General features: G+C 33.1%; 51 protein-coding genes and 1 pseudogene (2 of these 52 cut by a window edge). 31 read left to right on the forward strand and 21 right to left on the reverse strand.

What is annotated here, in order from left to right:
• On the forward strand, positions 1-831 hold the 3' portion of the coding sequence (locus KHA98_RS13645) for an L-threonine 3-dehydrogenase (protein ID WP_213258489.1). Its footprint begins 108 nt before the window's first position; only the last 831 of its 939 coding nucleotides appear in the window; the start codon falls outside the window, past its left edge; the stop codon is at positions 829-831.
• A gap of 435 nt (positions 832-1,266) precedes the next feature.
• Here the strand turns inward: KHA98_RS13645 and KHA98_RS13650 are convergent, their stop codons facing one another.
• Together KHA98_RS13650 and KHA98_RS13655 are read right to left on the reverse strand one after the other, a co-directional pair.
• On the reverse strand, positions 1,267-3,147 hold the full coding sequence (locus tag KHA98_RS13650) for a M1 family metallopeptidase (RefSeq protein WP_213258490.1): 1,881 nt from the start codon (positions 3,145-3,147) through the stop codon (positions 1,267-1,269).
• Positions 3,148-3,210: 63 nt separating this feature from the next.
• Positions 3,211-4,842 carry a S8 family peptidase gene (locus tag KHA98_RS13655; protein WP_213258491.1) on the reverse strand — a complete coding sequence of 544 codons (1,632 nt, stop codon included), beginning with the start codon at positions 4,840-4,842 and terminating at the stop codon, positions 3,211-3,213.
• 301 nt (positions 4,843-5,143) lie between these two features.
• Here KHA98_RS13655 and KHA98_RS13660 point away from each other — a divergent pair, with 301 nt between their 5' ends.
• Together KHA98_RS13660 and KHA98_RS13665 are read left to right on the forward strand one after the other, a co-directional pair.
• Complete coding sequence (locus tag KHA98_RS13660; RefSeq protein ID WP_213258492.1) at positions 5,144-8,824, forward strand: T9SS type A sorting domain-containing protein; 3,681 nt, start codon at positions 5,144-5,146, stop codon at positions 8,822-8,824.
• 2 nt (positions 8,825-8,826) lie between these two features.
• Positions 8,827-9,516, forward strand: a complete 690-nt coding sequence (locus KHA98_RS13665) for a fibronectin type III domain-containing protein (RefSeq protein WP_213258493.1) — start codon at positions 8,827-8,829, stop codon at positions 9,514-9,516.
• A gap of 83 nt (positions 9,517-9,599) precedes the next feature.
• Here KHA98_RS13665 and KHA98_RS13670 read toward each other — a convergent pair whose 3' ends face one another.
• Both KHA98_RS13670 and KHA98_RS13675 read right to left on the reverse strand, forming a co-directional pair.
• Complete coding sequence (locus KHA98_RS13670; protein WP_213258494.1) at positions 9,600-10,457, reverse strand: MBL fold metallo-hydrolase; 858 nt, start codon at positions 10,455-10,457, stop codon at positions 9,600-9,602.
• A gap of 81 nt (positions 10,458-10,538) precedes the next feature.
• The gene (locus tag KHA98_RS13675; protein WP_213258495.1) at positions 10,539-11,462 is read right to left on the reverse strand and encodes a hypothetical protein; all 924 of its coding nucleotides are present in this window, start codon (positions 11,460-11,462) and stop codon (positions 10,539-10,541) included.
• A 366-nt stretch (positions 11,463-11,828) separates the two neighbouring features.
• Here KHA98_RS13675 and KHA98_RS13680 point away from each other — a divergent pair, with 366 nt between their 5' ends.
• The 6 genes and pseudogenes from KHA98_RS13680 to sufD all read left to right on the forward strand — a co-directional run bounded on the left by KHA98_RS13680 (position 11,829) and on the right by sufD (position 16,800).
• Entirely contained in the window at positions 11,829-12,158 is a 330-nt protein-coding gene (locus KHA98_RS13680; RefSeq protein WP_125718763.1) for a HesB/IscA family protein, read from the forward strand.
• An 88-nt stretch (positions 12,159-12,246) separates the two neighbouring features.
• Positions 12,247-13,695: a Fe-S cluster assembly protein SufB gene (sufB, locus tag KHA98_RS13685; RefSeq protein WP_213258496.1), complete on the forward strand. Its 1,449-nt coding sequence runs from the start codon at positions 12,247-12,249 to the stop codon at positions 13,693-13,695.
• Positions 13,696-13,702: 7 nt separating this feature from the next.
• Complete coding sequence (locus tag KHA98_RS13690) at positions 13,703-14,191, forward strand: flavodoxin family protein (protein WP_213258497.1); 489 nt, start codon at positions 13,703-13,705, stop codon at positions 14,189-14,191.
• Between the two features lie 11 nt (positions 14,192-14,202).
• Complete coding sequence (gene sufC / locus KHA98_RS13695; protein ID WP_213258498.1) at positions 14,203-14,949, forward strand: Fe-S cluster assembly ATPase SufC; 747 nt, start codon at positions 14,203-14,205, stop codon at positions 14,947-14,949.
• Positions 14,950-14,996: 47 nt separating this feature from the next.
• A pseudogene (locus KHA98_RS13700) lies at positions 14,997-15,365 on the forward strand (four helix bundle protein).
• A 118-nt stretch (positions 15,366-15,483) separates the two neighbouring features.
• On the forward strand, positions 15,484-16,800 hold the full coding sequence (gene sufD / locus KHA98_RS13705) for a Fe-S cluster assembly protein SufD (protein ID WP_213258769.1): 1,317 nt from the start codon (positions 15,484-15,486) through the stop codon (positions 16,798-16,800).
• A gap of 180 nt (positions 16,801-16,980) precedes the next feature.
• On the opposite strand, the gene KHA98_RS13710 is transcribed toward sufD, so the two are convergent.
• Positions 16,981-18,330, reverse strand: a complete 1,350-nt coding sequence (locus KHA98_RS13710) for a serine hydrolase domain-containing protein (RefSeq protein WP_213258499.1) — start codon at positions 18,328-18,330, stop codon at positions 16,981-16,983.
• Between the two features lie 220 nt (positions 18,331-18,550).
• On the opposite strand from KHA98_RS13710, the gene KHA98_RS13715 reads away from it, so the two are divergent.
• From KHA98_RS13715 to KHA98_RS13740, 6 genes are all read left to right on the forward strand, one after another.
• On the forward strand, positions 18,551-19,765 hold the full coding sequence (locus tag KHA98_RS13715) for an aminotransferase class V-fold PLP-dependent enzyme (RefSeq protein WP_213258500.1): 1,215 nt from the start codon (positions 18,551-18,553) through the stop codon (positions 19,763-19,765).
• A gap of 82 nt (positions 19,766-19,847) precedes the next feature.
• Positions 19,848-20,201 carry a hypothetical protein gene (locus tag KHA98_RS13720; RefSeq protein WP_246522341.1) on the forward strand — a complete coding sequence of 118 codons (354 nt, stop codon included), beginning with the start codon at positions 19,848-19,850 and terminating at the stop codon, positions 20,199-20,201.
• A gap of 2 nt (positions 20,202-20,203) precedes the next feature.
• A complete protein-coding gene (locus tag KHA98_RS13725) occupies positions 20,204-20,629 on the forward strand; it encodes a SufE family protein (RefSeq protein ID WP_213258502.1) in 426 nt (141 codons plus the stop codon).
• A gap of 140 nt (positions 20,630-20,769) precedes the next feature.
• Positions 20,770-21,093, forward strand: a complete 324-nt coding sequence (locus KHA98_RS13730) for an SUF system Fe-S cluster assembly protein (RefSeq protein WP_017494560.1) — start codon at positions 20,770-20,772, stop codon at positions 21,091-21,093.
• An 80-nt stretch (positions 21,094-21,173) separates the two neighbouring features.
• Entirely contained in the window at positions 21,174-21,683 is a 510-nt protein-coding gene (locus tag KHA98_RS13735) for a DUF2480 family protein (RefSeq protein WP_213258503.1), read from the forward strand.
• Between the two features lie 78 nt (positions 21,684-21,761).
• A complete protein-coding gene (locus KHA98_RS13740; protein ID WP_213258504.1) occupies positions 21,762-22,712 on the forward strand; it encodes a DUF3078 domain-containing protein in 951 nt (316 codons plus the stop codon).
• Between the two features lie 70 nt (positions 22,713-22,782).
• On the opposite strand, the gene KHA98_RS13745 is transcribed toward KHA98_RS13740, so the two are convergent.
• Both KHA98_RS13745 and hflX read right to left on the reverse strand, forming a co-directional pair.
• Positions 22,783-23,820, reverse strand: a complete 1,038-nt coding sequence (locus KHA98_RS13745; protein ID WP_213258505.1) for a hypothetical protein — start codon at positions 23,818-23,820, stop codon at positions 22,783-22,785.
• Positions 23,821-23,917: 97 nt separating this feature from the next.
• Positions 23,918-25,147, reverse strand: coding sequence for a GTPase HflX (hflX, locus tag KHA98_RS13750; RefSeq protein ID WP_213258506.1), 1,230 nt, complete (start codon positions 25,145-25,147; stop codon positions 23,918-23,920).
• 403 nt (positions 25,148-25,550) lie between these two features.
• Here hflX and KHA98_RS13755 point away from each other — a divergent pair, with 403 nt between their 5' ends.
• A complete protein-coding gene (locus KHA98_RS13755; RefSeq protein ID WP_213258507.1) occupies positions 25,551-26,498 on the forward strand; it encodes an SGNH/GDSL hydrolase family protein in 948 nt (315 codons plus the stop codon).
• Between the two features lie 80 nt (positions 26,499-26,578).
• On the opposite strand, the gene KHA98_RS13760 is transcribed toward KHA98_RS13755, so the two are convergent.
• From KHA98_RS13760 to KHA98_RS13780, 5 genes are all read right to left on the reverse strand, one after another.
• Positions 26,579-27,442, reverse strand: a complete 864-nt coding sequence (locus KHA98_RS13760) for a hypothetical protein (protein ID WP_213258508.1) — start codon at positions 27,440-27,442, stop codon at positions 26,579-26,581.
• A gap of 139 nt (positions 27,443-27,581) precedes the next feature.
• A complete protein-coding gene (locus tag KHA98_RS13765; RefSeq protein ID WP_213258509.1) occupies positions 27,582-28,931 on the reverse strand; it encodes a DUF5689 domain-containing protein in 1,350 nt (449 codons plus the stop codon).
• Positions 28,932-28,949: 18 nt separating this feature from the next.
• On the reverse strand, positions 28,950-31,772 hold the full coding sequence (locus KHA98_RS13770) for a carboxypeptidase-like regulatory domain-containing protein (protein ID WP_213258510.1): 2,823 nt from the start codon (positions 31,770-31,772) through the stop codon (positions 28,950-28,952).
• 219 nt (positions 31,773-31,991) lie between these two features.
• The gene (locus KHA98_RS13775; RefSeq protein WP_213258511.1) at positions 31,992-32,267 is read right to left on the reverse strand and encodes a SymE family type I addiction module toxin; all 276 of its coding nucleotides are present in this window, start codon (positions 32,265-32,267) and stop codon (positions 31,992-31,994) included.
• A 185-nt stretch (positions 32,268-32,452) separates the two neighbouring features.
• Positions 32,453-33,670 carry an MFS transporter gene (locus tag KHA98_RS13780; protein WP_213258512.1) on the reverse strand — a complete coding sequence of 406 codons (1,218 nt, stop codon included), beginning with the start codon at positions 33,668-33,670 and terminating at the stop codon, positions 32,453-32,455.
• Between the two features lie 242 nt (positions 33,671-33,912).
• Between KHA98_RS13780 and pth the strand changes: the two genes are divergently transcribed.
• Together pth and KHA98_RS13790 are read left to right on the forward strand one after the other, a co-directional pair.
• Complete coding sequence (gene pth, locus KHA98_RS13785; RefSeq protein WP_213258513.1) at positions 33,913-34,587, forward strand: aminoacyl-tRNA hydrolase; 675 nt, start codon at positions 33,913-33,915, stop codon at positions 34,585-34,587.
• Positions 34,588-34,725: 138 nt separating this feature from the next.
• Complete coding sequence (locus tag KHA98_RS13790) at positions 34,726-35,337, forward strand: superoxide dismutase (protein WP_213258514.1); 612 nt, start codon at positions 34,726-34,728, stop codon at positions 35,335-35,337.
• A 667-nt stretch (positions 35,338-36,004) separates the two neighbouring features.
• On the opposite strand, the gene KHA98_RS13795 is transcribed toward KHA98_RS13790, so the two are convergent.
• The 7 genes from KHA98_RS13795 to KHA98_RS13825 all read right to left on the reverse strand — a co-directional run bounded on the left by KHA98_RS13795 (position 36,005) and on the right by KHA98_RS13825 (position 41,704).
• Positions 36,005-37,903 (reverse strand): amidophosphoribosyltransferase, encoded by a 1,899-nt coding sequence (locus KHA98_RS13795; protein ID WP_213258515.1) that lies wholly within the window; start codon positions 37,901-37,903, stop codon positions 36,005-36,007.
• An 81-nt stretch (positions 37,904-37,984) separates the two neighbouring features.
• Positions 37,985-38,908 (reverse strand): PfkB family carbohydrate kinase, encoded by a 924-nt coding sequence (locus KHA98_RS13800; RefSeq protein ID WP_194656315.1) that lies wholly within the window; start codon positions 38,906-38,908, stop codon positions 37,985-37,987.
• A gap of 207 nt (positions 38,909-39,115) precedes the next feature.
• Positions 39,116-39,457, reverse strand: coding sequence for a type II toxin-antitoxin system RelE/ParE family toxin (locus KHA98_RS13805; RefSeq protein WP_213258516.1), 342 nt, complete (start codon positions 39,455-39,457; stop codon positions 39,116-39,118).
• Positions 39,415-39,669 (reverse strand): hypothetical protein, encoded by a 255-nt coding sequence (locus tag KHA98_RS13810; RefSeq protein ID WP_213258517.1) that lies wholly within the window; start codon positions 39,667-39,669, stop codon positions 39,415-39,417. Before KHA98_RS13810 ends, KHA98_RS13805 begins: the two co-directional genes overlap by 43 nt.
• A 130-nt stretch (positions 39,670-39,799) precedes the next feature.
• A complete protein-coding gene (locus KHA98_RS13815) occupies positions 39,800-40,717 on the reverse strand; it encodes an alpha/beta hydrolase family protein (protein WP_213258518.1) in 918 nt (305 codons plus the stop codon).
• A gap of 20 nt (positions 40,718-40,737) precedes the next feature.
• Positions 40,738-41,133, reverse strand: coding sequence for a hypothetical protein (locus KHA98_RS13820; RefSeq protein WP_213258519.1), 396 nt, complete (start codon positions 41,131-41,133; stop codon positions 40,738-40,740).
• Positions 41,117-41,704, reverse strand: coding sequence for an RNA polymerase sigma factor (locus tag KHA98_RS13825; protein ID WP_213258520.1), 588 nt, complete (start codon positions 41,702-41,704; stop codon positions 41,117-41,119). Before KHA98_RS13825 ends, KHA98_RS13820 begins: the two co-directional genes overlap by 17 nt.
• 320 nt (positions 41,705-42,024) lie before the next feature.
• Between KHA98_RS13825 and KHA98_RS13830 the strand changes: the two genes are divergently transcribed.
• Positions 42,025-42,375 carry a DUF6249 domain-containing protein gene (locus KHA98_RS13830; RefSeq protein ID WP_213258521.1) on the forward strand — a complete coding sequence of 117 codons (351 nt, stop codon included), beginning with the start codon at positions 42,025-42,027 and terminating at the stop codon, positions 42,373-42,375.
• Between the two features lie 48 nt (positions 42,376-42,423).
• Here the strand turns inward: KHA98_RS13830 and rnhA are convergent, their stop codons facing one another.
• Positions 42,424-42,900 carry a ribonuclease HI gene (gene rnhA, locus KHA98_RS13835; protein ID WP_213258522.1) on the reverse strand — a complete coding sequence of 159 codons (477 nt, stop codon included), beginning with the start codon at positions 42,898-42,900 and terminating at the stop codon, positions 42,424-42,426.
• Between the two features lie 86 nt (positions 42,901-42,986).
• Positions 42,987-43,550, reverse strand: coding sequence for a phosphoribosylglycinamide formyltransferase (gene purN, locus KHA98_RS13840; RefSeq protein ID WP_213258523.1), 564 nt, complete (start codon positions 43,548-43,550; stop codon positions 42,987-42,989).
• A 175-nt stretch (positions 43,551-43,725) separates the two neighbouring features.
• Between purN and KHA98_RS13845 the strand changes: the two genes are divergently transcribed.
• The 12 genes from KHA98_RS13845 to KHA98_RS13900 form a co-directional block, all read left to right on the forward strand.
• Positions 43,726-43,962, forward strand: coding sequence for an acyl carrier protein (locus KHA98_RS13845; RefSeq protein WP_007137004.1), 237 nt, complete (start codon positions 43,726-43,728; stop codon positions 43,960-43,962).
• A gap of 240 nt (positions 43,963-44,202) precedes the next feature.
• Positions 44,203-45,456 (forward strand): beta-ketoacyl-ACP synthase II, encoded by a 1,254-nt coding sequence (gene fabF / locus KHA98_RS13850; RefSeq protein WP_213258524.1) that lies wholly within the window; start codon positions 44,203-44,205, stop codon positions 45,454-45,456.
• A 9-nt stretch (positions 45,457-45,465) separates the two neighbouring features.
• The gene (gene rnc, locus KHA98_RS13855; protein WP_213258525.1) at positions 45,466-46,206 is read left to right on the forward strand and encodes a ribonuclease III; all 741 of its coding nucleotides are present in this window, start codon (positions 45,466-45,468) and stop codon (positions 46,204-46,206) included.
• Positions 46,207-46,331: 125 nt separating this feature from the next.
• Positions 46,332-46,820: an IPExxxVDY family protein gene (locus tag KHA98_RS13860; protein WP_213258526.1), complete on the forward strand. Its 489-nt coding sequence runs from the start codon at positions 46,332-46,334 to the stop codon at positions 46,818-46,820.
• A gap of 5 nt (positions 46,821-46,825) precedes the next feature.
• Positions 46,826-48,259 carry a pyruvate kinase gene (gene pyk / locus KHA98_RS13865; RefSeq protein ID WP_213258527.1) on the forward strand — a complete coding sequence of 478 codons (1,434 nt, stop codon included), beginning with the start codon at positions 46,826-46,828 and terminating at the stop codon, positions 48,257-48,259.
• A gap of 627 nt (positions 48,260-48,886) precedes the next feature.
• Positions 48,887-50,566, forward strand: a complete 1,680-nt coding sequence (locus tag KHA98_RS13870) for an arylsulfatase (RefSeq protein WP_213258528.1) — start codon at positions 48,887-48,889, stop codon at positions 50,564-50,566.
• Between the two features lie 56 nt (positions 50,567-50,622).
• Positions 50,623-51,639 carry an HAD family hydrolase gene (locus tag KHA98_RS13875; protein ID WP_213258529.1) on the forward strand — a complete coding sequence of 339 codons (1,017 nt, stop codon included), beginning with the start codon at positions 50,623-50,625 and terminating at the stop codon, positions 51,637-51,639.
• A gap of 66 nt (positions 51,640-51,705) precedes the next feature.
• Positions 51,706-52,539, forward strand: a complete 834-nt coding sequence (locus tag KHA98_RS13880; protein WP_213258530.1) for a hypothetical protein — start codon at positions 51,706-51,708, stop codon at positions 52,537-52,539.
• A gap of 74 nt (positions 52,540-52,613) precedes the next feature.
• The gene (locus tag KHA98_RS13885; protein WP_213258531.1) at positions 52,614-54,008 is read left to right on the forward strand and encodes a DUF2252 domain-containing protein; all 1,395 of its coding nucleotides are present in this window, start codon (positions 52,614-52,616) and stop codon (positions 54,006-54,008) included.
• Positions 54,009-54,077: 69 nt separating this feature from the next.
• Positions 54,078-55,616: an arylsulfatase gene (locus tag KHA98_RS13890; protein WP_213258532.1), complete on the forward strand. Its 1,539-nt coding sequence runs from the start codon at positions 54,078-54,080 to the stop codon at positions 55,614-55,616.
• Positions 55,617-56,242: 626 nt separating this feature from the next.
• On the forward strand, positions 56,243-56,824 hold the full coding sequence (locus KHA98_RS13895; protein WP_213258533.1) for a DUF4136 domain-containing protein: 582 nt from the start codon (positions 56,243-56,245) through the stop codon (positions 56,822-56,824).
• 143 nt (positions 56,825-56,967) lie between these two features.
• A protein-coding gene (locus tag KHA98_RS13900; protein WP_213258534.1) for a helix-turn-helix domain-containing protein crosses the window boundary here: on the forward strand, positions 56,968-57,671 show its 5' portion. 511 nt of this gene lie beyond the right edge of the window; 704 of the gene's 1,215 nt are visible here — the first part of the coding sequence; its start codon is at positions 56,968-56,970; its stop codon lies off the right edge, out of view.

The following is a 57,671-nucleotide window of genomic DNA, read 5'->3' on the forward strand; positions in this document are numbered from 1 at the left end:
CGAAAATTAAATACTGATGTTGTTAATTCTGGTCCGTTTGAGGTGGTCAATGCTTTAGATTTTAATCAGATTGAGCATCTTGTTGAAGTTCATAAAATTACCGACATTTATTTGATGGCGGCTCTTTTATCTGCTACTGCCGAAAAAAATCCTGCATTTGCCTGGGATCTGAACATGAATTCTTTATTTCACGTTTTAAATTTAGCTAAAGCAAAAAAAATCCAGAAGATTTTCTGGCCTTCAAGTATTGCCGTTTTTGGACCAACAACTCCAAAAGAAAACACTCCGCAATATACCGTAATGGAGCCTTCTACAGTTTACGGAATTAGTAAACAAGCTGGTGAAAGATGGTGTGAATATTACCATAACATTTACGGCGTTGATGTTCGCAGTATTCGTTACCCTGGTTTAATAAGCTGGTCTACGCCTCCGGGTGGCGGAACTACAGATTATGCTGTTGATATTTTCTACAAAGCTATTGCTGATAAAAAATACGAATGCTTTTTATCTTCTGAAACCAAAATGCCAATGATGTACATGGATGATGCTATTGATGCAACAATCAACATTATGAAAGCACCAATTGAAGAGATCAAAATACATTCTTCTTATAATTTGGCTGCAATGAGTTTTACACCAACTGAAATTGCTGCCGAAATTAAAAAACATATTCCTGAATTTGAGATTACTTACAATCCTGATTTCCGTCAGAAAATTGCTGACAGCTGGCCTGCAAGTATAGACGATTCATCTGCAAGAGAAGACTGGAACTGGAAACATACTTTTGATCTGGAAACGATGACAAAAGATATGATTGAACATTTGAGTTAAATTCTTTTTTAGTACAATTTCACATCTTATCCAGTAAAATAATTCAATTGCCTCCAATTAAAACTGGAGGCTTTTTTGTTTAACATCTGAAGGGCTTCTATTAGTTTGTTATTTCGACTGAAAGGAGAAATCACACTCGTAAATCGGCAAAGATTGGACATACTATGTGGAATTTCTTGTGTGATTTCTCCTTTCAGTCGAAATGACAAAAATGGTGAGAATTTCTAAATCTAAATCTTTAAAAGAAGCCTATTGTTTGTATCTAGCCCCGATAGAGGCGGTATCCTTGCTGGCCCGACGTCGGGCAACAGCGAGATATAGCCGAAAGCGGGAACCATGTTTATAAAAATGCCTTTTGTGATACTCCTGACAATTAAAACAAAAGTCCCGATTAGAATTTCTAATCGGGACTTTTTTATGTAACTATTTTGAAGATTACTTCACTTCAAAAACATTATTTGCTTGTTTCACATCAGCCATTAATCCGCTTGGATCGATAGTGATTTTTTTGATTGCCGTTTTAGCTTTATCAATTGTAAAACTATAATTTTGTTGTGCCCATGCCCAGTCTGCCAAAACATTTCTTTTCTCATTTGGATTTGGGTTTGGTTTGATAAAGTTCATCATTCTTAAAGGAACATAAAACGTTTCAGAAGTTCCATCAGTATACTCTACTTTTAAATCAATTGGCATTGGCATTCTTCCAATTCTTTCTAAAGTAACGGTTGTTTTTCCTGAATTATCAGCAACATCCTTAATTCCGTAATCAATAGTATTGGTTGTTTCTGCCCAGTCAATTAAATACCAATCCAATTCTGCTCCCGAAACTCTTTCTGCAGTTCTCTTGATATCATTTGGAGTTGGGTGTTTGAATTTAAAATCGTTGTAATATCTTTTTAAAGTTGCATCAACATTTTCTTTTCCAATTACATATTCTAATTGAGAAAGGAAAATACTTCCTTTTACATAAGATGAAATACTGTACGGACGGTTTTCGTCGTAACGATCTCCGTGAGTTGTTTGCGGTTGTTCTTTTCCTGAATTAACCAAACCGTAATAAGCTGTATAGTTTCCTTTAAACGGGTTTACTTCTTTTTTATCTCCTTTTAATTCATTCAAAGCACTGTCTTCAATGTAAGTTGTAAAACCTTCATCCATCCAAGGGTGTTTTGATTCATTTGAAGCCAAAATATGTTGGAACCAAGAGTGTCCTAATTCATGTGTTGCTGTTCCAAGAATTCCCTGAAGCGTTCCGTTTCCTAACATTAAAGTACACATTGCATACTCCATTCCTCCGTCGCCACCTTGAATAAATGAATATTGTTTGTATGGATATTGCCCTACTCTGTGGTTATAGTAATCCATAACTTTTACCATTAAAGGCTCTAACTGTTTCCAGTTTTCTGCCACTTTTGGGTTGTTTTTGTAAAAGAAATGCAAATCGACATCATTTGGTCCTTTTACAATATCGTGTGCATATTCTTTATCTGCAGCCCATGTAAAATCATGTACATTTGGCGCGATAAAATGCCAGGTTAATGTTTTTGTCTTTTTAGGATAAACTACAGTTACACCAGCATCTTCATAACCATGTCCGATTGAATTTTTATCTTGTAAATATCCAGAACCTCCAATTGTATAATCTTTGTCGATTGTAATTTTTACATCAAAATTTCCCCAAACACCGTGAAATTCTCTTCCGATGTATGGATCTGCATGCCATCCTTCAAAATCAAATTCAGCTAATTTTGGATACCATTGTGACATAGACAATTCGATACCTTCTTTATTGTTTCTTCCTGTACGACGAATTTGTTCCGGCACCTGACCGTCAAAATCTAATGTAAAAGTCGTTTTAGAATTTGGCAAAATTGGTTTAGCCAAAGTTACTTCTAAGATTGTTCCTGAAACTCTTGTTTGAGCCACGACACCATCTTGTTTGAAGTTTGTGATTTTTAAAAAACCAATTTCGTTTGGTTTTAAAGTTTCAATACGGCTTTGTTTAATATCTTTTCCATCGGCGTCTTTTACTTTATTAACCATTCTTGCATCTGGATCTTTTATAGTATGCAAACGAGCATCCATTTCGCTTCCTGGTTGAAATGCATTTAGGAATAAATGATAATAAACCTTTCTTAAAGTATCAGGAGAATTGTTGGTATAAACCAATTCTTGTTTTCCTTTGTACTGATAGTTTTTTACATCCATAGCCACCTCCATTTTATAATCGACATGTTGTTGCCAATAAGGAGCACTTTGTGCAAAACCAGAGTTTAGACCCAAACTCAGAAAAGAAAGTAATAAAATTTTTCGCATGGTAATTTTAATAAAAATGGAAGAGCTGCCGCCCTTCCATCGGATTACTATTTTTTAACTTATTTATTTTTTTGACATTTTTTCAGCCATTAGTAAAGCATTGTAAGCGTTTACCATTTTAGCAGTCTTTGATGATTCTACAGAAGAAACTGCCACCGGTTTTTCATCCGGATTTGGATTTTCACCCAAAACAACTTTTGAAGGAAGCGCCACTCCAGAGTCCATTAAAATCTGTTTTACCTGAGCGGCTTTTAATTTTGGATAGTATGAAAATATTAACGCAGCAACTCCGGCAGCATTTGGAGACGCCATAGAGGTTCCTTGTAAATATTTGTATTTATTGTTTGGAACTGTTGCGTAAATTTCTTCGCCCGGAGCAAAAACGTCTACATTTATTTTTCCGAAATTAGAGAATCCTGCTACTACGTTTTCTCCATAAGATTTATTAATTGCTCCAATTGTGATGACATTATTAGCAAATTCTTTTACATTATCTTCCGAGTCATTCGGGTAATTAATATTTTTTTTCTCATCAATATTATATCCGTCATTTCCGGCAGCATGAACAATTAAAACGTCTTTTTTTGCAGCGTATTTAATTGCGTCGTAAACCCATTGTTTGTGTGGAGAAAAGCTTTTTCCGAAACTTCCGTTAATTACTTTTGCACCATTGTCTACTGCATAACGAATAGCAAGAGCGATGTCTTTATCGTACTCATCTCCATCTGGAACAGCTCTTACTGTTAAGATTTCAACATTGTTGGTAATACCGTCTCCACCTAAATTATTTCCACGAACCTGAGCAATAATTCCGGCAACGTGAGTTCCGTGAAGTGCTTTTTCTTTGTCCGGTCCAAAAACTACATTATTTCCATAATGATTGTCTTTAATGTCTTCAGGATTATCTCCTACGATTTTTCTTCCGTCAAATTCTTTATTCAGATTATAGTTTAGTTCATCATAAACCTGTTCTCTGTATTCTTCAAAATCAGCTTCAGGGTCAAAAGTTGGTCCTGCATTTGTAAAAATCGTTGTCATGATTTTTTTACATTGCGCAACTTTTGGATCTGTTGAAGTTACAGCACTTAAATCTTCAATTTTATACGTCTTTTTATTAAGTTCCTTTTTGATCGTATTATGAACATCAAGTAAAAAATCTACTTGTTCTTTATCTTTTATTGCTTTTTCGTATCTCTCATTATATTGAGCCAAAGCATTTTTATATTCAGCAGAACCGTCGTCTTTCTTTTTAATAACACGTGTCATTTCAAGATTTTCATGCACAGCTTCCCCCAGAAAGTTCCATCCATTTATATCGTCGATAAAACCATTTTTATCATCATCGATTCCGTTACCCGGGATTTCTTTAGGATTGGTCCAGATCATTCCTTTTAAATCTTCATGCTCGATGTCGACTCCAGAATCTACGATACCAACGATTACTTTTTTACCGGTTTTTCCTTTCAGTAATTCTGCATAAGCTCTGTCTACACTCATTCCCGGAATAGAATCTTTTATTAGATCTAAATGACTCCATCTCTTTAACTCGTTTTCACTGACCGGTGCTTTTTTTACAACAGCAAGCGGAGCTGTAATAAAATTTTTGGAAGTTGATTCCTGCGCTTGTAAGCTTGCGCTGCTTGCTAAAACTAGTAAAGCAAAAGCAGATAATTTGAGTGGTATTGTATGACTCATGTAGTCTCGATTTAATATAAAGTTAAAGATGGGCCTAAATTATGATATTTTGTTACAAAAAACTAACAGTTAACACTGTGTTATGAAATTTATTTGCTTAAAATAATTCACAGAACGTATTCTGGAACCTTTTAAACGAGAGAATTGGATAATTATATCGCAAAGATTTTTATCAACATTGGCTTTCTGACTTTAACACATTTATAGGAAGATTAATAAAACAACATACCAGTACGGTTTCACGTAAGGAATCTTCATATTTATTGCCTACTCTTGCGCGATCTAATTTTAAACTCGTTCTATGAAAACAAAACTACTCTTATTGTTATTATTAGCAACTTTTTCTATTAACGGACAAACCAACTTGGTCCCAAATGGAGATTTTGAAACATGGACTTCGTCTTCGCAACCAGATAATTGGTTTCGTTATTTTAGCGGTTTTGTTTCCCAAAGTGCAATTGCCCAAAACGGTAAATCGAGCACTAATATGATGATTGCAAGTGGCACAAGCAATTTTATTAACACTGGTTATTTTGCTGTTACTGCAAAGAAAACTTATCGTGTAACGATGTATCACAGACTTGCAAAAGGTACTTTTACTTCCATTGATTTAAGTTTATTCCACAAACCAAGTACTTTTAAGGAAGAAATATTCAAAAAATCGGATGCTACTTTTTCTACTACCGAATGGAGAAAAATTGAGTTTGAATATACCCCGACTGTTTCTGAAAATATTGAATTAGATATCTGGACAACAGGATCTCTTAATGCTGAAATATTGGTGGATAATGTATCTATGGTCGATATTAATGATATTCCTTTGCAATATACCTCGATTCCGGATATTGAATTCGAAAAAAAATTAATAGCATTGGGTATTGACACTGGTGCAACAGATGGAAAAGTACTCACGTCTGCTATTAAAACGGTTAAATCATTAACCCTTAACACAAGAGTGATTTCTGATTTAACAGGAATTCAGGATTTTACAGCTTTAGAAACCTTAACTGCAACCGGAGCTAATTATAATACCAGTACCCTGGAAACTGATGGTTTACTAAAAACATTAGATGTTTCTAAAAATATCAATTTAATATCTTTAAACTGTTCCATAAATAAATTGACCACTTTAGACGTTTCTAATAATACAAAATTGACCTCTTTAATCTGCAGCGAAAATAAGATAGCTGCAATTGATATCAATAATAATCTTAATTTAAAGACATTATCAATTGATAATACTTTAATCAATACAATTGATATTACAAAGCATTTGGCTTTAAACACTTTTACTTGTTCAAATACAAAAACTACTTCTGTTAATGTTAGTAATAATACAGAATTACTTCTTTTAAATGTTGGCACTAACAAACTAACAACATTAGATGTTTCAAAAAATACAAAACTATTCACTCTATATTGTGAGGTAAATTTATTAACATCAATTGATCTCTCTAAAAATTTAAATTTAGTTAATGTCAGCTGTTTTAATAACCCATTAACAGCTTTGGATTTGTCTAATAATCTTTTGTTGAAAACTTTAAACTTTTTGGGTACCGCAATAACAACTATTGATGTTTCTAAAAATGCCGAACTAACATCACTTACTTGTGGATCAGATCAATTAACCGCCATTGATGTTTCTAAAAATTTAAAATTGAACTATTTTAATGCAGGTCTTAGTCAATTTAAAGCACTGGATCTTTCTAAAAACATTAATTTAACTACTGTATATTGCCAATATAATCCAGTATTAACTGAAATAAATCTAAAAAACGGCAACAATACCAAGATTACGGACTTAAATTTAACAGGAAATACCAATTTATATTGCATACTGGTTGATGATGCAACTTATTCTACTCAAAAGTGGACAAAAAAAGACGCATATGTAGATTATACTTCTACAGCATGCCCAGTATTATCATACACACTTATTCCTGATAAAGAGTTTGAAAAAAGATTAATTGAGTTAGGTATTGATTCCGGTACACCAGATGGAAAAGTATTCACTCCAAGAATTGCTGCTGTAAAATCATTAGAAGTAGACCCTACTTTAGTTGCCGATTTAACAGGTCTTGAAGACTTTACCAAATTAGAAATGTTACAATGCAGAAACAACTGTATTTCATCTGCGGGAGGTGGCTGTGGAAAAATCACTAAACTGGATGTTTCTAAAAACACCGCGTTGACACAATTATATTGTGAAGGCAATCAACTGACAACTTTAGATGTGAGTAAAAACACAAAGTTGATAAATCTATACTGTTCTGTAAACAAATTAACATCGATAGACATTTCAAATAATCCAGATTTATCCGGATTTGGTATTTCTTACAATAATTTGACAGAGCTTAATATAAGTAACAATAAAAAGTTAACTCAAATAAGTTGTACAAATAATAAATTAAAAAATCTTGATGTAACAAATACCAAATTGTATCTTCTATCTTGTGAGAGCAATGAATTAAGCAGTCTGGATCTTTCTAACCAAAACGAATTGATGCAGTTATATGTTGAAAACAACAAATTAACTACATTAGACATGACTAATAAGCCAAACTTGAGTTATTTTAATTGTAGTTCTAATTTATTGACCAGTTTAGAGGTAACCTCCCTAAGCTTAACAAATTTAAATTGTTCAAACAACAAGTTAACTAGTTTAAATGTTACCCAAAATACCAATCTAAGTGTTCTTTCATGCGGTACTAATGCACTAACAGGATTTGATATTACAAAAAACCTAAAACTTAGGGAATTAGAATGCTCTTCACTTAAATTAAGCGAATTGGATGTTACATTTCTACCTGAATTAAAAAAATTAAACGCTACTAATAATAATTTATCAACTATTGATTTATCTAAAAATCTAAAGATAGTTGATGTCTATTTATCTAAAAATCAACTTACAGAAATAGATGTAACTAAAAATCTGTTGCTAACTAATTTACTTGTTGCAAATAACAAGCTAAAAGTGCTAAATCCTGTAAATAATTTAGCATTAGAATATGTCGATTTTTATAATAATCAATTAACCACTTTTGATATTTCACAAAATAAAAAAGTACGTTATGTAAATTGTAATAGTAACAAACTAACCAATTTAAATTTACAGAATGGAATAAAAGACTTTTATATCAATATTGAAGTTCCTAATTATAAAAACAATCCAGATTTAAAGTGTATTCAGGTTACTGACGCAAAGTATGCCAGATCAAACTGGACTTACTATGCCGATGCGAATGTTCGATTTTCTGAAGATTGTGCCGGACCTCTTACTCTTTTTGCAGATAATTTTGCCGTAGAGACCAAAGGAGAATCTTGTTTTGGTGAAAATAATGGCGCAATAAATATAACCGCAAAAGAAACTCATGCTTATCAGGCAAAAATTAATGATAAAACATTTCCGTTTACAAACAATGCTTTAAATTACACCAATTTATCTCCTGGAAATTACACTATTTTAATTAGTATTCCCGGAGAACTTTTTGAACAAACTTTTAATGTGTCAATTACAAAAGCAGCAACTATTTCAGGAAAATCTGTTGTAACAGATAAGAAAGTTAATGTTGAAATTATTGACGGAACTGCTCCTTTTACTGTTTTTGTTGATGGCAAAGCACAATTTGAAACAAGTGATTCTAATTTTTCATTAGACCTTAACAAGTCTGGTTTAATTGAAGTTTCAACAGCGAAAGCATGCGAGGGGACTTTTTCTAAAAAAGTTACTTCTACCGAAATTGGAACAGTACTTTCTGCATATCCAAACCCAACATCTGACTTTATTGAAATTGAAATTCCAACAGCTAAAACTGAAGTTGTGATAGAATTATTCAATTTTGGAGGCCAATTAGTTTCTAGTGGAACTTATAATATCGAAAGCGGAAGAGTAATCTTAAATCTTGCACATCAACCAGCAGGAATTTATGCTGCCAAAATCAATTTGGAAACTCCGGAATATATTAAAATTATAAAAAAATAAAAATGAAGAATCTTATCTATCTTTCACTAATCAGTGCTTTGTTTATTTCTTGCGGAGGTGGCTCAGATGATGATACGCCTGCAGAAAATGTAGCTCCAACTGTACCCGTTTTAACTTCACCGTCTGATAATAAGCTTTGTGTTAGCAACACTGTTTCTTTTCAATGGGATAGGGCTACAGATGCAAACAACGATGCTCTTACCTATCAAATTCAGGTTGCAAAAGACAATACGTTTGCACAAATTGCAACAACATTTGATGGAGCAGAAAATACTGCATCTTTTGTTTTAGATAAAAACACCGCTTATTACTGGAGAATTAAAGCAACAGATGCTAAAGGTTTAGCAAGTGCTTATTCATCTGTTTATAAATTTTATACTGCAGGTGAAGTAGTTTTAAATCATTTACCTTTTGCTCCGGAAGCAGTTTCGCCACTTGTAAATGCTGCTGTAAATGCACCTACTGTTTCCTTAAAATGGAATGCAACAGATGTTGACGCAACAGATGTACTGACTTATGATGTTTATTTTGGGACGACAAATCCACCAACAGAAAAAGTAAGTGAAAATAAATCTGAAAAAACATTTGATGTTACAACAGTCGCTGCCAAAGAATACTTCTGGAAAGTTGTTGTAAAAGACAATAAAGGAGGAGAAACTGTTGGACAGGTTTGGAAATTCAAAACCAACTAACTTTAATAATTACAATTAGTTAAACCAAGAAATCTCATTTTCATTCAGTTGAAAATGGGATTTTTTTTATGCTTTAATTGAATTTAAAGAACTTCCTCGCAAGTAAAAACTTCTTTTAATCGAACGCCTTTTTCGGTGTGTTCAACCGTTATAATTTGATTATGTGCATCATGCTCCAGAAATAAATAATAATTATTGTCTGCTGCTGCGTTCAGGAATTTTGACTTTTCCGGCATTGTCAATAAAGGTCGTGTATCATACCCCATTACATACGGCAACGGAATATGTCCTGCAGTAGCCAATAAATCAGCACAAAAAACAATTGTTTTATCCTGATATTTAATATGTGGAATCATTTGTTTTTCGGTATGACCGTCAACATAAAAAATTTCAAAACCCAATTCCTTCGAAAATCCAAAGTCGGTGTTTGGTCTTTCAATAAAATTCAGTTGACCACTTTCCTGCATTGGTAAAATGTTTTCCGACAAAAAAGAAGCTTTCTCGCGTGCATTTGGCTTTGTGGCCCATTCCCAATGATTTTCATTGGTCCAGTATTTTGCATTTTTAAAAGCTGGTTCATAACCTGTTTTATCAGAATTCCACTGAACACTTCCTCCACAATGATCAAAATGAAGATGCGTCATAAAAACATCGGTAATATCATCCCGGTGAAAACCATATTTTGCCAATGATTTATCTATAGAATGCGAACCCCAAAGTGAATAATAACCAAAAAATTTCTCCGATTGTTTATCTCCCATTCCGGTGTCAATTAAAATCAAACGATTATTGTCTTCAATGAGCAGACAACGAGCAGCAATATCAATTAAATTATTGGCATCTGCAGGATTTGTTTTATTCCAGATTGTTTTAGGAACAACACCAAACATAGCGCCTCCATCTAATTTAAAATTTCCGGATTCAATTGGGTAAAGTTTCATAAGAATGTATTTCTAGTAAGAAAACAAAGCTAGGAAATACTATATCTATATGCTAAAAAATCTTTTAAACTTTTGCAGTAACTATTCTAATGTTATGGAAGAACTTCCCATGATTTCTTGTTTATCGAAGAAATTAACAAAATAAGTACCTTTTTTAAACTTGTTTTCATCCCCATTCAAAACACCGTAAGCATTGGTTGTTTTCCCCTGGTAGTCAACAGCGACTAAAAAACTGTAAACTAAAGCTTTATCATTTCCAAATTCGATCAATTTGTTCTCTCCTAAAACGGTATTCTTTTGATCTAATACTTGAACGTAGTACACTTTTTTTCCGGTTTTAGCAACAGAATTTCCACTAACAGAAAAACTGATTTTTAATTTTTGAGTGTTCTTTGCTTTAGCTGTTTCCAATTCCTTTCCAGAGCTTTTTTCGCGAAAAGCCATTACCTTAAAATTTCCCAAAGAAAGTTTTGAAGCATCTTTTAAAGTAGATTCCAACTTTTTTTGTTTAGAAATCAACGTATCATTTTCGGCCTTTTGTTTGTACATAACAACGTTCTGGCTCTCTATTTCAGTCAATAAATTTTTATTCTGAGATTTTAGCTTTTTAACTTCAACAACTTTTGCATCCAATGAAGCTTTTAAATCTGAAAGTTGTTTACGATAAATTTTAATTTGTTCTGCCGAAGGATCTTTTGAAGCTTTAATAATCTCCATCAGATTCTCAATATTCTTCTTTTCAAGTTCTAATTCTTGCGAAAGTGCTGTTTTTTCAAAAATGGCCACATCATAAGCCAACTTTAAAGTGTTTAAAGAATCCAGAATATTCTCCTGATCGTGAGACGTTTTATTGGTAGTTCCTACAATTTCTAAAGTATCATTTGTAGGTTTATCAATAATAAGACTTGGTTCATTGCTAAAAATAAAATATGTAGCACTAATTCCAAAAACAAAAACTACTGCAAAAAGTGCTTTAATCCAGTTATCCCTGTAATTTTTCTTCATAATTACTCCTAATTTTATGCAAAAGTACCACAAAATCACATTCAAGCACAGGTAAAAATACGGTATTTTAACTATTAAGTCGTATTTATTGATAAATTAGCAGTTTTTGCCTTACATTTTTGTAAGTTTCTTTTTAGTTCTTGCAGAAAAAAGAGATTTATTACAAATTTCTATCATCAAAATAACTTCTATCTATTTTAACATTTGTTATAATAATGTCAAGCGTTATGGAAAAAGGTTTTTAAGTCGTATCTTTGCGGATAATTTCATTTCAACATTGACAGACAGCACTTTAAAATGTAATAATTTAATTACTTTTTAATGTATAATTAAGGAATGTTGAAAAGATAAATACCATAAAAAAAAATGATAAAAGTTTCTGATACAGCCAAAAAGAAAATCATTGACCTGATGACTGATGATGGTTTTGATGCCACTCATGACTATGTACGTGTAGGTGTGAAAAGCGGTGGATGCTCTGGTTTGTCTTATGATTTAAAATTTGACAAAACCAAAGGCGACGACGATAAAATATTCGTAGATAACGACATACAAATTGCAGTTGAAAAAAAATCATTTCTATATTTAGCCGGAACAATTTTAGAATTCTCTGGCGGATTAAACGGAAAAGGATTTGTTTTCAATAACCCAAATGCTAGCAGAACTTGTGGCTGCGGAGAATCATTTTCTCTTTAGTCAAAAGCCGAAAGTTATAAAGTCGTAAAGACTGTTTCGTGACTTCCCAACTTTTGACTTTAAAACCTTAAGACAACATTAAAATATAATGAGCAAATACACCGAAGACGATTTAAAAATCGAACTGGAAACAAAAGAATATGAGTACGGATTTTATACTAATATAGAATCTGAGACTTTTCCTATTGGCTTAAACGAAGATATTGTTCGCGCAATTTCTCTTAAAAAAGAAGAACCGGAATGGATGACGGAATGGCGCATCGAAGCTTTCCGAGCATGGAAAGAAATGATTGAACCAGAATGGGCAAATGTTCATTATGAAAAGCCAGATTTTCAGGCAATCTCTTATTATTCAGCTCCAAAACAAGTAGATCCTAACAAAACTTTGGACGATGTTGATCCTGAATTGTTGGAGATGTACAAAAAATTGGGGATTTCTGTTGATGAACAAAAAATGATGAACAATGTCGCTATGGATATTGTTGTCGATTCTGTTTCTGTTGCAACAACTTTCAAGAAAACTTTAGCCGAAAAAGGAATTATTTTCTGTCCAATTTCTGAAGCAATTAAAGAACATCCAGAATTAGTAAAAAAATATTTAGGTACGGTTGTTCCTCAAAAAGATAACTTTTATGCGGCGCTAAACTCAGCAGTTTTCTCTGACGGAAGTTTCTGTTATATTCCAAAAGGCGTTCGTTGCCCGATGGAACTTTCAACTTATTTTAGAATTAACCAAGCAGGAACCGGACAATTCGAAAGAACTTTAGTTATTGCTGATGCAGGAAGCTACGTTTCTTACCTTGAAGGATGTACAGCGCCAAGCCGTGATGAAAACCAATTACACGCTGCTGTGGTTGAATTAATCGCTTTGGATGATGCTGAAATTAAATATTCTACAGTTCAAAACTGGTTCCCTGGAAATAAAGAAGGAAAAGGTGGGGTTTACAACTTTGTAACTAAAAGAGGTCTATGCGAAACAAACGCTAAAATTTCTTGGACACAAGTTGAAACGGGGTCTGCTGTAACTTGGAAATATCCATCTTGTGTGCTTAAAGGAGATAATTCAGTAGGAGAATTTTATTCTATTGCTGTTACTAATAACTTCCAACAAGCAGATACTGGAACAAAAATGATCCATTTAGGTAAAAACACTAAATCGACTATTATTTCTAAAGGTATTTCGGCTGGAAAATCACAAAATAGCTACCGTGGTTTAGTGCAGATTTCGCCAAGAGCAGAAAATGCAAGAAACTTTTCTCAATGTGACTCCTTATTAATGGGTAATAATTGCGGCGCACATACTTTCCCTTACATCGAAAGTAAAAATCCATCTGCAAAAATCGAGCACGAAGCAACTACAAGTAAAATTGGAGAAGATCAGGTTTTTTATTGTAACCAAAGAGGTATTCCGACTGAAAAAGCGATTGCCTTAATTGTAAACGGTTTCAGTAAAGATGTATTGAATAAATTGCCAATGGAATTTGCTGTTGAAGCGCAGAAATTATTAGAGATTTCTTTAGAAGGTTCTGTAGGATAATTTTAAGATGGAAAATAAAAAAGTCATCATTTTAGGTTCTTCCAGAAAAAACGGAAACACTACAAAAATTGTGGATGCACTTTCAAAAGAACACAATATAGATATCATTAATTTAAGTGATTATTCGATATCCTATTATGATTACGAAAGCAAAAATATAGAAGACGATTTTCTGCCTTTAATCAGAGGAATTCTTGAAAAATATGACACTTTAATTTTTGCAACACCGGTTTACTGGTATAATATGAGTGGTATTATGAAAGTCTTTTTTGATCGTTTTTCAGATTTGATCCGAATTGAAAAAGAAACCGGAAGAAAACTAAGAGGAAAGAAAATTGGAGTGATATCAAACTCACACGATGATGCAATTGAAGATGGTTTTTACTTTCCTTTCAAAAAATCAGCCGATTATTTAGGCATGGAATATTTAGGACACGCACATTACAATGCGAACATCTTAAACCAACAAACAAAAATAGAATTGACATTTATATAAAATAAAGAACAATGTTATCAATAAAAAACCTTCACGCCGCAATTGGTGATAAAGAAATCCTTAAGGGAATTAATATAGAAGTTAAAGCTGGAGAAGTTCACGCGATAATGGGACCAAACGGTTCTGGAAAAAGTACACTTTCTGCTGTTATTGCAGGAAACGAAAATTATGAAGTTACAGAAGGAGAGGTAATTCTTGACGGAGAAGATCTTGCTGATCTTGCTCCTGAAGAAAGAGCACACAAAGGTGTTTTCCTTTCTTTTCAATATCCGGTAGAAATTCCTGGAGTTAGTGTAACTAACTTTATGAAAACTGCTATCAACGAAACTCGTAAAGCAAACGGCCAAGAAGAAATGCCTGCAAACGAAATGCTGAAAGTAATTCGCGAGAAATCTGAATTGTTAGAAATCGACCGTAAATTTTTATCTCGTTCTTTAAATGAAGGTTTTTCTGGAGGAGAGAAAAAAAGAAACGAGATTTTCCAAATGGCAATGTTAGAGCCAAAATTAGCAATCCTTGATGAAACCGATTCAGGTCTTGATATCGATGCTTTAAGAATTGTGGCTAATGGTGTAAACAAATTAAAAAGCGACAAAAACGCAATTATCGTTATTACACACTACCAACGTTTATTAGATTATATCGTTCCAGATTTCGTTCATGTTCTTTACAACGGAAGAATCGTAAAATCAGGAGGAAAAGAATTGGCTTACGAATTAGAAGAAAAAGGATACGACTGGATCAAAGCAGAAAACTAAAACAGTCGTAAAGTCGAAAGTCTAAAGTTATAAAGTCCAAAAACTAGATGAGTAAGTTCAGATCGTTTGAAGAAATAAATTCTTGGCAAAAATCTCGAATCTTCAACAAAAAAATATATTTGATTACTGAGAATTCTAATTTTAAAAAAGACTTTGATTTTGTTAGACAAATAAGACGTGCATCACTTTCTATATCATCAAATATAGCAGAAGGTTTTTAGAGAAATACAGATAAAGAGTTTGTTTATTTTTTATACGTAGCCAAAGCATCTGCAGGAGAAGTAAGATCTCAATTATATTTAGCTTTTGATTTAGAATATATTATAAAAGAAGAATTTGAAATGCTTTTAGAGTCGGTTACAGAAATATCGAAATTATTAAGCGGTTTCATTAAATATTTGAGCCCAAAGTCATAAAGTCGAAAGTCATAAAGTCTCCAACTTTATGCTTTAAATTTTTAACCTTTTGGCAAAAACAGTCGGCAATCCAAAGTCTTTCGACTTTCGACTTTCGACTTTAAGACTAAAAAAAGAAATGGATTTAAAAGAAAAATTAGTATCGTCTTTTATGGCTTTTGAAGAGCGTGTCGATGTGCATTCAGACTTGCACGACGTACGTACAGCAGCTATAAAAAACTTTGAAAATAAAGGTTTCCCAACCAAAAAAGATGAAGCATGGAAATATACATCGCTAAATGCCATTTTAAAAAATGACTTTACGGTTTTTCCAAAGCAGGAAAATGCAATCGAATTCAATCAGGTAAAAAAATACTTTTTACATGAAATTGACACTTATAAATTGGTTTTTATTGATGGTGTTTTTAGTTCGCATTTGTCTTCTACAACACATGAAGGAATCGATGTTTGCTTGATGTCTTCGGCATTGACCAAACCAAAATATAAAATGATTATTGACAAATATTTCAATAAAATTGCAAGCAAAGACGAAAGTTTGACTACGTTGAATACTGCTTTTGCAATGGAAGGTGCGTTTATCAATATTCCGCAAAAGAAAGTAGCTGATAAACCTATTGAGATCATGTATTTTTCAACTGGAAACGAAGCTGCATTATTGGTTCAACCTAGAAATTTGATTATTGTGGGTGAAAATTCACATGTTCAAATTATCGAGCGTCACCAAAGTTTGAATGAAAATCCGGTTTTAACGAATTCCGTTACAGAGATTTTTGCACAAAAACGTGCCATTGTTGATTATTACAAAATTCAAAACGATAATAGCGAAGCAAACTTAGTTGACAACACTTACGTTTCTCAACAACAAGAAAGCCACGCTTACGTTCATACGTTTTCATTTGGAGGAAACCTTACACGTAACAACTTAAACTTTTACCATTTCGGAGAAAGATTGACAAGTACCCTTAACGGAATCTCTATTTTGAATGACAAGCAACACGTTGACCATTATACTTTGGTAAACCACGCACAGCCAAACTGCGAAAGTTTCCAAGATTATAAAGGAATCTTCTCTGATCGTTCGACAGGAGTTTTCAACGGAAAAGTTTTGGTTGAAAAAGAAGCTCAAAAAACAAATGCTTTCCAAAAAAGTAACAACATTTTATTGAGTGACAAAGCTACAATCAATGCTAAACCACAATTGGAAATTTTTGCTGATGACGTAAAATGTTCTCACGGATGTACAGTTGGACAATTGGATGAAACAGCAATGTTCTACATGCAATCTCGCGGAATCCCGAAAAAAGAAGCTAAAGCTTTATTGATGTACGCATTCTCAAATGCCGTAATCGAAAGCATCAAAATACCAGAATTAAAACAAAGAATTACTAAAATCATCGCTACGAAATTAGGCGTGAATTTAGGATTTGATTTGTAGTCTAGGTTTTACCGAAAAGACACAAAGGTTACGCAAAGTTCGCAAAGTTTTTATTTAAACTTTGCGAACTTTTTGTATTTGTATCTTGCGTCTCTCCTGCGAGGTTTTCAAAACCTCGTAGGTATCGAAACTCAAAACTTTATACCTACAAGGTTTTGAAAACCTTGCAGGAATAGACAACTATTTCTTAACACTATCAATAACTTCCTTCAAAAAACCATTAAAATCAAATCCTGGTTCTTCTTCCCTTACTCCCATTCTCACAATTACCATATCTTTTGATGGAATGATCGCTACCATTTGACCTTGGTAACCACTGCAATAAAACATATCACGAGGAACATCCGGGAATTTTCCACCTGCGTTTAACCAAAATTGTGCCCCATATTTTCCTTCAGAAATATTGGTTGGCGTTGCAGTGTATTTCACCCAGCTTTCATCAAGAATTTGTTCTCCATTCCAGTTTCCTTTATGCAGATATAATAGTCCAAATTTTGACCAGTCGCGTGGAGTTGCCCATCCGTAAGAAGAACCTACGAAAGTTCCGCTCATATCTTGCTCAACAATCATCGAGTTCATTCCGATTTTGTCGATTACGGCACTGTACCAAAAATCAAGATATTCTTGTTGTGTTTTAAATTGTCTTCTTAAAATCAGAGATAATAAATTTGTCGTTCCGGAAGAATAATTCCAGTGTGTGTTGGGTTTGAATTGTGCTGGTTTATCCAATTGTACTTTTCCCATATCTTCGGCTTGAAAAAGCATTTTTGTAGCATCGCAGATTGTGCTGTAATTCTCTTCCCATTCTAAACCGGAATTCATATGAAGCAAATCATTTATTGTAATAATTTTACGATCGTCATTTTTCCATTCTACAACCGGAGCAGGTTTATAAATATCAATTTTTCCTTGTTTAGCCAAAACCCCAAAAGCAGAACTTGTAATACTTTTTGTCATTGACCAACCTAAAATTTTGCTGTCTTTATTGAATCCTGTATCGTATTTTTCAAAAATCAATTTGTCTTTATATAAAACAACAACGGCGCGGGTTCTTTTCTTTTTTCCTCCATTTTTATCAAAAGAATTTTCAACTGCCAATTTCAATTTCGAATAATCAACATTAGAAAAAGCAGTATCTTTTGGTTCATTGTTTCCGTATGGAAAAGGGAGATTATTTTCTAATTTTGTTCTTTTTGGAAGCAGATACGGTTTTGAAATATCAAAATTATCATCAATCAAAGTTGCTCCAAGTCCTTCACGATAAATGGCTTTTCGTTCTTTTAAACCATAAACAGAGGCAACAGCAAACTTTCCGGCATTATCAATTGAGTTTTTAGCCAGATCAATCATATCGATATCATTGTCTGTTTTCTGAATTAAATCCAGCGGACGATTATCCAAAAAATGTCCCGATGCGACACTCTTAGCCGAAAAACCAGAAATCAAATCCAACTTCGGATAAGTTGTAAATCCGAAATACAAAAAAGCAAGAACCAAAACAAGCAAAAGTACTTTGAGAAATTTTTTCATGATATATTAGATATTTTTAATGCAATATAAATAATTTATCTTCACCATTTTAGAAGTCAAATTATAAATCTATTTCAGATAATTCAAAAAATTGAATTGAATTTTACAGAATCAGCATTTACACTAGCGAACAATGGCACCATAAAAGGAAATTATAGAATTGCAGTATAATACAATTTTGTTTTAGTACTTTTGTAAATAGAATTTTTCTAAATAAGACATGTTAGATATCCAAAAAATAAGAGCAGATTTTCCGATACTTTCTCAAACTGTAAACGGAAAACCATTAGTATATTTCGACAACGGAGCTACTTCGCAAAAACCACAAGTTGTAATTGATGCGGAAGTTAAATATTATCAGGAAATCAACGCCAATATTCATCGTGGCGTTCACACTTTAAGCCAATTAGCAACTGATGCTTACGAGGTTTCTCGTGGAAAAGTAAAAGAACACATCAATGCAAAACATGCTCACGAAGTACTTTTTACTTCTGGAACAACACACGGAATTAACTTGGTTTCAAACGGTTTTACTGCTATTTTAAAACCAGGTGACGAAGTAATTGTTTCTTCTTTGGAACACCATAGCAACATTGTGCCTTGGCAAATGTTATGCGAAAAAACCGGGGCGATTTTAAAAGTAATTCCAATCAATGAAAATGGAGAATTAATCATTGAAGAGTTTGACAAACTGCTTTCTGATAAAACAAAAGTGGTTACTGTAAATCATATTTCAAATGCTTTGGGAATCATAAACCCAATTAAATATATTATTGATAGAGCTCACGCTGTTGGTGCTGCCGTTTTAATTGATGGTGCGCAGGCTGTTCCGCATTTAAAACCGGATGTTCAGGAATTAGATTGTGATTTTTATGCTTTTTCAGGTCATAAAATGTGTGGTCCAACCGGAACTGGAATTTTATACGGAAAAGAAGAATGGTTAAACAAACTTCCTCCTTATCAAGGTGGTGGTGAAATGATCAAAGAAGTTACTTTCGAAAAAACAACCTATGCAGATCTTCCTCATAAATTTGAAGCCGGAACTCCAAACATTGCTGGCGGAATCGTATTAGGAACTGCAGTTGATTATTTAAATAATATTGGATTCGAAAATATTCAGGCATACGAGCACGAACTTTTAGAATACGCTACAAAACGTTTATCTGAAATTGAGGGTTTAAGAATCTACGGAACCGGAAAAAATAAAGCATCGGTAATTTCGTTTAATATTGACGGAATACACCCTTATGATGTGGGTTCAATTATTGACAAACTAGGAATTGCGGTTAGAACCGGACATCATTGTGCTCAACCCATTATGAATTTCTTCTGTATTCCGGGAACCATTCGTGCTTCATTTTCTTTTTATAATACTAAAGAGGAAATTGATTTAATGGTTGATGCTGTTAAAAAAGCGCAAACAATGCTAAGCTAAAACATTTTTTATGAGACTATTATCCCTACTATTTTTGTCCATCTTTATTGTAACCGGTTGTTCAAGCCAAAAATCAGCAGATATGACAACTACGAAAATTGAATATTCTGCACTTTCAAGAGGGTATTATAAAAAAATTGTGGTTCAAAATCAAACCGTTTCTGTTGTAAACGGAAGAGATCAGCAACCTGTTGAAAGCAAAATTGATAATGCAAAATGGAAACAAATTGTTTCTGAGTTTTCAAAAGTTAATTTAGAAGAAATTCCAAATTTGAAAGCACCAACCGAAAAACGTTTTTATGATGGTGCTGCTATTGGAAATTTAAAAATAACTCAAAATCAAAAGACCTACGAAACTAAAGGTTTTGACAATGGTACTCCTCCAAAGGAAATAGAAAAACTGGTCAATTTACTAGTTGATTTTGTTAAAGAATAATTATGACGATAAAAGAAATACAAAACGAAATAATAGATGAATTTTCGATGTTTGACGACTGGATGCAGCGTTATGAATACATCATCGAATTAGGAAAAAGTCTTCCGTTAATCAAAGAAGAATACAAAACTGAAGAAAACTTAATCAAAGGATGTCAATCTAAAGTTTGGTTGCAAGGTGAACAAGTCGATGACAAAATTGTTTTCACCGCAGACAGTGACGCCATTTTGACAAAAGGAATTATTGCGATTTTAATTCGTGCTTTCTCGAATCAAAAAGCAAAAGATATTCTGGATGCCGATGTTGATTTTATAGACGAAATCGGATTAAAAGAACATTTATCTGCAACACGTGCGAACGGTTTGGTTTCAATGATAAAAAACATCAAAATGTACGCTTTGGCTTTTGATGCTAAGAATAAAAATTAAAAAAAAAATTAAACCATTAAGACATTAAGTTTCATAAAGCGTCGCGCTTAATTTCTCTTTAAATAATTAAAAAGGAAATTAAGCTTATTCGCAAAACTTAATTTCCTTAATATCTTAATGGTAAAAAACTAGATATAAAAATGGAACAAGAAATAGACACAAACGAATTAGGAGAATCAATCGTAAAAGTTTTAAAAGGAATTTACGATCCTGAGATTCCTGTTGATATTTACGAATTAGGATTGATTTACGATGTAATGGTAAACACCGATTACGAAGTGAAAATCTTAATGACACTTACTTCACCTAACTGCCCGGTTGCAGAAAGTTTACCAAGAGAAGTTGAAGAAAAAGTAAAAACAATCGAAAACATTAAAGATGTTGATGTTGAAATTACTTTCGATCCGCCTTGGAGTAAAGATTTAATGAGCGAAGAAGCAAAATTAGAATTAGGAATGCTTTAATATTTGTTTCAGGTTTAAAGTTTCACGTTACAGGTTACAACTTGAAACGTGAAACTTTAAACTTTAAACCATTTTTCATTATGGAAGAAATCGTTAATAAAGTTGCCAATAGCGCTTTAGAAGTTTTTGATTTAGAGGATTATTATCCAAAAGGGATGCGAGTTCAGATTGACATTTCGCAATGGCTTTTGGAAGGATTTTTATTGAAGGAAAAAGACTTTAGAGAACACCTTAAAAATCATGACTGGTCACAATATCAAGACCAGTATGTTGCAGTACATTGCAGTACCGATGCGATAATTCCGGCTTGGGCATTAATTTTGGTTAGCGTTCATTTGGCACCTTTTGCCAAAAAAGTTGTTAACGGAACTATTGAAGATTTAAACGCAAGTCTTTATGAAGAAATCCTAAGCAAAATTGATTATTCTGTTTACAAAAGTAAACCTGTTATTGTAAAAGGCTGCTCTAAAAAGCCAGTTCCTATGCGAGCTTATATTTTAGCTACGACTTATCTACAGCCATTTGCAAGAAGTATTATGTACGGCGAAGCATGTTCTGCTGTGCCATTATATAAAGAGTCTAAGAAATAACCTGCTTTTAGAATCAATTAGCCCTTAACATTTTATTGTTTTTAGTATATTTGTTTATACACTTCTAAACTAAAAACCATGAGAAAGCTAACCTTATTACTTTTCATTTTAGTAAACTTCACATTTGTACATGCCCAAAATTCAGAAAAAGAGTTAATTCAAAATACTGAAAAAGCAGTAAAAAAAATTAACGACACCATAGAAGAAGAAGGGTGGAAAGCAAAAGGAACCGTATCTCTTTTATTAAATCAATCAAGCTTCAATAACTGGATTGCCGGTGGTGAAGACAGCTTCTCAGGAACACTTGGAATCAATTATGATTTCAACTACAAAAAAGATGATATAACCTGGGATAATAAAGTCCTGGCATACTACGGTTTATTGCAAACTAAAAATGCCGATTTTGAGAAAAAAACAGATGACCGTCTCGAATTTAACTCAATCGTGGGGAAAAGAGCTTTTGGAGAATGGTACTATTCTTATTTTCTAAATTTCAGAACGCAGTTTACGACAGGTTATGTTTACGGACAAGATGCAAACGGAAAAGAAATTAGAACCGAAAACACCAAGTTTATGTCTCCTGGTTATTTAACAACGGGTCCTGGTATTTATTGGTCGAAAGATGAAAATCTTAAAATAAATTTTGCACCATTAACTTCAAAATTCACATTTGTAGACAAAGCTTACACTTCCGGCATCGATCAAAACACAGGGTTACCTTATGTTAGCGAGGACTATTTTGGTGTCGACGCGAACAAAAGTATGCGTTATGAACTCGGATTTTATGCTTCTGTCTATTACAAATTGGCCATTATGACCAATGTGACAGCCGAAAATACTCTGAATTTATATTCAAATTATTTAGAAGACCCACAAAACGTCGATATCAATTACTCGCTTAATATTGTCATGAAAGTAAATAAATTTCTCTCAGCAAATTTTTCTTTCCAAGCAATCTATGATGATAACGCTTTTCAGGGATTTCAAACCAGAGAAGTATTTGGTTTAGGGGTTAACTTTGGATTTTAGTCCATAAAACTTAAATAAACAAAAAGGCCGCAAAAATTATTTTTCGCGGCCTTTTTGTTTATTTATAAGATTACTTATTTATTTCATTATGAGTAGATCTAATATTTAAAGTGTTAAATTTATTTAAGAGTTTTTTCCCTGCCTCAACAAGACTTTCTCCATCTTCTTTTTTCAAGCCATTTTTTATTAATGCCTCTCCTTCAACAATAGTTTTTTCAGGTTGATCAAGATATAAATAAATTTTAGCAAGATTATAATGTACAGAATATCGTATAGTCTTATTTGTTTTACTTGATCCTGAATATTTTTCTTTCAGTGATTCCAGATATTTAATAGAAGGTTCTAATTCAGTAACAACAGTATTAATTGGAGCATCTGCTTTCATTTCAGAAAGCTTCTTTGCAACCTGATCAATTGTTGTTTTATAAGTTTCCCCTTCTTCCTTAGAAACCAATATCAAAAGTTGTTCATTTAGGCTTAAGGCATTAAAACCAAATTTGTCGTTTAGTTTGTTTTTAACCTGATTTAATGAACTTTCTACATACTCACCTAATCTTTTATTATAATAAGCAGTTTCATTCTTTTTATTTTGTGCTTGTAAATAAGGTAAATCATGATTTTCTACCGATTTATAAGGAATCGTTTTAGAAAAGTTTAATTCTTCATCAATTGCTATTTTTTTTGAATCCTCTAACTTGTAATAAGTAATTTTAGCATTTCCGTTTCCTGTATAATTTGTAATAATAGTGAACATCTCAAATGCTCTTTCTAAAATTCCATCCCTATTTTTTTCTTCAACCGTTTTCTTATCGATTTCTTCATTTTTTTTCTGAAAATCCAATAAGTTAACCTCTACATTTACTGTTGCAGAATCTGTTACTCTTTTCCAGCCGTATAATTTAATATAGTCGGCCAGTTGTTTTGTATTTTTAAAACTTTCAATAGCGCCTGCGGTTTTAACTTTAACATTAAATGTTCTAAGCGCTACCGGAACATATACCGAAGGAAGATCCTGATAATTTACATAAAACTCTACAGGGGTTAATTCTGTTTTTTGGGCATAAATAGAAGTGCAAAACAAAAGGAAAAGAAGCGATATTTTTTTCATGAGTTGTATTAAATTTATTATTAATTAGCAATCATAAATATAACACTATTTAAAAAAAACACGCAAGTTTTAAATAATTTAACTTATTTCTTACGCTTTATTCTTCTTCTTTCTCAATTGCATCTTTATAATCCGGGTACAAAAATTTATTGTAAGGAAATCGGGTTATGTGAATCTGACGAACAGCTTCATAAACGGTTTCTCTAAATTCTTCGAAATTTTCCTTTTGTGTTGCCGAAATAAACAAAGCCTTATCTTCTCCAACATTACTCATCCAGGTTTGTTTCCACTCTTCAAGTGTGTAATGTTTTCGGGTTCTTTCGGTAATTAAATCATCTTCATCAATAGTCAAATGTCTGTAAGCATCGATTTTATTAAAAACCATAATTACAGGTTTATCATTGCTTTTAATTTCCAGCAAAGTCTGATTTACAGATTCAATATGATCTTCAAAATCCGGATGTGAAATATCAACAACATGCAAAAGCAAATCGGCTTCACGAACCTCATCAAGTGTACTTTTAAAAGAATCTACCAATTGTGTTGGTAATTTTCTAATAAAACCAACAGTATCAGAAAGTAAAAATGGTAAATTTTTAATTACTACTTTACGAACTGTAGTGTCTAATGTTGCAAACAATTTATTTTCAACAAAAACATCACTTTTACCAATGGCATTCATCAAAGTCGATTTACCAACGTTGGTATAACCAACCAGCGCCACACGAACCATTGCGCCACGGTTACTACGCTGAATGCTCATTTGTTTATCGATTGTCTTGATTTTATCTTTCAATAACGAAATTCGATCACGCACGATACGTCTATCTGTTTCAATCTCAGTTTCTCCGGGACCACGCATACCAATTCCTCCTTTTTGGCGCTCAAGGTGCGTCCATAAACCGGAAAGTCTTGGTAATAAATAAATACATTGCGCCAGTTCAACCTGAGTTCTCGCATAGGAAGTTTCGGCTCTTTGCGCAAAAATATCCAAAATCAAATTCGTTCTGTCAAGAATTTTACAATCTATAATTCGTGAGATGTTTTTTTGCTGCGATGGCGACAATTCATCATCAAAAATTAAAGTCGATATATCATTTTCTTTTACAAAAAGATTGATTTCTTCTATCTTACCCGTACCCATAAAAGTCTTCGGGTTTGGACGTTCCATTTTTTGCGAAAAGCGTTTAATAACCTCACCACCGGCGGTAAAAGTCAAAAACTCTAATTCGTCAAGATATTCGTTAAGTTTTTCCTCACTTTGATTTTGAGTAACTATACCAACAATGGCAGTTCTTTCAAAATTTATAACTTCTTTTTCTAACATAGCTTTGAATAAGGTGCAAATTTAATGATTTGTAAGACACTAACCCTTATAGAATTTTGTTTTACGCTCTAAATATTGATTAATTTTATAATTATGGTATATTACAAAACAAATTTTATAAAAACATCTCAACTAACGCGAGTTTCTATCTAAAATATGTTTAGAATTACCTTAAAGACTAATCTAACTCATGAAAACCCTGCTTAAATATCTGCTAGCCATAATAATTATAACTTTCACTTACTCATGTACAAGTACAAATGAAAATTCTGATCCCATTAGCCCAAATAATGATTATATAAAATTCGTATACCCAGATCAAACTTCTTATTTTGAGAGTAAAATTTTAACCAATTTTACTGGAACAAATAAAACCGCTTTAATTTTCGAACAAAACTTATATATGTTTGATATATCACTGGTTACAGAATTTGAAATTTTAGATAATACTCCAGTTATAATATCCACGGGAAAATCACTGGGTTTTATGAAAATTGAAAATAATAAAATTGAAATTTATAAAAGTAACTTCCGTATCAAATCAACCGAATTTAATGAAACGATTTTATTATCGAATTCTCTGAAGAAAAAAACATTATATAAGATAGGATTTAATAAAACAATTAATGGAGTGACCTTTTTCTTAAAAGGCGGTGATATTTCATTTGAAAAATACTATGGAGTTGATGATGACGTATTTCAAAATGCGATGAGAGGACAACTTTTTTTTGAAGTTCATTCCGGCAATATTAAGGTTTATAAATCTTATACCAGTTCTAATTACAACAAACAGCCCAAAGTAAGTATATATGGAGATTCTTTTGTTGAGGGTGTTGATTTAAAAACTTTTGGTTCAAGTTTAAACAATCGCTGGTGCGTAAAGTTTGCCAATGAAATAGGCATAAATAACTGTTTCATAGACGGAAAAGGAGGAGAAAGTCTTTCTAAGGAATGGCTTAATCGTATGAAACTAGAGAACACATGGTTTAAATCTGAATATGTAATTCTTTGTTTAGGAACCAATAACTATAAAACTATTAATGATTACATAGCGTATATGTCACAGGCAATAACTTATTTAAAAAATAATAATCAAGTACCAATTCTTGTAACGGTTACGCCACATCCCGATTTCGAATATAATTTAACTGCTGGCAAAATTAATAACTGGGTTATTGCATCGGGAGAAAAATATATTGATTTTCATAAAGCATTAACCAAATCAGACGATGTTTCTCAATGGGAGGATAGATATATCCAGCCTGATGGCATACATCCAACAGTACTAGGATATAATGCAATGTATAATCAACTTAAAAAAGATTGTCCCTATATATTTGACGACATTTAATAAGTCTTGCAAAAAAAAACAGAGTACATTTTATTGTACTCTGTTTTTAAATTCAAAAATGTTTTTAAACTATAATGAGATTATTCGTAAATAAATGTTTTTTCAGTTTTTACGATTCCATTTTCTTCAATTTGAGAACAGAAAATCGGAAAGTTTAATTTGTTGTATTTATACTTTCTGCTTACAGCTACCAGCGCCGTAGATGAAGGGCTAAAATTCATTTCATTGTTATAAGATATATCCTCAAAAGTAAATTCATCTTCGTGATACGAAATCATCGGTACAATTACTTTATAATTATCACCAAAAAGACTCTGAACGATTAACTGATCTACCGATTTTTTGTCATCATAAGTAAATGTTTTAGAGATTTTATCTCCAACTAATCCTTTATGTTTCGAAACATTATCGTTAACGTAAACATATTCGATTTTACCAATAATTTGTTTGTTTTTGTCGCGTGAAGTACGTCTTACAATGATCCCGTTTTCAACAATATATTCAATATCGTCAAGCAAATTTTGATGATTTGTACTCTTTTTTGTGGTAACTTTTATCCTTGCTCCTTCATAACCAAAAGTCACTACTTTGGTAATGTAATCAGGGCCTTCCTGATATTTTTTAACAAATTTAGTGATATTATTATCTGCATTGTAAGTGTAGTTTATAACCTCTTTCCAGTCACTTCCAACTTTATCTTTTACAGTCATATCTAGTAAACCACTCTTATTGTAAAAAAAGTGCTGCACAACATCAGAAGTAGTGATGGTTTGTATCTTCCCGTCTTTAAACACAACGGTTTTGTTTACAATTTCACCATCTTTAGAGTTTTGGTAGTTTGTTTTTATAATGTTGATTTGCTTTAATCGAACAGGGGCATCTTCCTGACTGTGTAGCAAAAAAGGAAATACCATCATTATGATGGCAAGAAAGTAGGTTTTCATTTTGTTTTTGTATTGATTTGGGATGACCAAAATACAAAATTCTTCCAAAATTAACAGTTTAAATCTGAAAATTCGCTTTCTTTTTTACATTTTGCGCCAAATGCAGAGCCAATTTTACATTCTTTACAACAAAACAAGTTTATTTTTCTCCAAAAATTTTAACGTCATCAACCATAAATGCTCCATTTAACGTTTTATCTTTTCCAGAGCCCACATATCTAAATGCAATATGAACATTTCCCTGATAAGCTGATAAGTCTATTCCGCCAGAACTAATAAAAGCTCTTGAAGGTGTAGATAATGAAGGTACTTTTGCTTCCAGTTTTGTCCATTTTGCTTTAGTAATACTGGAACCATCAAAATTTGTTGAGACGTAAACTTCAAGTGTATTTAAAGGCGAATCGACTTTTAAATCATGTTGTGCACTTCTAAAAGACAGTGTAGCATTTTTATAATTGGTTAAATTAATTTTTGGAGAAACCAGCCACGCAATATTTTCTGCGGCCGTAGTACTCGTAGTATTAAACTCTGCATAACCATTTCCGGCATAAACCATACTCTTCCATAATTTACTCGCTTTCTCTACAATATTACTCCAGCCTAGTAGTACAAAATTCACATTGTTTTTAACGGATTGAAAATCTTCAGCAAAAATTGGTGTGTTTCTTTTTCCATTCATTACAATATCACTTTCAGATCGAATCATTAATTGATAATCAGAACTAAACTTAGTTAGAATTCCCCTCACTTTTCCACTGCCCTCGGGAACAAAATGATCTGCAAATTTTGCATAACCACTTGTTCTGAAAATAATTTGGTAGCCTGATTTGTCTCTTAAATTCCAATTGGTTGACCCACCCACATTATTTGATTCTTCAAAATAATGACGACCCAAAGCGGCCTCTGTAAACTCAACATCGTTTAGTTCTATCAGAGTATTTAACTTACTGTCAGAAAGCGCTTCTTCGACAGAAAGCGATTCTACTAATTCATTTTCATTTATAGAAGTGCACGATGCATTCAATACCTCTTTAATTTCATTCTGCGAAATTCTCCCAATTGTGGGATCTCCTGCATTACTTACATATAAAGTTCCTATCCTTAAACCTCCAAAGTATAAATCGGTAAATTGGTTTTTAAGCTTTATGTAAACTTTATTCCCAATTCTGTAATCAATATAACTATTTGACATATCAACGGGAACACTAAAACCAATTGCAGAATTTTGTGAAGATGCTTTTGTTTGAAAAGAAATACTTTTGAAAAAATTTCCCTCTTCATCACTTGAAACAACAAAGGCTTCTATAACATCATCATAAGAATATTGTTTTGCAACATTTCCAGAAAGCTCGTAAACTTTTTCAACTGTTTTGTTTACTGCAAAATCTGGTTGTGTGCATTCTAACTTAGGATTTTCAATTTCATTATTGCAACTCCAAAAAGACAGTAAAGACAAGATAAAAAATGATTTTAATAGACTATTTTTCATGATGATAATTTTTCAGTTTTATAACCCAATTGTAAGATTTAGAAAATAAGTTCGTCCGTAACCATAATAATATTTAGGCCCAAAAGAAGGAGTTCCACTAGAAACATCCTGATTTAATGCTCTGAAATTTGCATTTCTGGCTTGCTCAAAACCTCCCGTTTTATAAGTTAAATCCAAAGCATTATTTACGCTGGCAAAAAGACCAATATACTTTTTATGAATACGCCAGGATTTACCTCCATTTAGATTTAGCAAAGTCACAGGATTAAATTTTTCCTGTTTTAGTAATTCATCTCCCCTTTCAGAAGTTGCCTCTGGAAACGGAAAACCATTTATTGAATTGATATAGAATTGTCGCGTTCTGGAAATTGGAGAGACATCAATATAACTTTCTGCCAAATAATTAATATTGGTTCCTATCCACCAAAATTTTGGATCACGGTATTCTAATCCTAATGAAAAAGCTTGTTGCGGAGTTCCCGCTTGTTTGTAATCTTTAAGATATGACGGCCCAAAATCAAAAGTTACCGGCGTATTGGTCTTGGCTAAATTGGCATCATTTGTAATGGTAACATTTGGATTACTATTATAAATATAACTCCCGTATGCGACTGAAAAAGTCGTTTTTAAAGTGGACAACATTTGATATTCGAAACTTAATTCTGCTCCACTATTTTTTTTATCCAAGTGTGTTAAAGTCTGACTTACAAAAGCATCCACAGCATCGTAACCAGCTCCCTTATCAAAGATTCCTTCAGCATAAAAAAAAGAGGTTTGTGAGGCGTTTTTAATTAAAGTATAATAAGTCGATAAACGCAATTTCAATTTTGGGGAATGATAAACATAATTAAGCTCGGCGCTACTAATGTTTTCACTTTCAACACCATCAATGACCGTATTATTTAAGCGTGAATTAGAAAACGTATTTCGTAATGAAGGTGCTCGGGTAAGATGAGCTCCATTAAAAAACAACAATTGTTTTCCTGAGATTTTATAGGTAAAACCGCCTTTAAAACCGAAGTTTTCAAAATTGACTTTTGCGCTTTTTCCTAAAGAATTTGTCGGATAAAGTCCGTTTTGATACAATCCTTCCCTTTGATAATCGGATATCGAATACAATTGTGCCAAATAAAATTCTGTTTTATTATAGGAAAATTTAAACTGTGCAAAAGCATCCAGAACATTTGCCAAAAAATTATAATTATAGCCATATGTATCCCCTACTTTTACTTGTCTGTTAGGATTTTGCAAATCAGATTGCGAAAGACTTCCTTTATAAAAAGGATCAATATCATCAAAATATGCTCCACCAAGAAGATCCAGTAAATACTGAAAATTATGGGATTTTAGATTCCGAAAAGTAAATCCTCCATCAAAAGAAATATTAGGCGTAATTTGTTTATTTAGATTAGAATTCAGTGCAAAAGTTCGATCATCGGTTCTGTCTTCGTACAAAACATAATGACTTTTTGCAGGTTCAAAACCGTTTTTACCAGGTTTTTGATTTGCCAGATAAATTTCGTTCCAATCAATTTGAGGATTAGCGAGAAATGCAATTCTGTTTTTCTCTGCCTTTTCATAATCCGGAGTAAAATCACCTGAAAATTCCCCCTTGTCTTTTGCGTAAAGAGAGCTAAAATAACTCGGCATCTTTTTATAATAAACAGGGTCCGGACTATCTGCATTTTGATAATCTAAATTACTGTTTCCCACTTTTCCGAATTGATACATCGCACTCGAATTCAGATTTGTTTTATCATCAATTTTAAAATAATGATTTAACATAAACAGTGGCTCTTCGATATTTTTCACTCTCGCATTTCGTTTTTTATCATTCTGATATCCCCAATACGAATTGTACTTTTCCCCCATTAAACTGGTTACTTCATTTGTATTGGCAGAATTTTTAGCGCGGGAATTTGGCGTATAGAATCCGGTAAAATTTAGGGATTGCCTCTTATTTAATTTCTTTTCTACGCTAATAAAAAAAGAATCAGCATTAAAACTTGTTCCCTCAAAATAACTTTCGTCAGCCCATCTTTTACCAGCCGAAATTGCATATGCCCAACCCGACGCATTCATTCCCGATGCATAGGTTCCAATTGCCCGCCAGGAATACGTTGTATTACTTCCTGAAAACGTAAGTGAAACTCCTTTACGATATAAAGAAGCTTGCGTAAAAATTTGTTGTGTTCCTAAAATTCCACCGAAAGTATAATTTGAAAATGCTGTTCCTACTGAAAATTCCTGATTACGAAGAACACTATTTAAACCTCCCCAATTACCCCATTGTGGTCTTCCGTCATAAATTTTATTCATGACCATTCCGTTGAGCATCATGGTACCGTTTTCACTATCGAGCCCGCGAACCCTAAATCGGGTCTGTCCCCAATTAAATGCCGACGCTTGCATAAAAGCATCTTTTGAAGATTGCAAAAGTCCAGAAGTCATTTCAGATGAACTGCTGTCATCCGAAAAATCACTATCAGACAACGTAATCAATGCTGCCGGAACTTCGTCTGAATATGTATCTTCTAGTTGTAAAATACCAAGATCTATATTTTGTCCTGAATTAGACCGTACTTTTAAAAGGAAATCTTTATAACCCTGACTTCTCAGCAAAAGTAATTGCTCTTTTTTGGGAAATATATGTAGTTCAAATTTCCCTGTTTTTGATGTGAGGCCCATCACAGCAGTATTTTGTATCGTCACCACTACATTTTCCAACGGATTTTGAGTTCGGGTATCAATAACAATTCCGGTTACAGTGATTTCTGTTTGTGAAAAAGCAGAATTAAAGAAACATGTAATAAAGAAAAAGACTAAGTATTTTTTAACCATTTAAAAATCCAATTTACTTTGAAAATAATTTTAGGATGATAATCCTTTATTCAAAAGATAAAATTGGCTTTTGGAAAAGTGATATTGCTATAAATTCAAATATAGGCAAAATATTTAATATTAAATAAATTCTTACAAATTTTATTGAATATTAATCAAAAATAAAAAACAAGAAATGAGCGGGTTTTTCAGAAATTAGATTAAGATTACTCCATCACTTTATATTTCTTTTGTGGGTTTTATTACTATCATATCTTTCATGACAGTAATGGTTAAGTCTTTATCGACGATAAATCCCGCTCCCTGTAACCAATTGCCACAAAGACGAATTAACGGAACTACTTTAGGTTTGCGATTGTACATGTCTGTAGAACGCGATATTCTATGAAAAGAATATGTTTTAATACGGCGAACAGATAAGATTTCGGATGTTCTTTTTAGGTCAGAACTTGCATTTGTGGTTTTCGATTTCTTTGCTTTTTCTTTGTGACTCATTTTCACTTCTTTTTAATGACAGGAAATAAAACCGATTCCGGTCTTTTCCGTTAAATAATTAGCACACGAAGCTACGAAGCTTCGCTCTGCCTTTTCATGAAAGTGTAAGTCATTGCGAAAATACTAAAAACTAAGTAAATTCCTATAATTTTATTAAATATTAATCAAAAATGAGAAAAGCAGAATTATGCTGTTACTCTAATTTTAGAAACCATAAAAGCAATCAGAACACCAAAGATTCCGATAAAGGCAAAAGAAAACTGGAGTCCAAAGTTTTGAGCAATATGACCAATTACCGGTGGCCCCATTAAAAAGCCAAGAAAACTTACGCTCGAAACTATTGTTAAAGCTTCTCCTGCTGGAACGGTCGGGTTTTTTCCTGCCAAACTATAAACGGTAGGAACAATAGTAGCAACACCCAAACCAACAGCCATAAAAGCAATAGTACAAGGAATAATATAAGGAAGAAAAACGGCTGTAAAAAGTCCGGCAGAAATCATAACGCCACTAATTTGCATAACACGCTCACGGCCAAATTTATTAATAAGACCATCGCCTAAGAATCTTCCGCTCGCCATCATGATCATAAACGAGGTATATCCTAAAATTACCAATGGTCCGGGAGCTTTTACAATATCTTTAAAATAAACACCGCTCCAGTCAAACATTACGCCTTCGCTTGCCATACTGCAAAAACCAATAACGCCCAACCAGATTAAAGTAGCATCCGGTTTTGCGAACAATTTCTTTTTCTCTGTTTTATGCTTAATTTTTTCTTTGGCTTTGACCAAAAATTTAAAGTTAAAGGCAACCATTAGCAGGACAACCGCTCCAACGATTATAAAATGATGTAACGGAGTTAGATTTAAAGCCAGCATCCCTAAGCCTACTAAAGCTCCCGTAAATCCGGCAAAACTCCACATGCCATGAAAAGAAGACATGATTGTTTTTCTAAAAAGTACTTCGGTATAAACGCCTTGCGTATTTACGGCTATGTTGGCTAAATTCCCAAATAAACCAAACAGAAATAAGCCAACAGATAATTGAAAAGCTGTTGTTGCCAAGCCTAAATTTGCCAGACACAAAACGTACATGATTAAAGAGAAAACCAGGATGCGATGACTTCCAAATTTGGTAACCATTTTTCCCGAAAAAGGCATAATAACCAATTGCCCCATTGGCAGGGCAAAAAGTATCGATCCTAAATCACCTTCGGTTAAATGCAAAGCGGTTTTAATATCGGGAATTCGGCTTGCCCAGGTCGCAAAACTCAAACCCATACCAAAATAAAACATTCCAACTGCAAAACGAATTCGATTTAAATAAGAGGCTTTTGCTTCTCTGTAAACTTTCTTGATTTTTCCTTTGGTCTGAAAAAGTTGTAATGGATTGAAATTTATCAAAATGATCTCGTTTTGGGATTATATCATAAAAGTACAAAAATCCTTTATTATATAGTTACACAGCTTAGTTCTTCGCTTATTTATATCGTTATTGTTTATAATTAAAGACTTTCTGCACTAAAGAAACGTTTTATAAAATCCTTGTATTGCTATTGCAAAAACTACTTCTGCAATTATATTATTACTTAATATTCATGAATTATCTAATTGTCTAATTATCTAATTAAGATTACTTTTGCCTTATGATAAAATGGATAACAAAACTGTTTTCATCACCACAAAAAGAAGAGAACATAGACTATATGAAACCGGAGGTTCACGAACACCAAAAAAACAATATAAAAAACGTGAGTAAAAAATATCTAATCGTAGGACTTGGTAATATTGGTGCCGAATACGTAAATACAAGACACAACATTGGTTTTAAGGTACTTGATTTTTTAGCCAAAAAAGAAGGCCTTTCTTTTGAAACGGTAAAATTGGGTGCTTTGGCGGAATATAAATTTAAAGGCAGAACTTTTTTTCTTCTGAAACCAAATACTTATATGAATCTCAGCGGAAAAGCGGTAAAATACTGGATGGATAAAGAAAATATTCCTCTGGAAAATATTTTAGTAATTACCGATGACTTGAATTTGTCTTTCGGAACTATCCGAATTAAACCAAAAGGAAGTGACGGAGGTCATAATGGCCTAAAAAACATCAATTTGGTATTAAATACACAACAATATACCCGTTTTAGATTTGGAATCAGTGATCAGTTTAAAAAAGGGCAACAGGTTGATTATGTTTTAGGTGAATGGGACGAAGAGGAAAAAGCAAAATTGGCAGAACGTCTTGAAGTATCGGCAGAAATTATAAAATCATTTGGAACTGCCGGATTGGAAAACACGATGACGACTTTTAATGGAAAATAAAGATTTACAAGCATTTAAGACTTTAAAAATCGAATTATAAATTTATTAAATTGAATAATAACGAAATAGTATTTTCAATTCCAAAGTTAAATGTCTAAATTTGGATAAATTATTATAAATCATAAAAATCATAATATCATGGCTTTTGAATTACCACAATTACCTTATGCATATGATGCATTAGAACCACATATTGATGCTCGTACAATGGAAATTCACCATTCTAAACATCATAATGCATACACAACAAATCTTAATGCTGCTATTGCAGGGACAGATTTGGAAGGAAAAACAATCGAAAATATCTTAATCAACTTAGATAAATCTAATGCTGCAGTTCGCAACAATGGTGGAGGTTTTTACAACCACAATTTATTCTGGACTGTAATGTCTCCAAACGGAGGAGGATTACCAACTGGCGATTTATTGGCAGCAATCGAAGCTTCTTTTGGAACTTTTGAAGAATTTAAAGCAAAATTTGCTAAAGCGGGAGCTTCTCAATTTGGTTCTGGATGGGCTTGGTTAACAGTTCAAAAAGGAGGAAAATTAGAAGTTGTAGGTACTCCAAATCAAGATAATCCATTAATGCCAGAAGTTGCTGGTCACGGTGGAACTCCAATTTTAGGAATGGATGTTTGGGAGCACGCTTACTACTTAAACTACCAAAACAGAAGACCAGATTACATCGAAGCTTTCTTTAATGTAATTAACTGGACAGAAGTATCTAGAAGATTTGCTTTAGACAAATAAGAAAATAGAATATAGAGTAAAGAAAAAAGACGGATGGCCTGATTGCTATCCGTCTTTTTTTGTTTCCATATAAATTATGTTCAACAATCTTTATTCTTTGCTCTATTTTCTTTCTTCTGAACATAAAATAAAAAAGGCGAAATCTCTTTCGCCTTTTTTGCCCCAAATCTACCATAAACTTAACCTACTAATGTTATGGTTCTGTAAATGTATGACAGCTATTTGTAGCAAAAAAACTTTTTAGATGAATGGTAAATATATCCGATAAAGGGAACACTTTGTTTTGTAGAAAGTAAGAGAGGTATAAAAAATAAAAAAGGCGAAATCTCTTTCGCCTTTTTTGCCCCAAATCTACCATAAACTTAACCTACTAATGTTATGGTTCAGTAAATATATGGCGACTATATGTAGTAAAAAAACTTTTTAGATGAATGGTAAATATTTTCGATAAAGTGATTCTAGTAATCTCTTTTGTAAATACTTATCTGAATAAAATAAAAAAGGTGGAATTGCTTCCACCCTTTTTGCCCCAAATCTACCATAAACTTAACCTACTAATGTTATGGTATTTCAAAAGTATCATTGCTTTTCATTTTCACCAAACAAACAGGATGAACGGCAAAAAAAACCGATGAAATGCACAAATTAACCTTTTATTAGTATTTTATTAATACGCTCTGGCGTCTTTTCCTTCATAAAAATTCATAAAAGCTCTGTTTACAACTCGATTTCCTCCTGGTGTAGGATAATCTCCTGTAAAATACCAGTCACCTAAATTTTTCGGACATGCAATGTGCAAATCTTCTACTTTTTGGAAAATAATTTTCACTTCTGCATTAATTTCAGGAGAGCTTAACATCTCAGCGATTTTATCTGAAATCTCTTCTGGTGTAAATTGATCGTATATTGCAGTTACGTAGTTTACAACATCTTTATCATCAAAGTTTTCCTGTGCTTTACATTTAGCGTAAACCTCGTCAACTATATAATATAAGTTTCTTTCTTTTAATAAAGTCAATGCAGCTCTAAAAGCAACAAGTCCTTCTAGTTTTGCCATATCGATTCCGTAACAATCAGGATAACGAATTTGTGGTGCCGATGAAACAATTACAATACGTTTAGGATTTAAACGATCCATCATTTTAATGATACTCATTTTTAATGTCGTACCACGAACAATACTATCATCAATAATTACCAAATTATCGGTTGGTTTAATTACCCCGTATGTAACATCATATACGTGCGCTACTAAATCATCACGGCTACTATCTTCTGTAATAAACGTTCTAAGTTTCGCATCTTTAATTGCAACTTTCTCTGTACGTATTTTTACAGCTAATAATTCCTGTAATGTTTCAGCAGTTAGTGTATTTCTGTTTGCTAAAATATAATTGTTCTTTCTTTGATTTAAGAAATCCTGAGCAGCTTCGACTAAACCATAAAATGAAGTTTCGGCTGTATTTGGAATATAAGAGAAAACAGTATTATCTGTATCGCTGTCAATTGATTTAAGTACTGCCGGTAAAATTAATTTACCCAGATCTTTACGCTCCTGATAAATCTCTGCATCACTTCCTCTTGAGAAATAAATTCTTTCAAATGAACACGCTTTTTTAACGGTTGGTTCAAGGATTTGCTCCATTGATACTTTTCCATTTTTCTTAATAATCAAAGCATTCCCCGGATCGATTTCCTGTACGCTTTCAAAAGGTACATTAAATACCGTTTGAATAACAGGACGTTCAGAAGCCACAACAACTACTTCATCATCCTGATAGAAGTAAGCCGGGCGAATTCCTGCAGGATCTCTAAAAACAAAAGCATCACCATGACCAAGTAAACCAGCCATTGCATAACCTCCATCTAAATTTTTAGCAGAGCGGTGTAATATTTTTGCAATATCCAAACGTTCTGCAATTACTGGAGAAGCCTCTCTTTTTGAGTAGCCTTCTGCTTTACAGTCTTGGTATAATTGCATTACTTCTTTGTCTAAGAAGTGACCAATTTTTTCCATTACCGTAACAGTATCAGCCATTTCTTTTGGATGTTGCCCAAGTTCAACCAGATTTTCAAAAAGTTCTTTAACATTTGTCATATTAAAGTTTCCTGCCAAAATCAGGTTACGGTGCATCCAGTTACTTTGACGTAAAAATGGATGTACACTCTCGATGCTGTTTTTTCCAAAAGTTCCGTAACGAACGTGACCTAAGAATAATTCTCCTATATATGGAATCTTTTCTTTAAGCTCTTTGATATCATCACCAAGTTCCGGATATTCTTTTAATTCTTCGCTAATGCGTTCATTAATTTGTTTAAAAACATCTTGTATTGGCTGAGCATGATTAGAACGAACTCTGCTTATGTAGCGTTGTCCAGGTTCAACATCCAATTTTATACTTGCAAAACCAGCTCCGTCTTGTCCACGGTTGTGCTGTTTTTCCATCATCAAATACATTTTCTGAATTCCGTAAAAAGCAGTTCCGTATTTTTCTTTATAATATTCAAGCGGTTTAAGAAGTCTAACTAAGGCTATACCACATTCGTGTTTTAAAGCGTCGCTCATTGTTTTTGTTTTTGTGTGTTGTTGTAAGTTGTGTGTATTAACGTAATAAAAAAAGCCCCGTGTTATCGAGGCTTTTGGGCATTATATTTCTATGTCAAACTGAGTTAACGACTTAAATTGCTGTAATCGAATCGCTACTTCTGCTTTGCTTAATGTTTCCATCCTTTCAGTTCCAAATTTTTCTACACAGAATGAAGCTAAATTTGAACCGTAAATAATTGCATTCTTCATATTGTTAAATGAAATATTTTCACTTTGTGCAATAAACCCAGAGAAACCACCTGCGAAAGTGTCTCCTGCTCCTGTTGGATCAAAAACATCTTCTAATGGTAAAGCCGGTGCAAAGAATACTTCTCTGTTGTGGAATAAAAGTGCTCCGTGTTCTCCTTTTTTGATCACCACATATTTTGGTCCCATATCCTGGATTTTGGCAGCTGCTTTTACTAATGAATATTCACCAGAAAGTTGTCTTGCTTCTTCGTCATTAATTGTAATTACATCTACACGTTTGATAACGTCTAATAATTCAGGAAGAGCGCAGTCCATCCAAAAATTCATTGTATCTAAAACAACTAATTTTGGTTTTTTCTCCATTTGATCTAAAACACTGCTTTGTACTAACGGATGTAAGTTTCCTAACATCACAACATCAGCGTCTTTGTAGTTTTGAGGAACTTTTGGCTGAAAATCTGCCAAAACGTTTAATTCAGTAACTAAAGTATCTCTTGAGTTTAGATCATTATGATATAAACCGCTCCAGAAAAAAGTTTTACCACCTTTTACAATTTCGATACCAGAGATATCAATATTTTTTGAAGTCAATAAATCTAAATGTTCTTGAGGAAAATCGTCTCCAACTACAGAAACAATAGCCGATTGCAAGTTAAAAAAGGATGCTGATAAACCAATGTATGTTGCAGCACCACCTAATATTTTATCTGTTTTTCCGAAAGGAGTTTCAATCGCGTCGAAAGCTACTGTTCCAACAATCAATAATTTATTCATTTTATGAATTTCGAATTAGGGTGCAAAGATACTTCATAAGTTACAATATTGCAACGGTTTAGACTCTCAAATTTTTCTTAAAAAAAAGACAACGATTTCGTAGTAAAATACCTGTAAATGAGGTTTTTAAAATTGATTTGCTGAAGATCTTAAAATATGTTTTATGAATTTAAAAAACAATTTATTTTTTAAAAAATGTTTCGAATTTTATTTAAGTCTTTTAAAAGAAGATTTTTTTCTTTTACCACTTAAAACACCAAGAATAGTAATATGATATCTTTTTACTTTAAACACAATTAGCCAAGTTTTGTAATTGACTTCTCTGTAAATTTTAGTTTTTGTGGGGAGATTTTCACATTCAGAATAAATGAGGGGGTCATTAATTATTCTGTTCAAAGTTTTGTTTATTCCATTACCAATTTTAATTGCATTTAAAGGTTGCAACTTTTCAAAAGCGATATAGTCAACAATTTCTTCTAAATTTTGAAAATAATTCTGTGTAATATCTAATGTATATTGTTTTGAATCTTGAGTTTCTTTTCTTCCCATTTCTCGTTAAACTTTTCCAAAGACATTGTTGGTGATTTTTCGGCATTTTCAACCCACTTTACAAAGTCTTCTTTAGATAAATCATGTTTGATTTGATCAACTTCATTATTGAAATCGATCGATACTTTCAATGATTTTCCAATGTATTTTTTTGGAATTTCAATTGAAAGATTAACAATTTTATCCTTAGGAGTAATGGTCTTTTGTATCATTTTTTTAATTTAATGTTACTGACACAAAATTACAAATAAAATAATTAAAAATTAAATATGTAGGAATATTATAGTTGATATTTTTTCTTTTACCACCTAAAACATCTAGAATAATAGTGTGATATTTTTTTTACTTAGGATTCTTTAACTTACTTGTGTTTTTTATCCAATTAATTGCATCCCTCATAGGTTCGTCAGAATCTGAAAATGCTGTGTTGTGCCCCAAGTCTGGAAACAATTTATATTCATAATGTTTTCCTTTAGATTTTAATTTCTCGAGATATTCCATTGATAGTTTCACAGGAACTTGAATGTCTTTACCTCCAAAAATCCAGAATCCTGGAATTGATAATTTAGAAAGAATAGCATTGGTATTTGTATCAATAAACTCATATCTGTCCGGATCATTGAATATGTGTTTTCTCGCCTCTTCCTCTGAGTGCGTATCCCAAAAATTTTGATCACCATTTGTATAAAACTGGAATCTCAATTGTTCTTTTACTGTTATAAGTGCTCCGCTGAATATCGTCATAAATTTGACTTTTTTATTTTTTTCTGCAGCCAATGGAATTATCCATCCGGCTTGACTACCTCCTGTTAAACCAATTGGTATTTGATCATTTAATAAAAATTTAGACAAAGTATTTACGGCAGTGCTAACGTCTAAAGATAAAAGATTCAGGTTTGCGAAATCAACATTGTTGGTTCCTACTTCAGGACCGGCATATACGCCTCCAGATTCTCCAACTCCGCGTTTATCATACGTTAAAACTGCAATTCCATTATTGGCTAGAATTGTTGCAAAATCTATCATTCTTTTTTCTTGTCCAGATCCATGAACAATTACAACGGCTGCCTGTATTTTATTTGGTGTAAAAATAGTTCCTGCAAGTGAAACTCCTTCACTAACAAATTTTATTTCTTTAATAGTAACGTTTGATGAAATTGCAAATACACAACTAGGTACAGAAAATAATAGCATTAAGAAAAAATAAGTGAAGACTATTTTTGCTCTTAAAATGCTTTTAAAATGGCAGTTTATTTTCATTTTTTTTCTTTAAAATGATATTACAACTGATACTTCTTATCAAAATAATTTTTCAAAACCCCAATCTGGATCAATATCATAAAAGGAACAATTAAAATTGCATATAATATGCTTTTTGAAAAATGTACTCCTGAAAAGATTGCAGAAATTTTATCTGAGTACACTTTACCTATTTCCAAATTGTTTTCTGCGCCAGCAAAAAGAATATTGTAAACAACTAGAAGAAGAACTGCACTTCCAATAAATACCCACATCGATTTTGAAATCAAGGGTTTATAAGGTTTAATTTTCGCTTTTTCCGCAACAAGAATTTGCGACATCAAGTTCGAAGTAAAATCAGCAGATGGCGATTGCAAAGTGTTTTCGGCCATCATTTTATCAATAAGATTTTCTAAATTTTTATCGCTCTCTTTCATAACACTCAATTATTTCGGGTTCTAACTGCTTTTTTAAAATGGTTGCTAATTTCTGTCGGCTTCTAAATAATTTTACCTTGACATTATTAGCATTTATATTCATGATTTTTCCAATTTCTTCTAAATTCTGATCTTCAAAATAAAATAAAGTCAGCAAAAAATTGTCATCACTTGGTAACAAATTTAAACAATTCTGAATAGCCTGCTTTCGTTCTTTGTCTTCTAAAGCACTTAAAGCGTTATCCATTGTTTTAACTAAATGTGAAGAAAATTCATCTATCGAAATAGTATTATCTTCTTTTTTATTTTTCTTCACACGATCTAAACTGGCATTATAAGCAATTTTATAAATCCAGGTCGAAAATTTAGAATCTCCTTTAAATTTACTTAAAGAATTAAATGCTTTAATAAAAGTATCCTGTGCAGCTTCTTCGGCTTCTTCCCTATTTTTGACTATCTTGAGCGACAAAGTAAAGATCATATCTTTATAACGATCAACCAGCACGGCAAACAAATTTGTTTCGCCCTGCAGAATTTTATCGATATAATGCTGATCATTTAATGTACTCATATTATATAGGACGACATGTTGTTTGTTTAGGTTACAAGAATTAGAAAATTAAATTTCAAATTTTTAAATTCCAACTTGAAAGAAAATCTCAAAATTTAAATTCCAAATTCCAATTGATGGAACTATAAGTGAACTTTGTCAAAGTTTAAAACTTTGACAAAGTTGTGATGTTGAAAATAATTTTATTATCAAAAGTAATTGATCATCAGCGACTTTTGGAATTTGGAATTTAAAAATTTGAAAATTATTTCACAAAAGCTGTAACCTCAATCAAAAAGATGTCGTCATATGGAATATCAATCAATTAAAAAATATAAATCATGGGTCCAGAAGTATTAGTACCATTTAGTTTTTGTGCAACAATCTTTGGGATTGTCTATCTAATTTATTCAACAAGAAACCGAGAGCGCCTGGCTCTTATAGAAAAAGGTGTTGATGCCAGTATATTCTTAAAAGGAAGAGGTAAAGGCGGTTCTATCTGGAAAATTTTTGTTGTAAATCTTGCTTTCTTATTAATAGGTAGCGGCGTTGGAATTTTTATTGCTTTATTAATCACCACTTATACGTCATTAAATGATGGGGCGGTTTATCCTTCAATTATTTTTATAATGGCCGGTATTGGACTTTTAGTCGGTTTTAAAACTGCAAAAGACATTGATAAAGAAGAATAAAAACTTAAGGAAATAAAAAAAAAGCATCAAATATTTGATGCTTTTTTTTTATTCTTTAGATCCGATTGTTTCGTAATAAACATCTATAGAAAGTTTCGGCTGTTGCGATGCCATTACAGCCAATTGATCGCAGCGTTCGTTTTGAGGATGATTGTTATGACCTTTTATCCATTTAAAATCAACCTGGTGTTTGCGATAAGAAACTAAAAACCTTTTCCACAAATCGGGATTCTTTCGGCCGACAAATTTCTTTTTCTCCCAGCCCAACACCCATTTTTTATCAACAGAATCTACCACATATTTAGAATCAGAGACTACTAAAACTTTCATATTGGGTTTCTTCAACTTTTCTAGACCAACAATTACAGCCAAAAGCTCCATTCTATTATTGGTTGTTAGGCGAAAACCTTCGTAGAATTCTTTTTTATGTGGCGTTCCAACCAATTCCATTACTACGCCATAACCTCCATTTCCGGGATTTCCTTTTGCAGCGCCATCTGTATATATGTGTACTTCGTGGGTCATTTTAGACTTCTTAGATTTTTAGACATTATAGATTTCTTAGATATAGATCGTTAGATTTTCTAAGAAGTCTAATGATCTAAAGCAATTTATTGCTCTAAGATAGTCCTGATAATTTCCGGAAAATGTTTTTGTTCTAATTCATGAATTTTTTCGGCAACAGTTTCTGGTGTGTCATCCTCTGTTAACGCTACATTTGCCTGAAAAATAATCCCGCCTTCATCGTAATTTTCGTTTACATAATGTATTGAAATTCCGGTTTCCTTTTCCTTATTGTTAACGATAGCCCTGTGTATGTGCATACCATACATTCCTTTACCTCCATAATTAGGCAAAAGCGCCGGGTGAATATTAATTATTTTGTTAGGATATTGTTCAATTATGTTTTCTGGAAACTTCAATAAGAAACCGGCAAGAACTATCAAATCCGGGTCGATTTCTTGTATTTTTTGTAGTACATTTCTCTCTAAAAGTTCGTTTTTTGAGAAGATTTCGACTGGAATTTGATGATTTTTTGCTCTTTCGATAACTTTTGCCGAAGCATTATTTGTAAAAACAGAAACAACCTTTCCAATTTCAGTATTCGAAAAATACTTTATAATGTTCTCCGCATTAGTTCCTGATCCTGAGGCAAAAACGATAATTTTTTTCATAAAAGAGTTAATTTTAATACTGCAAAAAACGGAATAAAAATCGAAAATAAATAGCTTTAAATCGGCTTTCTTGAAATTAATTTTATAAATTAGTGTTACATTTATAAACTAAATAGTTGTTTTAAAATAAAGTTTTTTATTTTTGCCAACAAATTAAATTCTAAAATTAAAGATTATGTCAGACATTGCATCAAGAGTAAAAGCGATTATCGTAGACAAATTAGGTGTTGACGAAAACGAAGTTGTAACAGAAGCAAGCTTCACTAATGATTTAGGAGCTGACTCATTAGACACTGTTGAGCTTATTATGGAATTCGAAAAAGAATTTGATATTCAAATTCCAGACGATCAAGCAGAAAACATTGCTACTGTAGGTCAAGCTATTTCTTATATCGAAGAAGCTAAAAAATAATAATACCACACCCGAATTTTAAAAATTCCAAATTTGAATGTCCAAATTCCAAAATTGGGATTTGTTTTTTGAAAAATTGGATTTTCTAAAAATCGGGTGTTATTATTTTTTTTAAAATTTAAATTTCGATTGATTTTCAATCAAAAAGATATATTTATATTGTAATACCCATGGCTCTTAAGTAACAATAGTGTTAAGAAAGCGTGGGTTTTATTTGTTTAAAGTACAAAACACATATTTATGGCATTAAGGCGAGTTGTTGTAACAGGATTAGGTGCACTTACTCCTATTGGAAATAACATCCAGGAATATTGGAATGCACTTGTGAATGGGGTTAGCGGAGCGGCTCCTATTACATATTATGATACAGAAAAGCATAAAACGAAATTTGCCTGCGAAGTAAAAAACTTCAATATTGAAGATTACATGGATCGCAAGGAATCTCGCAGACTGGATAAATTTGCTCAATATGCAATTGCTGCCAGTGATGAAGCTATTAAAGATGCTGGACTTACAAATGATAATATCGACAAAACTAGAGTTGGTGTTATCTGGGGAGCAGGAATTGGAGGTTTAGAAACTTTCCAGGAAGAAGTAATTTATTATGCTAAAGGCGATGGAACTCCAAAGTTCAATCCGTTTTTTATTCCTAAAATGATTGCCGATATCGCTCCTGCGCATATTTCTATGCGTAATGGCTATATGGGACCAAATTACACTACTGTTTCTGCATGTGCATCTTCTGCAAATGCATTAATCGATGCCTTCAACTACATTCGTTTAGGAATGTGTGACGTTATTGTTTCTGGTGGTTCTGAAGCTGCTATTACCATTGCCGGTATGGGAGGTTTTAACTCTATGCACGCTTTATCAACAAGAAATGAAAGTCCTGAAACAGCTTCAAGACCTTTTGACGGAACCAGAGATGGTTTTGTATTAGGTGAAGGTGCAGGTGCTTTGGTTCTTGAAGATTACGAACATGCAAAAGCCAGAGGTGCAAAAATTTATTGCGAAATTGGAGGAGGCGGAATGTCTTCTGATGCATACCACTTAACAGCTCCACACCCGGAAGGAATTGGTGTTATCGCAGTAATGAAAAACACATTGAAAGATGCAGGAATGAATCCTGAAGATATTGATCACATCAATACTCACGGAACTTCTACTCCATTAGGAGACGTTGCAGAATTAAAAGCAATTAGTGCAGTTTTTGGCGAACATGCTAAAAACATCAATATCAACTCTACAAAATCAATGACAGGACACTTACTTGGTGCTGCCGGAGCTATTGAGGCAATTGCTTCAATCTTAGCAATGAAGCACGGAATTGTTCCTCCAACGATTAACCATACTGTTGTAGATGAGAAAATTGATCCATCTTTAAACCTTACTTTAAACAAACCTCAACATAGAGAGGTAAATGTTGCAATGAGTAACACTTTTGGTTTTGGTGGACACAATGCTTGCGTATTGTTTAAAAAAATTGCTGAGTAATTTCTGTTTATGAATATTATCAAAAAAATATTTTCTAAATCCCGTTCTCTAGAAGACGGGATTTTTTTTGACACTATTCAGAAAATTCTTGGTTTTAAGCCTTCAAATATCGAATTTTACCGAAAAGCCTTCACTCACAGATCATCAAATAAGCTTGACGAAGCGGGTCATCCGATAAATTACGAACGTTTAGAATTTCTGGGAGATGCTATGTTAAGTGCCGTTATTGCTGCACATTTGTTCAACAAAGCACCTAATGGCGATGAAGGTTATTTAACAAAAATGCGCTCAAAAATTGTAAGCCGTGAACACTTAAACGAACTCGGTAAAGATTTAAATTTGGTGCGTTTTGTAGAAAGCAAAGTTCCTGTGCAACACTTTGGAGAAAATATTCATGGTAATATTTTTGAATCGCTTATTGGAGCAATTTATCTGGATAAAGGCTATTCTTATTGCGAAAAATTTATTCAAAAAAGAGTAGTTACACCTTATGTCGATATTGCAAGACTTGAAGGAAAAGTAATTAGCTATAAAAGCTTAGTTATAGAATGGTGTCAGAAAGAAAAAAGAGTTTTTCATTATGACATTTTTGAAGATAACGGCATTGACGGACAACGCTTGTTTGGTGTCAAATTAAGCATAGACGATAAAGTAATCGCTAGAGCGCGAGCAACTTCGAAAAAGAAAGCAGAAGAAAAAGCATCCCAACGTGCTTATTTTGCATTTCAGGAAAAAATTGACAAGAAATAATTACAAAATTGCTGTAATTTTCTCAAGGCTATATCGTTTTCGTTTATAAATTAACAAAAACATACCGTTTATAGCTATTGATGCTCCGTTAGAAATAGTATATTTACAACTTGATTTTTCATGACATGGCTATTCATAGATTGGATTTAGACGAATTTGACGAAATTGATTATTATTTAATGGCAATTCATACTTCATTAGAAGATTATAGATTGGCCTATTTTATCAATAAAAACCTTCCGATTAACTTAAGTAAGAGCAAAAACGAGATCCATGCTCAAACAAAAGAAGGCGAGGCAAATTTTTCGAGATTTTATTATTATGATTCTGAAAAGGCTGTTTCATGGAATTTGATTCAGAATAAAAATGAAATCATTTCCGTGAGTACAAATGATTTCCAGAATTTGTTTTCTAATGAAACAAGTGAGGTTTCTACAACAATTCATTTACTTCCTGAATTCAAAAAAGTAGATTTTTTCCTGAAAATTGAAAACAGCGAAGAGGCTGTCGATTTTTCAGAAATTCAACAACATTTAAATTCAATAGAAAGTGTTGCAGCTGTGTATGCTGTTGACACCAATAAAATAAAATCAAAAAACAATCTAATTTTTTAAAAAAAATGTTAACAAACAAGAAAACCAAAATTGTTGCTACACTTGGTCCCGCATGTAGTACGAGAGAGATTATCAAAGATATGATCGAGGCAGGGGTTAATGTGTTTAGAATCAATTTTTCGCATGCTGATTACGAAGGAGTAAAAGAGAAAATCGATATTATTAGAGGCTTAAACGAAGAGTTTGGTTATACTACTGCAATTCTTGGTGACTTGCAAGGGCCAAAACTTAGAGTTGGTGTAATGGAAGAAGGAACAGTTGTTCATGATGGTGATAATATCACTTTTACAACTGCTGAGGATGTTATTGGAACTGCTCAAAAAGCATTCATGAAATATCAAAATTTCCCCAATGATGTAAATGTTGGAGAGCGTATTTTGCTTGATGATGGTAAACTTATTTTCGAAATTGTTTCTACAGATAAAAAAACAGAAGTTGTTGCTAAAGTTATTCAGGGTGGAGAATTAAAATCTAAAAAAGGGGTTAATCTTCCAAACACAAAAATCTCTTTACCGGCTTTAACTGAAAAAGATATTGCTGATGCTATTTTTGCAATTGAACAAAAAGTAGACTGGATCGCACTTTCGTTTGTAAAAACACCTCGCGATTTACAAGACCTACAAGAATTGATTGCTAAACATTCTGATGTTAAAATTCCGATTATTGCTAAAATTGAAATGCCGGAAGCTCTTGAGAACATGGATAAAATTGTAGCTTATTGTGATGGTTTAATGGTAGCTCGTGGAGATCTTGGAGTTGAACTTCCGGCTCACGAAGTACCATTAGTTCAAAAAGACCTAATCAGAAGAGCAAAAACTGCCAGAATTCCGGTTATCGTTGCTACTCAAATGATGGAAACAATGATTACAAGTTTAACACCAACAAGAGCAGAGGTAAATGACGTTGCTAACTCAGTAATGGATGGTGCAGATGCTGTAATGTTGTCTGGAGAAACTGCAACAGGAAACTATCCGGTGCAAGTAATTCAGAGAATGGCACAAATTTGCGAAGCTGTAGAAAACTCTCCGCTTATTCAGGTTCCACAAAATACACCACAAATTAAAACAAAACGTTTTGTTACTAAAACAGTTTGTCACCAAGCAGCTTTATTAGCAAATGAAATTGAAGCTAAAGCAATTTGTACGTTAACAAACAGTGGATATACTGCTTTCCAAATTTCGGCATGGAGACCATCTTCTGCTCATATTTTAGTATTTACTTCAAACAAAAGAATCTTAACACAATTAAATTTATTATGGGGAGTAAAATCATTCTTCTATGATAATGACGAAAGTACTGATGATACTGTTACAGATGTAAATAGAATTGCAGTTGAAAAAGGCTATGCTACAAAAGGAGATTATTTAATTAATCTTGCTGCAATGCCAATTAAAGATAAAGGAATGGTGAACACTATGAGAGTATCTGAAATCGAATAATTATATTTCTAAATATCTATAAAAAGCCACTTTTAACAAGTGGCTTTTTTATTTTATAACGCATTCCAAAACTTTATCGTTGCAAAAAAAAAGCAATAACTTCCTACAATAACACATCAAAAAGTCAACTCAAAAAAGAGTCAGATGCTGTTTTTGTATGTTTTTTCCATCAAGAAAAGATCCTTCTTTATATAAATAATATACTTTAAATACCCTTTTGTTTATTTTTTTTTTCAAAAAAGCCAACAAAACCTCTTAGTAATTGATAGGTCTCAAACCTTCCAACAAAATACATAAACACTTAATATTCAAATTTTTACACTGTTTCATTTTACAATATGAAACATTTTGGTGCAAATTTTAAAATTTTGTTGTTTCATTTTACAAAATGAAACAAGCTCAGTCCGATAAAACACTATTGTTCGCTTATTTATTAGTTAAATTTGAGAAACCCAACAAAAAGTTAAAAATCGTTTCGTTCCAAATTTGAATTAAAATGAATTTGAAACATATCAAAAAAATGCAACATGCTAAAAGATATGTTTTTAAAATATACACGTTCCACATTTATTTTTTTGAATTAATACCACTCATACATAACAAGAATTATTAACGAATTTTTTTATCATGAAACAAATCAAATCAAAATGCGGATTTAATAATGCAATTGTAGCATTTGCGTTATTATTTTTTTCGGTAACTTCTATTACAGCACAAAGTAAAAAACAACCTAATATCTTAGTCCTCTGGGGTGATGATATTGGAATTACCAATATAAGTGCCTATAGTGATGGTTTAATGGGCTATACCACACCCAATATTGATCGTTTAGCAAATGAAGGAATGAGATTTCTACATTATTATGGAGAACAAAGCTGTACTGCCGGTCGCGCGGCGTTTTTAACAGGTCAGCACGGTATTCGTACCGGACTTACAAAAGTAGGTTTTCCTGGTGCGCCAATGGGAATGAGTCAGTTAGATCCATCAGTTGGGGGAATCATGAAAAGCTTAGGCTACGTAACAGGTCAATTTGGTAAAAACCACGTGGGTGACCGTAATGAAAGTTTACCAACTGTAAATGGTTTTGACGAATTCTTCGGGAATCTTTATCACCTGAATGCAGAGGAAGAACCAGAATTGCCGGATTATCCAAAAGATCCTGAATATCTGAAAAAATTTGGCCCAAGAGGTGTTTTAAAATGTGTAGCAACAAATGTAGACGATGCAACCGTTGACCCTCGCTTTGGGAAAGTTGGAAAACAAAAAATTGAAGATACAGGAGCCCTTACCAAAAAAAGAATGGAAACAGTAGATGATGAAACATCTGCAGCTGCAATAGACTTTATTAAAAGACAAAGTAGTTCTGGTAAACCATTTTTCTGCTGGTTTAATGCTACTCGTATGCACCTTCGTACACATGTTAGAAAAGAACACAGAGGCAGATATACTCACGGAGACAGTGAATATATTGATGGTATGATCGAACACGATGAAACTATTGGAAGCATCCTAAAAGCATTAGATGATTTAGGAATTGCCGATAATACTATCGTTGTATATTCTACAGATAATGGTCCTCATATGAATACATGGCCTGATGGTGCGATGACTTCTTTCCGTTCAGAAAAAAATACAAACTGGGAAGGCGCTTTCCGTGTACCTTGTATCGTAAGATGGCCAGGTCACATTAAACCGGGAACAATCACAAATGAATTAATGAGTCATAATGACTGGATTCCAACTTTTTCTTCAATTGCTGGTGAACCAGATATCGTTAACAAACTTTTAAAAGGATACAGTGCAAACGGTAAAAACTACAAAGTGCATTTAGATGGTTTTGACCAGACTAAATTATTAGAAGGCGGAAAAAGTGTAAGAGACAAATTCTTCTATTCTGATGATGACGGTTTATTGGTAGGTATGCGTCAGGGCGATTATAAATATGTATTTGCTGAACAACGTAGTCCAGGTACCATGCAGGTTTGGGCTGAACCATTGACAGAATTACGTTTGCAAAAAATATTCAACATATTTCAAGATCCTTACGAAAGAGCTGATATAACTTCAAACACATTCTGGGATTGGCAGCTTAACCATGTTCAGACCATGTACGGCGTAATGAACGAAGTTTTTGTTTTTGCAGAAACTTTTAAAGACTATCCACCACGTTCATTCCCACCAAGTTTTAATCCAACTACGATTTTACAGCAGACTCTAAAAAGCATAAAAGCTCAGGAGTATGTTGAGAAAAATGTGATGCCAAAAATCAAAGAAGAACAAGAGGCAGCTTCAAAAAAGAAAAAATAAATAATCTAAGAGATTCAGGTTGAAAAACCTGAATCTCTTTACTTAATATAAGAATCATGAGAAAAAATATATACTCTTTGTTTATAGTAGCTTTGCTTTTCTTATCGTGCAAAAAATCAGATCCTGCAACTTCTTCGACAACAGATAACAAACAAACCGAAGCTACCACAAATGGTGATCCATTGCCAAGCTGGAATGATGGTACTTTAAAAAGTGACATTATTGCCTACGTAGAGAAAGTAACCAAAAAAGGAAGTCCTGATTTTATTCCGGAAGAAGATCGAATTGCCACATTTGATAATGACGGAACGCTATGGGCAGAAAAACCTTATGTACAAGAACTTTTTGCTTTTTACCAAGTTCAAAAAATGGTTGAAGCAAAACCAGAACTGGCAAAAAAACAACCTTTTAAAGCCGTCATTGAAAAAGACAAAGCTTTTTTTGAAAAAGGAGGAGATAAAGCCCTCATAGAACTTGTAGGCGCAACCCACACCGGAATGACCGAAGAAGCATTTGAAACTGCCGTTAAAGATTTTTTTGCCGGAGCAAAGTATCCGGGAAAAAACGTGCCTGTTAAACAAATTCGTTATCAGCCACAATTAGAATTATTAACTTATTTACGCGCAAATGGTTTTAAAACCTATATCGTAACCGGAGGAACCATAGAAGTAGTCAGAGCAATATCTCAGGACTTTTACGGAATTCCAAAAGATCAGGTTGTTGGAACTTCTTTCAAATACAAATACGATGCAGTTAATAATGCAATACAGCGCGAACCAGCTCTTGATCATTTTAATGACAAAGAAGGAAAACCTGTTGGAATCCAGTTGCATATTGGAAAACGTCCTGTCTTTGCCTGTGGAAATGAGGGAGGATCCGGTGATATAGCAATGTTGCAATATACGCAGGGAAATAAATATCCATCTTTCCAATTACTGGTAAACCACAATGATTCTATAAGAGAATACAGCTATCAGGAAAAAGACAATGCTTCCTTAAATGCTGCCGCAAAAAACAAATGGCATGTTATTGACATGAAAAATGACTGGAAAAAAGTTTTTGCGGATCAATAGATTTTAGATTACCATCTGAATTAAAATTCTACACTTCCTTTACTTTAAACGTATTACTATTATTCTATGAAAAATTATTTTTCAAATACCACCAGAAAAACATGGTACATACTAATCGTTCTGCTGTCTATTCCATTTTCAATTACTGCACAAGAAGAAGATCATAAACCAGGAAGCAGTCCTCAGGAACTTGCAGATAAACTGGCAAATCCTGTAGCAAGTTTGATAAGTGTACCACTTCAGAATAATTTAAATTACGGGATTGGTCCTTACAACGGGACTAAATATACCGTTAATGTACAACCCGTAATTCCGTTTAAATTAAGTGATAATCTAAACTTAATCTCACGCTACATATTCCCTATTGTCGATCAACGAAATATTACGGGACTCAATACGCATGAATTTGGATTAAGTGATGCTACTATAACCGCTTTTTTTGCTCCTAAAAGCGAAAAACTGATTTACGGAATTGGTCCGGCTTTTTTAGTCCCAATTGCTACCGAAACGTATTTAGGAACAGAAAAATTTGGTTTAGGCCCAAGTTTATTAATCATGCATCAGGCACACGGTCTTTCAATTGGTTTTATAGCCAATCAAATTTGGTCTGTAGCAGGAAATAGTGATCGGGCCGATGTAAACCAGTTTTACACTCAAATGTTTCTTTCTTATAGTTATAAAAGTGGAGCAAGTTTAGGTGTAAATGCCGAAGTGACCCAAAATTGGGAAGGAAATACAACACTCATTTCCTTAAACCCAACTATTGGCGGAATAACAAAATTTGGAAAACAGGCAGTACAGTTTTCAGTACAACCTTTAATTCCAATTGTTGGGCATCAAAATATAAAACCAGATTGGGGATTAAGAGCCGTTGTAACGTTTGTATTCCCGGAATCTTAAATATTTGATACACAAATCAAAATAATACCACGCCCGAAATCTAAGCTTTTTGTTTCCTAAATAAAACAAACGTTATGTCAACTGATTTCAAAGATACCACTGAAAGCAAATTTGATCCGGTCGCCTCAAAAGCAGAGCGATATGAAAAAGGTAAATCTATTAGAAAAAAAATACCTCTTTCTTCACATCAAAAATGGAGTTTATTTAAAAATAGAAAAGATCCTGTAGATATTCTCATTCAAACCAGCATCGGAAGAGTAGAAAGTTTACTACCCATTCGATACAGCAGAATGATGGAATCTCCTTTTTCTTTTTTTAGAGGAGCTGCTGCTATTATGGCGGCAGATTTGGCTCATACTCCAGTTTCAGGAATTAATCTACAACTTTGTGGTGATTGTCATTTAATGAACTTTGGAGGATTTGCCACCCCTGAACGCAAATTGGTCTTCGATATAAATGATTTTGATGAAACTTTTCCCGGACCATGGGAATGGGATATAAAAAGACTGGCAACCAGTTTTGTTATTGCCGGAAGATGGCGAAAATTCTCCAATAAAAACTGTAAAGCATTTGCATGGCATGTTGCAGACAGCTACAAAAGACATATGCTGGAGTACAGTAAATTATCGGCACTTCAAATTTGGTACGCCGACCTTGATTTGGCTGAACTTATTGAATTAGGTCACGATAAAGAGCTCAAAGAATTTCAGCATAAAAGAATCAAAAAAGCATCTGAATATACGGCTCATGAAAAAGAATTCGCCAAAATGACGTATCTCGATGGAGCCAGAGCACGCATAAAAGACGATCCCCCTTTAATATTTCACCCAACTGGACCCGAAGAAAAACGAATTTTTAAAGAAGGCGAAACAATTCATAAACGATACATCGAATCATTATCTGATGAAAAACAGATTTTATTAAGCAGATATACACTCCATGATCTCGCTATAAAAGTAGTAGGCGTAGGTAGTGTTGGCACACTTTGCGGAATTAGTTTGCTAATGTCTGCAACCGGCGAACCTATTTTTCTACAATTTAAAGAAGCCAGACAAAGCGTTTTAGAACCTAACTTAAAACACAAAGGAAAATACACCCATCAGGGCGAACGTATTGTCATGGGACAAAAATTAATGCAATCTGCCTCAGATATGTTTTTGGGCTGGACAAATGACGAAAACAACAAATTTTTCTATATCCGTCAGCTTCGGGATGCCAAAATAAAACCTGTCATTGAAATTATGAAATCCAAGAATATGGAAGACTATGCAAAAGCATGTGGATGGGCGCTTGCAAGATCTCATGCACGTTCTGGAGATCCTTCATTATTATCTGGTTACATGGGCGAAACTAATGAATTTGCGGAAGCAATTGCTGAATTCTCGGTTTTATATGCCGAACAAAATGACGCTGACTACGATAAAATGCTTAACGCTATAAAAGAAGGAAGACTACCAATATCCCAATAAAAAACACAAAACCTTTTTATTTTGAAAGAAAAAACCTACATTTATATTTTAAACCCAATTTTATACATTATGAAGAAATTAAAAATCATTCTGTCCTTATTTCTACTGGGAAGTGTTTTAAATCTGGAAGCACAGACAAAACCAAACGTTATTGTTATAATGACAGATGATGTTGGGTGGGGAGATTTAGGAAGTTATGGAGGCGGAGTTATGAGAGGTGCTCCAACTCCTAATCTCGATCGTATGGCCACAGAAGGTGCCAGATTTGTCAATTATTACGGTCAGGCAAGTTGTACTGCCGGGCGAGCCTCATTTATTACAGGAAGAATACCTGTGCGATCTGCCCTTTCATCTGTATTAGTACCCGGGGATCCTAATGGATTAACAAAAGAAACTCCTACAATTGCAGAAGCAATGAAAAAAGCAGGATATTCAACAATGTTTACGGGTAAATGGCATCTTGGTGATAAAGAGGAAAATTATCCTACATCGCATGGATATGACGAAATGTATAATATGTTACCCTATTATGCAGGAGTTTATGCTTATGATGACAAAACTTTGCATCCAAATTTCCCATCTGAAGATACCGAATTTCTAAAAGTATGGAATACTATTAATCTTAGTGAATTTGAAGGCAAAGCGGGACAAAAATCAAAAGTAGTAAAGCAAAAAGTAAACTTTGAAGACTTAGCGACTGTAGATGATGATATGCGCATTACTACAGTAGATTATATTAAAAACCATGCTAAAGATAGCAAACCTTTCTTTGTTACAGTATGCTTTGAAAAGCTGCATAACCCGAACAATCCTACACCGCGCTGGAGAGGAAAATCTCCGGGAGGGGGAAAATATCTGGATGCCTTAATGGAAATGGATGATAACTCCGGACAAATTGTACAAGCAGTTAGAGATGCCGGTATCGAAAAAAACACATTGATTATCTGGACTACAGACAACGGTGCATGGCTAGATGCATGGCCAGATGCTGGTTACACACCATTTAGAGGTATGAAAGGATCTGTATACGAAGGAGGATTCCGCGTACCGGCAATAGCCTGGTGGCCGGGTCATATCAAACCGGGAACTATTAATACAGATATGTTTTCACATATGGATTGGTGGCCAACTATTGCCTCAATAATTGGACAACCGGTACCTCCTCATGAGTGGAAAGACAATAATGGCAGTCCGATTATTTTTGACGGACTTGATCTAAGTGCCTCTCTGTTAGGAACAGGGCCTGGAGTGCGTCAGGACTTTTTCTATTTTGCAGGAATGACCTTTGGCGCAGTGCGTGTTAAGAATTTTAAATTTCTTTTTACTGCAAAGGATTCCTGGTTAGGTTCAGACAAACCGCTTAAAGTTGCAGCAACCTATGACTTATTATGGGATCCTGCAGAACAATATGATATGACATTTAATGGTGCATCACCAGATAATGGAAATTCACCGGGACATTACAGCGGAACCGATAATGGCTGGGCAGGTATGTATATGGCTCCACGACTTATAAAGCTATTTGAAGAAATGAAAAAAGCGCCAAACAAAAAATATATACCATTTGGCGAAGGATTAACTAAAATTATTCCTGAAGATCACAAGTAATATTTTTTAGAAATAGTAAATAAAAACATATCAATCATTTACATTCAAAATGGTTGATGTGTTTATAAATAACATGCCAAAGTAAGTATGAATAAAAAGATTCTGTTTTTGTTTAGCTACATTATAGTGACTATCACTGCACAGAGCCAAACACCTCGTATCGATTCGAGCGCTGTTATATATTAAACCGAACCACAGAATCATTGCGGTATACCAAATCATGCTGTGTTAAAATCGTTGCAACTTATGATATTTCCAACGAAAGCCCCAGAAGTTTAAAACACTTCATGAACGAAAAAGTTTTCATTTAAGTTTCGGATAAAATAAAAATCACATCTATGGAAGATATAGGAAACAGAAGTTTCAGTTATGTAGTTGTACAAGGAAAATAAATTTCAAAAACAATAAGGAAGTCAAAATAATCCACCATTTTAAAGCAAGATTTTTTTTACTTCTTTATGTTAATTAAATAAAATAATATATCTTTGAGAGAGCAATAATCCACTGTTTAATAGCTATTTGTAATTATTTTACAATTATTTAACACAATTTATCGTTCATTCGAGATTTATACAGATTTTAATCCATTCGAGTTACAGTTTAATTATAAATTTAAATATCAAAACATGAATATTAAAAGAACAAATCTTCGCCTTTTCCCATTATTATTTTTGGGCTTACTTTTCGGCTGTGCGCCAACAGTAAAAGTAACAACAGATTACGATCACGCAGCAAACTTTAGCGAATATAAAACCTTTACCGTTTACGACCTAAAAGCTCAGGAAGGTCAGGTAAATCAACTAAATGCAGATCGCGTTGCAAAATCAATTCGTGCCGAAATGACTGCAAAAGGATTTAAAGAATCATCAGACAATCCTGATTTAAAAGTAAATGCAGTATCTATATTAAAAAACAAAACACAGGTTTCGGCCGATACTAATTTCTATGGTTATGGCGGTATGTACCGTCCTTACGGATATTGGGGTGGTGGCGCCATGATGGGCGGTGGCACAACAACATTCAACACTTATGATTATGTTGATGGCTCTCTTGTAATAGATATTGTATCTACAAAAACAGGAAAATTAGTTTGGCAAGGTATCGGAAATGCACAAATAGACAGCAAACCAGATAATCCTGAAGAATTTATTGCCGGTGCTATCAAAAAAATTCTGGAAGGGTTCCCTCCTGGATTAGCAAAAAAATAACCTACAATACCTCATAAAACCGAATACTTACTCTAAAAACGACTAAGTATTCGGTTATACAAAACTGCCCCTCCATTTTACTTTCTTTTAAATTCATTTTGAAGAAAGAGCCTACATTAAATTAAATTTTAAGCCTATAACATATGCTGGATATAGTACTTTCTCTTTTCTTTTTTATTGCAACAATGGTTGGTTTTGCAACATCATTTATGATATTGTTCTCGCGAAAAAACTACTCAAAAAATTTTTTCCTGGGACTATTCCTGTTTAGTCTTGCCGTTGTAAGCATTTACAATTTTTACTTATCAGCAAATGTTTTTAAAGCGTTTCCCGATCTGTTCATGATCACAAAATCATTCATTTTTCTGGTAGCACCAAGTGCCTTTTTATATGTGCGAAGTGTTTTATTCGAGACTCGTTTGTTTCATAAATACGACTGGTTACATTTCTTGCCATTTCTAATTTATTTTAGCTTAACGTTATGCGTCTGGGTTGGAAGTTTTACAGACGTACAATTATTAGAATTTCTTTCCGGTAAAGTACATAGTCCTTTCTCGATGTTAAGCCTTTCAATTTGGTTAATGTATGCTTTCTGTCAAACGATGATGATCTTAAACTATGATTTAAAAAAATTCAAAGAAAATCATTTCAACAGAATAAAAGTACTCAGCTGGATTCGTCTTTACAACCTGATGATTTTGTTTTTATTTTCTACACTTTTTGTACATTATTTTTTAATGAACAAAGTAGATAGTGTCGATTTTTCGTGTTACATATTAATTTCATCTGTTCTATTATTTACTGTAGGCTGGTTGTATTTTAAACCGCAAATTTTTTACGACAATAA

This window comes from Flavobacterium branchiicola, from assembly GCF_018383905.1.
Taxonomy (GTDB): Bacteria; Bacteroidota; Bacteroidia; order Flavobacteriales; family Flavobacteriaceae; genus Flavobacterium; species Flavobacterium branchiicola.

Coding starts and splice junctions, on each gene's coding strand:
- rnhA (WP_213258522.1), bottom strand. CDS start 42,900: ATGACCCACGAAGTACACATATATACAGATGGCGCTGCAAAAGGAAAT.
- KHA98_RS13710 (WP_213258499.1), bottom strand. CDS start 18,330: ATGAAAAAATTTCTCAAAGTACTTTTGCTTGTTTTGGTTCTTGCTTTT.
- KHA98_RS13800 (WP_194656315.1), bottom strand. CDS start 38,908: ATGAATAAATTATTGATTGTTGGAACAGTAGCTTTCGACGCGATTGAA.
- KHA98_RS13830 (WP_213258521.1), top strand. CDS start 42,025: ATGGGTCCAGAAGTATTAGTACCATTTAGTTTTTGTGCAACAATCTTT.
- KHA98_RS13660 (WP_213258492.1), top strand. CDS start 5,144: ATGAAAACAAAACTACTCTTATTGTTATTATTAGCAACTTTTTCTATT.
- KHA98_RS13775 (WP_213258511.1), bottom strand. CDS start 32,267: ATGAGTCACAAAGAAAAAGCAAAGAAATCGAAAACCACAAATGCAAGT.
- KHA98_RS13820 (WP_213258519.1), bottom strand. CDS start 41,133: ATGAAAGAGAGCGATAAAAATTTAGAAAATCTTATTGATAAAATGATG.
- KHA98_RS13860 (WP_213258526.1), top strand. CDS start 46,332: ATGGCTATTCATAGATTGGATTTAGACGAATTTGACGAAATTGATTAT.
- sufD (WP_213258769.1), top strand. CDS start 15,484: ATGGATTTAAAAGAAAAATTAGTATCGTCTTTTATGGCTTTTGAAGAG.
- pyk (WP_213258527.1), top strand. CDS start 46,826: ATGTTAACAAACAAGAAAACCAAAATTGTTGCTACACTTGGTCCCGCA.
- KHA98_RS13815 (WP_213258518.1), bottom strand. CDS start 40,717: ATGAAAATAAACTGCCATTTTAAAAGCATTTTAAGAGCAAAAATAGTC.
- KHA98_RS13650 (WP_213258490.1), bottom strand. CDS start 3,147: ATGCGAAAAATTTTATTACTTTCTTTTCTGAGTTTGGGTCTAAACTCT.
- KHA98_RS13675 (WP_213258495.1), bottom strand. CDS start 11,462: ATGAAGAAAAATTACAGGGATAACTGGATTAAAGCACTTTTTGCAGTA.
- sufB (WP_213258496.1), top strand. CDS start 12,247: ATGAGCAAATACACCGAAGACGATTTAAAAATCGAACTGGAAACAAAA.
- rnc (WP_213258525.1), top strand. CDS start 45,466: ATGAATATTATCAAAAAAATATTTTCTAAATCCCGTTCTCTAGAAGAC.
- KHA98_RS13665 (WP_213258493.1), top strand. CDS start 8,827: ATGAAGAATCTTATCTATCTTTCACTAATCAGTGCTTTGTTTATTTCT.
- KHA98_RS13770 (WP_213258510.1), bottom strand. CDS start 31,772: ATGGTTAAAAAATACTTAGTCTTTTTCTTTATTACATGTTTCTTTAAT.
- KHA98_RS13680 (WP_125718763.1), top strand. CDS start 11,829: ATGATAAAAGTTTCTGATACAGCCAAAAAGAAAATCATTGACCTGATG.
- KHA98_RS13810 (WP_213258517.1), bottom strand. CDS start 39,669: ATGATACAAAAGACCATTACTCCTAAGGATAAAATTGTTAATCTTTCA.
- KHA98_RS13885 (WP_213258531.1), top strand. CDS start 52,614: ATGTCAACTGATTTCAAAGATACCACTGAAAGCAAATTTGATCCGGTC.
- KHA98_RS13875 (WP_213258529.1), top strand. CDS start 50,623: ATGAGAAAAAATATATACTCTTTGTTTATAGTAGCTTTGCTTTTCTTA.
- KHA98_RS13715 (WP_213258500.1), top strand. CDS start 18,551: ATGTTAGATATCCAAAAAATAAGAGCAGATTTTCCGATACTTTCTCAA.
- KHA98_RS13690 (WP_213258497.1), top strand. CDS start 13,703: ATGGAAAATAAAAAAGTCATCATTTTAGGTTCTTCCAGAAAAAACGGA.
- KHA98_RS13845 (WP_007137004.1), top strand. CDS start 43,726: ATGTCAGACATTGCATCAAGAGTAAAAGCGATTATCGTAGACAAATTA.
- hflX (WP_213258506.1), bottom strand. CDS start 25,147: ATGTTAGAAAAAGAAGTTATAAATTTTGAAAGAACTGCCATTGTTGGT.
- pth (WP_213258513.1), top strand. CDS start 33,913: ATGATAAAATGGATAACAAAACTGTTTTCATCACCACAAAAAGAAGAG.
- KHA98_RS13755 (WP_213258507.1), top strand. CDS start 25,551: ATGTTTGATATATCACTGGTTACAGAATTTGAAATTTTAGATAATACT.
- sufC (WP_213258498.1), top strand. CDS start 14,203: ATGTTATCAATAAAAAACCTTCACGCCGCAATTGGTGATAAAGAAATC.
- KHA98_RS13805 (WP_213258516.1), bottom strand. CDS start 39,457: ATGGGAAGAAAAGAAACTCAAGATTCAAAACAATATACATTAGATATT.
- KHA98_RS13760 (WP_213258508.1), bottom strand. CDS start 27,442: ATGAAAACCTACTTTCTTGCCATCATAATGATGGTATTTCCTTTTTTG.
- KHA98_RS13790 (WP_213258514.1), top strand. CDS start 34,726: ATGGCTTTTGAATTACCACAATTACCTTATGCATATGATGCATTAGAA.
- KHA98_RS13870 (WP_213258528.1), top strand. CDS start 48,887: ATGAAACAAATCAAATCAAAATGCGGATTTAATAATGCAATTGTAGCA.
- KHA98_RS13720 (WP_246522341.1), top strand. CDS start 19,848: ATGACAACTACGAAAATTGAATATTCTGCACTTTCAAGAGGGTATTAT.
- KHA98_RS13735 (WP_213258503.1), top strand. CDS start 21,174: ATGGAAGAAATCGTTAATAAAGTTGCCAATAGCGCTTTAGAAGTTTTT.
- KHA98_RS13765 (WP_213258509.1), bottom strand. CDS start 28,931: ATGAAAAATAGTCTATTAAAATCATTTTTTATCTTGTCTTTACTGTCT.
- KHA98_RS13655 (WP_213258491.1), bottom strand. CDS start 4,842: ATGAGTCATACAATACCACTCAAATTATCTGCTTTTGCTTTACTAGTT.
- purN (WP_213258523.1), bottom strand. CDS start 43,550: ATGAAAAAAATTATCGTTTTTGCCTCAGGATCAGGAACTAATGCGGAG.
- KHA98_RS13740 (WP_213258504.1), top strand. CDS start 21,762: ATGAGAAAGCTAACCTTATTACTTTTCATTTTAGTAAACTTCACATTT.
- KHA98_RS13725 (WP_213258502.1), top strand. CDS start 20,204: ATGACGATAAAAGAAATACAAAACGAAATAATAGATGAATTTTCGATG.
- KHA98_RS13745 (WP_213258505.1), bottom strand. CDS start 23,820: ATGAAAAAAATATCGCTTCTTTTCCTTTTGTTTTGCACTTCTATTTAT.
- KHA98_RS13730 (WP_017494560.1), top strand. CDS start 20,770: ATGGAACAAGAAATAGACACAAACGAATTAGGAGAATCAATCGTAAAA.
- KHA98_RS13890 (WP_213258532.1), top strand. CDS start 54,078: ATGAAGAAATTAAAAATCATTCTGTCCTTATTTCTACTGGGAAGTGTT.
- KHA98_RS13795 (WP_213258515.1), bottom strand. CDS start 37,903: ATGAGCGACGCTTTAAAACACGAATGTGGTATAGCCTTAGTTAGACTT.
- fabF (WP_213258524.1), top strand. CDS start 44,203: ATGGCATTAAGGCGAGTTGTTGTAACAGGATTAGGTGCACTTACTCCT.
- KHA98_RS13880 (WP_213258530.1), top strand. CDS start 51,706: ATGAAAAATTATTTTTCAAATACCACCAGAAAAACATGGTACATACTA.
- KHA98_RS13825 (WP_213258520.1), bottom strand. CDS start 41,704: ATGAGTACATTAAATGATCAGCATTATATCGATAAAATTCTGCAGGGC.
- KHA98_RS13895 (WP_213258533.1), top strand. CDS start 56,243: ATGAATATTAAAAGAACAAATCTTCGCCTTTTCCCATTATTATTTTTG.
- KHA98_RS13670 (WP_213258494.1), bottom strand. CDS start 10,457: ATGAAACTTTACCCAATTGAATCCGGAAATTTTAAATTAGATGGAGGC.